This window comes from Enterobacter hormaechei ATCC 49162, from assembly GCF_001875655.1.
GTDB classification, from domain to species: domain Bacteria; phylum Pseudomonadota; class Gammaproteobacteria; order Enterobacterales; family Enterobacteriaceae; genus Enterobacter; species Enterobacter hormaechei.
In genome coordinates, this window is sequence record NZ_MKEQ01000001.1 from 2,634,029 (window position 1) to 2,691,699 (window position 57,671).

A 57,671-nucleotide genomic window follows, 5' to 3' on the forward strand; every position below is an offset into this window, starting at 1 on the left:
CACCCCAATTACATGGATGTACTTAAAAAGTTGAATTTATTATCATTGGATGGAAATTTAAAGAAAAATGTATTCTACGCACATGTTTATGCTAAGTGCCAGTTATTTGGGGAGGGTTCATCGGGACTTATACCAACATCCCTAACTGATTATCATTACTGGGAGCCTATACTCAAAGACAAATGTTGTCAGCATCCCACAAAGCATCTTTTGCTTTGTTATTGTTTGTTAAATACTTGCTGGCCAACGTATGCAGGAAGTCGTACTAATAAAAAGAAAGAAATCTTTAAAAGTCATAAGAAATACAGTTTTCATATAGTTGAAAATAATACTAGTGTTAGCAACCTTGGGAAGGAATTTAGTCGCAGCAGATGTTACATTAAAACACTTATTTATAAAAAATACCTGAGGGCGTTTAAGCGAAACACAAAAATTAATATATTCACTGAATTGCTTATCAAGTCTATGGCTGTAAGGGGGTTTAGTCTGGCATCCATAGCTGAGAAAAACTCATTATCGGAAGGAGCTGTATCCTCTGTAATTTCATCTTGTTACGGTTTATGCTCATGGCGTAAAAAATGTAAAAAAGATTCTTTAAGACGGCGTCATAAGCAGAAAATATTAAGATTTATACATAATCAATCCGTTTCTATAACACGAAAGTTAGTCAAAGAAAGTTGTTATGCAAGTTTCTATTGGCTAAATAAACATGAATGTGACTGGCTTAATTCCTGTCTTCCTAAAACAATACGATGCTATAAAAATAAAAGAGTAGACTGGAGCGAGAGAGATATTATCTCATCATCATTAATAAATGATGTTTTATCTCAGGGGCAGTACTCGATGTCACTTACAAGTCTAGATGCTTTACTGGGAGGGCATGGCTGGCTTTTGAAATACAGAGATAAACTACCAATGACAATGATACTTCTCAGAAAAATGGAACTAATTAAATAAGAGGGAGTTATATGGTTTACGAAAATGAATTGTGGCACAGTTTTCTTCTGCGTTCACAGATAATGTATAACTTATCCAATTGCAGGAACATAATATCAAAGCATGGCGCACTAAGGTACGATGCCTTTCCTCGTTTCGAACTGATTGATATGTACAAATTGCATAGCTTGCAGGATATATATGACATTCTTGCCACTAGAAATGGTTATATACTAACTTCCAATATAGTGTCGTTATCTTCTGGTGTTTACGGGTATTTTAACGCTGTTGAAGATGCCTGTCGGAAAAATTTTCACATAACTAATTCATATCCATTGGTAAACATCTCAAACATTCGTTACTGTCACAAATGTATTGTTGAAGATATACACTCTAAAGGCATTGGTTATCTGCGTCATAGATGGTTGTTTGAATCTAAATGTGCAGTTCATAGTACCAGTTTATATGAGGTTTGTTTTGATAACTATTTGAATGCAGTGAAAGGACTTAGTGACTTAATTATAAGTGGAATAAATCCTCATGGTTATTGTTCCCTTGTGGTTGACGTTTCAAACCCTTTCAAAAATCCAGTGTATATATTACCATGTGCACGTAATAAAATTTTAAAATGGATTTCGGACAATAAAAATATGCTGATTTACTTTCTCTTTGATCTCTTCAAATGTAAGTCGCATTCAAGTTTATCTAAGGTTATCGAAGTCAAGATAATGCATGATAGATATATTTCTGCGGTGTTCAAGATGTTAAGTGAAGTTAATTTTTGTAATTTCAACTCATTTATTTCTGATATTTTTGAGGACGTAAGTTATGCCTCTATCGGACTTGATGATTATTCTGTTAATGTGCATTTTCTCAGGCTAAGGGCTGCAGATTGTAAATTTTGCCAGTTGAATGGTAAATATTTTTGCTCACTTTACAATGTAAAACTTCTTCGCTAATTTCACTTCATTTATAAAATACTAAGAAAGCTAGTTAGATAAGGTTTTATATTTTGACTGGGGCAGGAATAAATTATCACTCATAGAGTTTCCCTGGGGGTTACCACCTGTGTATGATGCCGGTTAGCAACAACGTCTAAAAGACCTGCGATCACGTGGGTCCCTCTCCAGCAAAGGGGCAAGGGGTGCTATATAACGGTGTACTGCTTACCCAATACGGCCTTGTATTTGAAAGATGCCGCATCTTGGCAGGATTCGTATTACAGCCTATAGTCTGTTAATGAGCATTACAGCCTATATGCTGTAAATCCCTGCGTTATGCTTGTTAACTCGTCGATACGGAAGGTCACTTATGAACACTCAATACGCTTTGAAGACTTTGAATCAGTTACGTCCTGTTTTAATCGGCTTTCGCAAAGCCAATGGACTGACGCAAAAAGATGTTTCTGAACGTTTGGGTATAACACAGCAAACTTATGCCCGACTAGAGGCCAACCCTGCAAGTGCGGGTTTTGAGCGTTTGTTTAGGGTGTTCAGCGTCCTTGGAGTGGAGATCGTACTTTCATCCAGGGAACCATTGTCAGATGCAAAGCCCGAATACGGAGCTATGCACAATTATTCTTCACTTCCAGCCAGGCGGGAGAAATGGTGACGCCTGGCGCTTCCCGGTCTAATTTTTCTTCAACAAGATTAACCCCTTAGCGGCCTGAAGTATCAGGTTGCGATAGAGCCTTTCATTTCTTCTGTTATGTTAAATACACCATTTTGAGCTATTTCGCTCGGCCTTAAATTATCTCTTCATTCTTCAGTGAAAATTTTATGTCGATCACATTATCGATGAATTTAGGAAATAATCCGTAAATGAAAATCTATCTTCTTTTAAATTCATCAGTGTCAGTAGCAAATATTACGCATAAAAGAATGGTTATTATTATCATTTAAATTATAAAGCTCATGAGTCAATTCCAAAAAATATAATAAGCATTGAAATCATTACCCGTGATTCTGGAGTTTTAACTTTGCCATGTAACCAACCACAAGTTAGTTTCCGGTGTTTTGAGGGGCAGTAAAGTTCTGAAAGCGCGACCAGATCATAATCCCGAAATGTCGTTAAGATATTCTGAATAACGGTTATCCCTGCTTGTTGGCAGGCATTTGAAAATATATTTTGTATTCAGGTTGCAGCAAAACGCTTTCTTACACACAGGACTTCATATGCGGCTCAGAAAATTAAAACTGAAAAACTTCAGAGGCTACAGAAACTCTACTGAAATCATTATTGATGAAAGCATGACGGGTATTGTCGGTCGTAATGACTTTGGGAAATCAACGCTTCTGGAAGCGCTGGCTATTTTTTTTGAAACAGAAGGAATGAAGGCTGACAAGAATGACATGAACTGTTTCAGCCTAAGAGAAGGGGACGGCCGTTTTGAAATAGCCTGTGAATTTGATGACCTGCCCGATTTTATCATGATCGACGACAGGGTGCAGACCACGCTCGCCTCAGAACATCTGCTGAATGAGGACGGCAATTTTGAAATCGTCAAAACGTTTAAAGCAACGACCTCAGGAAAACCGGAGCAGACCTGCATCCGCTGCATCCACCCGGATGAGGAGCCCCTGAGAAATTTACTGGGCATGAAAATTTCTGAGCTCAAGGCGGTGGGAAAAGAAGTTGAAAAAAATGTGGCGGATAAACGCACTGCATCGTTATGGCGTCAGGCCATCAGGGAAGCCGCAGCCCCCTATACCTGTTCGGAAATTATGCTGGATGTCGATAAAGAGTTCGGAACCGACACAAAATCATTATGGGGTAAGATCCTCGATTTGCTGCCCACGTATGCGATTTTCAAAGCCGACAGGGAAAGCAGCGACGGGGATTCCGAAGCTAAAAACCCCTTACAGCAGGCCGTAAAAGACGCTCAGGCTGCGCTGCAGGACAAAATTACAGCGCTGGAAAATGAGATTCAGGACAGCGTCCTGGATGTCGCACAGAGAACGCTGGATAAATTACGTGAAATGGCCCCCGAACTCGCCAGTGAACTGACTCCACGATTTAAGGAGAAACCCAAGTGGACCTTCAATTTCACCCTGGACGGGGAAAATGGCATCCCCATCAATAAGCGCGGCAGCGGGATAAGGAGGCTTATCCTGTTGAATTTTTTTCGGGCTGAGGCTGAAAAGAATGTCGCGGGGACGCCCAGAAATGTGATTTATGCCATAGAGGAGCCTGAAACGTCACAGCATCCGAACTATCAGATGATGCTGATGAAAGCGTTACTGGCACTGGCAGGCCAGCCGCACCGTCAGATTATCGTCACCACCCATGTCCCGGCGCTGGCCGGATTAATCCCTGTCGAAGGCGTACGTTATGTTACCCGAAATGAGGCGGGTGAACCCGTAGTAAAAATGCCGGATGACGCAGTGCTGAAGGAAGCCACTGAAAGCCTGGGGGTGCTGCCAGAGACCGGTATGGAAAGGGCGCAGGGGATTGTTCTGGTAGAGGGAAAGTCGGATGTTACTTTCCTGAGGCATGCGGCCAGTTCATTAAAACAGTCAGGTGCGCTGCCAGCCTCTCTGGAGGACGTGAAAATAGTGCCAGTCCTCATAGGAGGGTGTGGTAGCGTCAAACACTGGGTTACATTGAATCTGGCCAAAGATCTGGGGCTTCCCTGGTGCGTATTTCTGGACTCCGATATTGGGGGAGACCCTGCACAGGTTCTGTCCATCCAGAAGCGTAAAAAAGAAGTAGAGGAGGCCGGTAAGGTATTTTTCGCTACGCGCAAACGTGAGATAGAAAACTATCTGTGCCCGGATCTTATCGAGGAAATTACTGGTGTAGCCGTCACGTTTACGGACACCTGTGACGCTAAAAAAATAATCGGCCGGGCTGTGGGAATGAAACCCGATAATGTACTAGATAAATTCTGGCCTCAGATGACATCAGAAAGAATCATCTCAAGATCAACCTATCATGACGGAACGCAGGAGAGAAGCGAGCTGGTTGAGATCCTGAGCGACATTGTATCCATGACGAGATAATGTATTAAATAAGCATCTCAGGTGCATATATTCCGGTCCTCAACAAAGGACCGGAGTACAGAGTAGTAAAAACCCGAAATTAATCGGGTTTGAATTATATAAAGATTAACCGACTCCCGCGCCCAGGAACGATGTAAAATCACGCTTGTCGTGACATTTCTACAATGTTTACTTTTGACTATCAAGCCATTTATTCATCTGCTCAATTTCACCTTTTTGAGCTTTAATGATGTCCTGCGCGAGCTTTCTCATTTTCGGATCTTTTCCGTATTTGAGCTCGGTCTCAGCCATTGCTATTGCCCCTTCATGGTGCGCTACCATGCCTTTCGCAAAAGCCTTGTCGGGATCGGACTCATTTACGGCAGCCATCATTTTGTCATGCATGTCTTTCATGCCAGCCATATATTCCTGTGACGAAGCCGAGGTAGACATATCAGTCATTTTCATTTCTGAATGTTCTGCTGAAATCGCTGGCAGGGATAACATTAATACTGCAAATAAAGTGTTTCTGGCTTTCATAAAAAATATCCTTTTAGCGTTGATGCCCGTTAACTGTAGCAGAATCTGATAAAAATGCCCCCTGTAGGGGGCAAAGATGTTGCCATATATCCGGTTACGGAAAAATCTATCAAGGAAATAAGGACAGCACAGATACTTCCCTCGCCGTCAGCCTGCACTGAGCATGCGACGATGCGCTTCGGCCATGGCCTGATGTGGGCCAGACTGACCGTTATTCATAAATTCATGGGCAACTGCAGCTCTTTCATGCTCATTCATTGCCGCTAATGACTTCGACGGCCCGGTAGGGGAAACGGTCTGACTTCCCATCATCCTCTGATGACTTTCCACCATTTTCTGGTGCGCATCCGCCGACCCGTTCGTCATGGTTTCATGAGCAATAATGGCCTGTTCATGCTGGTCCATACCGGCCATACGAGGTGCAGTCCCCTGGATCCCGACAGGAGCCGCAGCAGACTGCATCTGGTGAGCAGGTGCCTGTGCATTGTTGACCCGCTCATGGATATTCACGGTTTCAGTGGCCCAGGCCGAAGAAATTAAGCCAAAGCCCAGCAAGGATGCTAATACGATATTTTTCATGATAACTCTCCATTTCTTAATTAGTGATGTCCGGGGGAGTACAACCGGTGTTTTCAGTTCCATAACTGAAACAGGTTCGGAAGTGTTTATTTCTCCGGGAGGGGACTGGATATTCATTTCCTGGCGTCCACTGACGCCGGATATTGATAAAGCAATCCAGCCTTCCTGATAAGTTGCACTAATTATATCGAATGGCTTCTGTTTGCTGCATGACAGGCTAATGACATCTTTGTCATTTAAATCTTTATTCCCAGCACTGGGTGTCCGGAATCATTTTCTCCAGTCTGGGCACGGATAAGATAAAACGCGTTGAGTGTACGTCCGATTCCACCTGCACTCTTCCGTGATGTGCTTCCACGATTGACTTCACAATCGCAAGGCCGATGCCGCTGCCTTCTCCTTTTCGTTGTCTGGACGGATCCACCCGATAAAAACGGTCAAACAACCTTGATAAATGCTCTTCAGGGATTGGTTTCCCCGGATTTTCAATCACAAGGTCAAAAAAGCTCTCCTGCTCTCTTATTGAGACGGTGATTGCCTGTCCCTCCGGGGTATAACGCAGGGCATTGGATAACAGATTATTGATCGCCCTTCTGAACATTTGTGGATCTCCCTCAACCAGGCAGGGCATCCCGTTAAATTTGAGCGTGATATTGCGTTCTTCGGCCCAGGCTTCGAAAAACTCGAAGACTTTCATGACTTCCGCTCTGAGGTCAAACATGACCCTGTCAGGTATCAGCTGATTATTATCTGCCTGTGCCAGGAACAGCATATCGCTGACCATTTTGGTCATCCGGTTATACTCTTCAAGACTGGAATAGAGGACATCCTCAAGTTCCCTCTGTGTTCGATCCTGACTCAGTGCGATTTCAGTCTGCGTCACCAGATTGGTGATGGGCGTTCTGATCTCATGCGCGATATCGGCAGAGAAATTGGCCTGGCGGGTAAAGACATCCTCAATCTTTCCAATCATATGATTGAACGAGATAACCAGTTGCTCCAGCTCAATGGGAACGCGTGTCGGTTCCAGTCGCGCATCAAGATTCTCGGAGGTGATGTTTTTAATGGCATTGCTGACATTACGAAGGGGCAGGTGCCCCTGACGGACAGCGATTCGAATGATCAGAACAATCAACAGGCTTATCACGACGGCAATCGCAATCAGGTTCTTTTTCAGCGCATCGAGGTAATGGAGATGGAAATTAATGGATAGGCCAGTCAGCATGACATAGTTCTGCTGTTTGCCCTGAAATATCGCCTGACCAGAGGAGGCGATAATCCTGTATGTTTCCATCTTCATTTCGGACCCGGTATCCATCGGTCCCGCAGGATCCTCCACCGTCCAGAGAAAGACATCCCGTGCGCGGCTGTGCTCGCTAAAATCTGCTGAATTCACTGCCGGGCGTAGTGCCGCCCCCTGAGCTGAGCTAAAGAGCACTTCCCCCCTGGGATTGAGGAGCAAAAGGGCAACGTTGCGGTAGCTGGCAATTGATTCCTTTATTTTGCTTATTTTTTTATCATCCGGATCCACCGGGGACTGCAGTATACGGTTCAGTGTGGTGCTGATTTGTTGAAGATCGCTGACATCCTGCTCGGCAAAATGATTTTCAACAGAATGCAGCATAAACCAGGTGAATGCGATAAAAGCCAGTATCGTGGACAGGCTGATAAAAAAGGTCAGCCGCAGAGCGAGTGAGAAAGGGCGTCTGGAAGGTTTGCTATGCATCCGGGACCTCCAGCATGTAGCCCACGCCCCGGACTGTCTGGATCAGCTTTGTCTCGTAATCGTTGTCTATTTTAGCGCGGAGTCGCTTTACTGCGACATCGATCGCATTAGTGTCGCTGTCAAAATTCATGTCCCAGACCTGAGAGGCAATCAGGGAGCGGGGAAGAACCTCTCCCTGATGGCGAATGAAGAATTCCAGCAGGCTGAACTCTTTACTGGTGAGCACAATGCGGTTTCCGGCGCGACTGACTTTTCTGGATACGAGATCAATCGAGAGGTCAGCCACCTTAAACTGGCTTTCCGTGATCATCGTGTTTCCCCGCCTCAGAAGGGTTCTCACCCGGGCGAGCAGTTCGGCAAACGCAAAGGGTTTAACCAGATAATCGTCCGCACCCAGTTCCAGTCCTTTGACCCTATGTTCGATCGTGCCGAGGGCTGTCAGCAGTAAGACCGGCATACCCTTTCCGGCAGTGCGCAGCATGCGGATGATATCCCAGCCGTTCACATCAGGTAGCATGATATCCAGAATGACTAAATCATACTCGGCTGTCATGGCGAGATGATATCCGGTAAGACCATTATCAGCGTGATCCACTACGAACCCTGCCTCTGTAAGCCCTTTGCTGAGATATTCACCTGTTTTAATTTCGTCTTCGACGATCAATATTTTCATCTTGCTCCCCGGCTGGCTGCTAATGTCATTCTATTGCGCCCACGATCGTTATCAACGGATTACAGCAAAAATGACAACATTGTCATTATCCTGTCACCCGGCAAACAGAGAGCGTTAGGTAAAGTACCCCTATCAATACTCTGGACTTCATTTGAACCATTTACCAGGTCTGCCTGGACGAGAAGCGTTATGTTCAAATTAAAATTACTCAGCATTAGCACGATATTCATCCTGGCAGGCTGCGTGTCGCTTGCGCCTGAATATCAGCGGCCCGCAGCACCGGTACCCCAGCAGTTTTCACTGTCCCATAACAGCCTGACGCCAGCGGTAAATGGCTATCAGGATACGGGCTGGCGTAACTTTTTTGTCGATCCCCAGGTTACCCGGTTGATCGGTGAAGCTCTGACTAATAACCGTGATTTGAGAATGGCTGCCCTGAAGGTTGAAGAGGCCCGAGCCCAGTTCAACGTCACGGATGCAGATCGTTATCCCCAGCTGAATGCCTCATCCGGGATAACATACAGCGGTGGTCTGAAAGGTGACAAGCCGACCACACAGGAGTACGACGCGAGACTGGAGCTCAGCTATGAGCTCGATTTTTTCGGCAAACTTAAGAACATGAGTGATGCTGATCGCCAGAACTACTTTGCCAGCGAAGAAGCCCGTCGGGCCGTACACATCCTGCTGGTATCCAACGTTTCACAAAGCTATTTCAGCCAGCAACTGGCGTACGAACAACTTCGTATTGCGCGGGAAACGCTGAAAAATTATCAACAGTCCTATGCTTTCGTTGAGCAGCAGCTCGTGACCGGGAGTACGAACGTTCTGGCACTTGAACAGGCGCGAGGACAAATCGAAAGTACCCGCGCCGAAATAGCCAAACGAGAAGGCGATCTGGCTCAGGCAAACAATGCCCTGCAACTGGTGCTGGGAACGTACCGCGCACTTCCGTCAGAAAAAGGGATGAAAGGCGGGGAGATAGCCCCAGTAAAATTGCCACCAAATCTGTCTTCACAAATTTTGCTGCAGCGACCGGATATTATGGAAGCGGAATATCAGCTGAAAGCGGCTGATGCCAATATTGGCGCAGCGCGAGCGGCCTTTTTCCCCTCAATTACCCTGACCAGTGGTCTTTCCGCAAGCAGTACGGAGCTGTCCAGCCTGTTTACGTCAGGAAGTGGAATGTGGAATTTTATCCCTAAAATTGAAATTCCTATATTTAATGCTGGCAGGAATAAAGCCAATCTGAAGCTGGCTGAAATTCGCCAGCAACAGTCGGTGGTTAATTACGAACAAAAAATTCAGTCAGCCTTTAAGGATGTTTCCGACACGCTTGCGCTGCGCGACAGCCTTAGCCAGCAACTTGAGTCACAGCAGCGTTATCTTGATTCACTTCAGATAACTCTCCAGCGTGCCAGAGGATTGTATGCAAGTGGTGCTGTCAGTTACATCGAAGTGCTGGATGCAGAACGTTCCCTCTTCGCTACCCAGCAAACCATTCTCGATCTTACCTATTCCCGGCAGGTTAACGAAATTAATCTGTTTACCGCGCTGGGTGGCGGTTGGGTAGAGTAAATTTATTTAATTAATCAGGAAATTAAAATGCGTAATTCACTTAAAGCCGTTTTATTTGGTGCCTTCTCTGTCATGTTTTCTGCCGGTCTTCATGCTGAAACACATCAGCATGGCGATATGAATACTGCCAGTGATGCTTCGGTACAGCAAGTTATCAAGGGCACCGGTGTCGTTAAAGACATTGATATGAATACTAAGAAAATCACCATTTCGCATGAAGCAATTCCAGCGGTGGGCTGGCCTGCAATGACCATGCGCTTTACTTTTGTTAATGCAGACGATGCTATTAATGCCCTGAAAACAGGCAACCATGTCGATTTCTCGTTTATTCAGCAGGGCAATATCTCCTTACTCAAAAGCATTAACGTGACGCAGTCCTGATTGGCTGTCCGGAGCGATTACATCCTGTGCGCCTGTACATTCACATAGGTATATGTGTGAGTTAACCGTCAGGCGCATATGCCAGGTGTTTTGATTTTTTAGCGGAAAATTGTATGGCTTCTTTAAAGATAAAATATGCTGCAATAATTATCAGCAGCCTCATAGCAGGGGGGCTGATATCGGTTACTGCCTGGCAGTATGTAAACTCAGCACAAAAGACAGAAAAAACAGAACAAAAGGCACCGGAACGAAAGGTGCTTTTCTGGTATGACCCAATGAAACCGGATACCAAATTTGATAAACCCGGAAAATCGCCCTTTATGGATATGGACCTGGTGCCAAAATATGCTGATGACAGTGGCGATAAAAGCAGTGGCGGGATCCGTATCGACCCAACCCAGGTTCAGAATCTGGGATTAAAAACGCAAAAAGTCACGCGAGGAATGCTGAATTATTCTCAGACAATCCCGGCTAATGTCAGCTATAACGAGTATCAGTTTGTTATTGTGCAGGCGCGTTCTGACGGGTTTGTCGAAAAAGTCTACCCCATGACGATTGGCGATCATGTGAAGAAGGGGACGCCACTTATCGATATTACCATTCCGGACTGGGTGGAAGCACAGAGTGAATTCCTTCTGTTATCCAGCACCGGTGGTACTTCCACGCAAATTAAAGGCGTTCTGGAACGGCTTCGCCTGGCAGGTATGCCGGAAGAGGATATTCAGAGACTGCGTTCTACCCGGAGCATTCAGACCCGTTTTACCATTAAAGCACCTATTGATGGTGTCATTACTGCATTTGACCTGCGCACCGGCATGAATATTTCGAAAGATAAGGTGGTGGCTCAGATTCAGGGAATGGACCCGGTCTGGATCAGCGCTGCAGTGCCAGAATCTATCGCCTATCTGCTGAAAGATACGTCGCAGTTTGAAATTTCGGTACCGGCTTATCCGGATAAAACATTCCATGTCGAAAAATGGAATATTCTTCCCAGCGTGGATCAGACAACCCGTACGCTTCAGGTCCGTCTCCAGGTTTCTAATAAGGATGAGTTTCTCAAGCCGGGCATGAATGCCTATCTGAAACTGAATACCAGAAGCCAGGAGATGCTGCTGATACCAAGCCAGGCCGTTATCGATACCGGCAAAGAACAGCGCGTGATTACTGTTGATGATGAAGGCAAGTTTGTGCCGAAACAGATCCACGTTCTGCATGAGTCACAGCAACAGTCCGGCATCGGCTCCGGCCTGAATGAAGGCGATACCGTGGTGGTCAGTGGCCTGTTCCTCATTGACTCTGAAGCCAATATTACGGGCGCACTGGAACGTATGCGCCACCCTGAAAAAACAGAAAGCAGTATGCCAGCAATGTCTGACCAGCCTGTAAATATGCATTCAGGGCACTGAGGAGACGACGATGATTGAATGGATTATCCGGCGCTCTGTCGCCAACCGTTTCCTGGTCATGATGGGGGCCCTGTTTCTCAGCATCTGGGGCACATGGACGATTATTAACACGCCTGTCGATGCCTTGCCTGACCTGTCAGATGTGCAGGTCATTATCAAAACCAGCTATCCCGGCCAGGCCCCGCAGATTGTAGAAAACCAGGTCACCTATCCACTTACCACCACCATGCTGTCCGTGCCTGGCGCAAAAACCGTGCGTGGTTTTTCACAGTTCGGTGATTCGTATGTGTATGTCATTTTTGAAGACGGCACCGATCTGTACTGGGCCCGTTCCCGCGTGCTGGAGTACCTGAACCAGGTACAGGGAAAACTGCCCGCCGGTGTGAGTTCTGAAATCGGTCCGGACGCCACGGGGGTGGGCTGGATATTTGAATATGCCCTTGTCGATCGCAGCGGAAAACACGACCTTTCAGAACTGCGTTCTCTGCAGGACTGGTTCCTGAAATTTGAGCTGAAAACCATCCCGAACGTGGCTGAGGTCGCTTCGGTTGGCGGCGTGGTGAAACAGTACCAGATTCAGGTCAATCCGGTAAAATTGTCTCAGTATGGTATCAGCCTGCCCGAAGTGAAACAGGCCCTTGAATCGTCTAACCAGGAGGCCGGTGGCTCATCCGTTGAAATGGCCGAAGCTGAGTATATGGTCCGTGCCAGCGGTTATCTTCAGAGCATTGATGATTTTAATAACATCGTCCTGAAAACAGGCGAGAACGGCGTGCCGGTTTATCTGCGGGATGTTGCCCGCGTGCAGACCGGGCCTGAAATGCGGCGTGGTATTGCCGAGCTGAACGGCCAGGGCGAAGTCGCTGGCGGCGTGGTGATCCTGCGGTCGGGTAAAAATGCACGCGACGTTATCACGGCAGTGAGGGATAAACTTGAGACGCTGAAGGCCAGCCTGCCGGAAGGCGTTGAAATCGTGACCACCTACGATCGCAGCCAGCTCATCGACCGGGCGATTGATAACCTCAGTTCCAAACTTCTGGAAGAGTTTATCGTGGTGGCCATCGTCTGTGCCCTGTTCCTGTGGCACGTACGTTCTGCCCTGGTGGCGATTATCTCTCTGCCGCTTGGTCTGTGTATCGCCTTTATCGTCATGCACTTCCAGGGACTGAACGCCAATATCATGTCGCTGGGAGGGATAGCGATTGCCGTCGGTGCGATGGTGGATGCCGCCATTGTGATGATTGAGAATGCGCATAAGCGGCTTGAGGAGTGGGATCATCAGCATCCGGGTGAGCAGATTGACAACGCCACCCGCTGGAAGGTGATTACCGATGCCTCCGTTGAAGTGGGACCCGCACTGTTTATCAGCCTGCTGATCATCACCCTGTCCTTTATTCCTATCTTTACCCTGGAAGGTCAGGAAGGACGTCTGTTTGGCCCGCTGGCATTCACGAAAACGTACTCCATGGCGGGCGCGGCCGCGCTGGCCATCATCGTCATTCCGATTCTGATGGGATTCTGGATCCGGGGGAAAATTCCTGCAGAGACCAGTAACCCCCTGAACCGGGTACTGATCAAAGCGTATCATCCATTGCTGTTGCGGGTTCTCCACTGGCCAAAAACAACCCTGCTGGTTGCGGCCTTGTCCATTTTCACCGTTATCTGGCCGCTGAGCCAGGTGGGCGGTGAGTTTCTGCCGAAGATTAACGAGGGCGACCTGTTGTATATGCCGTCGACCCTGCCGGGTGTCTCTCCGGCTGAAGCTGCAGCGCTCCTGCAGACGACGGACAAGTTAATCAAAAGCGTTCCTGAAGTGGCCTCTGTATTTGGCAAGACCGGTAAAGCAGAGACCGCCACGGATTCCGCACCGCTCGAAATGGTTGAAACCACGATCCAGCTCAAACCTGAGGATCAGTGGCGTCCAGGCATGACGATTGACAAGATTATTGAAGAACTCGACAGGACCGTCCGTTTACCGGGGCTGGCAAACCTCTGGGTGCCGCCAATCCGTAACCGTATTGATATGCTCTCAACCGGGATCAAAAGCCCGATAGGTATCAAGGTGTCCGGAACGGTTCTGTCCGATATCGATGCAACGGCGCAGAGTATCGAAGCGGTCGCCAAAACCGTACCCGGCGTAGTGTCTGCTCTCGCAGAGCGACTGGAAGGCGGGCGCTACATTGATGTGGATATCAACCGGGAAAAAGCCTCCCGCTACGGAATGACGGTGGGCGATGTGCAGCTGTTCATCTCATCAGCCATCGGCGGCGCGACGGTAGGGGAAACGGTTGAAGGCGTGGCCCGGTACCCGATTAATATCCGCTATCCGCAGGATTACCGGAACAGCCCGCAGGCCCTGAAACAGATGCCGATCCTGACCCCGATGAAGCAGCAGATCACGCTGGGCGATGTTGCGGATATTAAGGTCGTTTCCGGGCCGACTATGCTGAAAACGGAAAATGCCCGTCCAGCCAGCTGGATTTACATTGACGCGCGCGGCAGGGATATGGTGTCGGTGGTTAATGACATTAAAACGGCGATCAGTCAGAAAGTGAAACTGAGACCGGGTACCAGCGTGTCATTCTCCGGACAGTTTGAACTGCTTGAGCATGCCAACAAGAAACTGAAGCTGATGGTGCCGATGACGGTGATGATCATCTTCATCCTGTTGTATCTGGCATTCCGCCGGGTTGATGAAGCCCTGCTGATCCTGATGAGCCTGCCGTTCGCCCTGGTTGGCGGGATATGGTTCCTGTACTGGCAGGGCTTCCATATGTCTGTCGCAACCGGAACGGGGTTTATCGCTCTGGCCGGGGTGGCAGCAGAGTTTGGCGTGGTCATGCTGATGTATCTGCGTCATGCCATTGAAGCGCACCCGGAATTGTCCCGTAAAGAGACGTTCACACCGGAAGGCCTTGATGAAGCCCTCTATCATGGTGCCGTACTGCGTGTCCGGCCGAAAGCCATGACCGTGGCGGTGATCATTGCGGGTCTGCTGCCAATACTCTGGGGAACCGGTGCAGGTTCAGAAGTCATGAGCCGTATCGCGGCACCCATGATTGGTGGGATGATCACGGCTCCGCTGCTGTCCCTGTTCATTATTCCTGCCGCCTACAAATTAATCTGGCTGCGCAGACATAAAAAAAGCGTGTCCTGAACCTGAAAGGGCACCCCTGTGGGTGTCCTTCTTTACTGATTCACCCTGACGTCAGGGTTTAAATCGATAATATACAGAGGTGAGTATGAAAAAAGTGGTTCTGATGGCGCTGGCTCTCGGCCTTTCACTGCCCGCGATGGCGAGTGAAAAAGTGATTGATATGTACAAATCTGAAAACTGTGGCTGTTGTTCCCTGTGGGGCAAAGCGATGGAAAAAGACGGGTTTGAAGTACGAACTCACGTCATGAATGATCAGGCGCTGTCAGCCCTGAAAGAAAAGCATGCTATTCCTGCAGGACTGCGAAGTTGTCATACCGCGGTTGCCGGTAATTTGATCATTGAAGGCCATGTGCCTGCGACAACGATACATAAGGCAATGCAGTCTGGTTCAGGTATATACGGTCTCGCCACCCCCGGTATGCCAGCAGGAAGTCCTGGAATGGAGATGGGAGCCCGAAAAGAGGCTTACGATGTTATCGCATTCTCACCGGATGGAAGTAAAAAAGTCTTCCAGCGAATCGAATAGTCAGCGGAACGGCTGATAACGGGACGCCGGTAGCAGGCACTCCTGTGCCGGCGATATTCGTGGTAATCGCATCCATGACATACCCTGAAGACAGAAGATGCTTCGGTATGCATAAGGAGAGTTACTGTGAAAAATGACAATGCAGTGCAACACAACAACCAGACTGCTTCTGAGCAGACACTATCCCCGGACGAGGGCCACGTATTGCATAAGGTGAGAGATCCCGTGTGCGGGATGGCCATCCTGCCCGACAGGGCGCACAGCAGCATTCGATACCAGGACCATCAACTTTATTTCTGCTCCGCCAGCTGTGAGAGTAAATTTAAAGCCCATCCCGATCGTTATCTTACCGAAGATGCCAGTGAACATTCCCATCACCATCACCACGATCATCACGAAGTCAGCCCTGATCAGATAAAACAGCCTCACCACCAGGCGGAAAAAGAGAATTCTGAAGGTGTGTGGACATGTCCGATGCACCCGGAGATACGCCGCAGTGGTCCCGGAAGCTGTCCTGTCTGTGGAATGGCACTGGAGCCGCTCGTAGCTACGGCATCCACGGGGCCGAGTGATGAACTTCACGACATGACAAGACGCTTCTGGCTGGGGTTGTTGCTGGCGTTTCCGGTTCTGGTACTCGAAATGGGATCTCATCTGTTTCCCGAGTTGAGGAATACAGTACCGCCACAGTACAACACATGGCTGCAGCTGCTTCTGGCCTCCCCTGTCGTGTTGTGGTGTGGCTGGCCATTCTTCGCCCGGGCCGGAATGTCGTTACGTAACCGCTCCCTGAATATGTTTACCCTTGTTGCAATGGGGACCGGCGTAGCCTGGGTTTACAGCGTCATTGCAACCGTCTTCCCCTCCTGGTTTCCTGCATCGTTCAGAAACATGGATGGCCTGGTGGCCGTTTATTTTGAAGCCGCAGCAGTTATTACGGTGCTTGTTCTGCTGGGACAGGTTCTTGAGCTGCGGGCACGGGAACAAACCTCAGGCGCCATTACTGCGCTTCTGAACCTTGCCCCCAAAACCGCCAGACGGCTGGATCATGACGGTCATGAAACGGATATTAATGCGGAAGATGTCCTGCCTGGCGATAAGCTCCGCATCAGACCTGGAGAGAGTATTCCGGTCGACGGTATCGTGATCGAAGGCAAAACAACCGTTGATGAATCGATGGTGACCGGGGAATCTATGCCGGTTACCAAAACGGAGGGTGACCCTGTCATCGGGGGGACCATTAATCAGACAGGGAGTCTCATCATCCGTGCAGAGAAAGTCGGTGATGAAACAATGCTCTCACGAATTGTTCAGATGGTCGCTGATGCACAGCGTTCGCGTGCCCCCATCCAGAGAATGGCTGACAGCGTTTCAGGCTGGTTTGTTCCTCTGGTGATACTTATCGCGGTTGTTGCTTTCGTGATCTGGTCTGTCTGGGGGCCCGAGCCCAGGATGGCGCACGGTCTCATTGCGGCTGTGTCGGTCCTGATTATTGCCTGTCCCTGCGCGCTGGGGCTGGCCACGCCGATGTCGATAATGGTGGGGGTGGGCAAAGGAGCCCAGGCCGGGGTGTTAATCAGGAATGCCGAAGCCCTTGAGCGTCTTGAAAAAGTGGACACGCTGGTTGTCGACAAAACAGGCACGCTCACGGAAGGTTCGCCTACGGTGACAGGGATTATCAGTCTCAATCCGGGTGGGGAAACATCTCTTTTGCGTGTAACAGCCGCAGTGGAAAAAGGCTCGCAGCATCCGCTGGGTATGGCAGTAGTTAAAGCAGCACAGGAAAAGGGGATCGCAATACCCGCAGTCACTCATTTCGATGCACCGTCGGGTAAAGGTGTCTCAGGCGATGTCGAAGGTCAACGGGTTGTTATTGGTAATGAACTGGCTATGCAGGAAAACAGTATAGTTATTGATAATCAAAAGGCCGTTGCGGATACGTTGCGGATGGAAGGCGCTACCGTTATCTATGTGGCCACAGACGGGGACCTTGCAGGCCTGATAGCTATCTCGGATCCCGTGAAAACAACCACGCCGGATGCGCTTAAAGCTTTGCGTCAGGCGGGGATCCGCATCGTTATGCTCACCGGGGATAACCAGCTTACTGCTGAAGCTGTCGCACGGAAACTGGGAATAGATGAGGTTGAAGCCGGAATTCTGCCGGATGGCAAAAAAGCAGTGATAACCCGACTGAAAGAGTCTGGCCATGTGGTTGCGATGGCCGGAGACGGTGTGAATGATGCCCCGGCGCTGGCAGCGGCTGACGTGGGTATAGCCATGGGAACGGGTACAGATGTGGCAATTGAAAGTGCCGGAGTCACCCTTCTCAAAGGCGACTTGATGATACTGAACAGGGCCCGTCATCTGTCAGAGATCACCATGAAAAATATCCGTCAGAATCTGTTTTTTGCATTTATCTACAACGCACTTGGCGTGCCTGTGGCTGCAGGTCTGCTTTATCCTGTGTATGGAATACTGCTGTCGCCAGTTATTGCGGCGGCGGCCATGGCTCTTTCCTCCGTCAGCGTCATTGTGAATGCGTTGCGTCTGAAAAGTGTCAGGCTCGGGAAATAACACTGAGTGAAGGGTCAGTTACGAACAGAAGGAGTCCAGTATGAAAAGTACCACCTATGCGCTTATTGCTGTCGCCGCGATCGCGGCATTTGCCCTCCTGCGCGAACACTGGTCACATGTGGCAGGTTACTGGCCATATCTGTTATTGCTGGTCTGCCCGCTAATGCATCTTTTCCACGGCCACGGAGGGCATGGAGATCATCAACATCACGGAAGTGAAAACGATAAAAAAAATTAATCCGGCAGACGGGGCCGCGTCGCGGTCCCGTTATCAGTCCAGGTATCGTTCGTAGTCTCTGGCATGCGCAAAGGCATGCTGTTCGAGTTTGTTATCAGCGGGTGCCGCTGCCCGGAACGCCAGAGAGTTAACAGGGTTGTTATTGATGACCAGCTCGTAATGCAGATGAGGACCGGATGAACGTCCGCTGTTACCGGATAACGCAATAGCACCTCCCCGTGTAACCCTGGCCCCTTTAGTAACGAGTATTTTATTGAGGTGGAGATAGCGAGTTTTAACACCGGCTTTTCCCGTTACTTCAACAAAATATCCCATGGTACTGTTGTATTCGGCCCGGGTGATTTTTCCGTCGATGACGCTGACTATTTTCGTGTTCATGGGCATGGAATAATCAATGCCATTATGGGGACTCACTTTTCCCGATACCGGGTTAAGTCTTGCAGGATTGAAAGGCGAACTGAGTCTTGCTGTGGCCGGTAACGGATAATCGAGACTGCCTTTCCCGGAAGTATCGGAAAGGTTATAGAACTTTTTATCTGATATACGATACGCCGTGTAATTAAATGAACCGGACGTAAATTTATAGGCCACGACACGTGATTTTCCCGCTTTCTTTTGCAGTACGAGTTTTAATGATTCATTTTTTTTCAAATGCCGCAGATTAAACCGGGAAGGCAAGGAGCGCTGAAGAGTAGCGATCTCGTTCGATTCCAGCCCCGAGCGGGTGGCTGAAAGGTAGGCATTTTCTTTTACGACATCGGTAGAATACATTTACTGGAATTCGCCGTTAGCATGAACACTGCGGCGTATGCTAGGGGTTTTCAGGAGGCGTGTCATCTGTCAGTTAATCGGGAGCACCGTTGATGGTCGTCATTTTTGTAACATATCTTGTTTCCCGTTTGCTCCTGAAGCTCTGGGAACTGTATGACCAGCCCGACGGTGATGATTAACGGGACTGAAACAGGTTACGGCAGAGCAATATGGGGCTCATGTCCTGCTACGTAACCCGTCAGTAAAGCCCTGCTGCGCACCTGACGCTAAGCACTAACCCGCCTGCAGTTACCTGGTCGAATACAGCCCGCGAAGCTTTCTTGCCTGCGTCTGATGTGCTTCCGCACCGGCATTATTGACCTGCTCATGCACGAGAGCGGCTTTTTCTCCGGCATTCAGTTCGTTAAAAGAAGAAGACGAGGTCTTTGAATTTGCATCACTGCCGGACAGCATTTTTTTATGTTCCTCAATCATTTTCTGATGCGCATAGGACGCGCTGTTGTTCATAAATGAATGAGCAACAATGGCCCTTTCATGTTCATTCATTTCAGAGAATGAGGGCGTGTTGTTTTTATTAACCCTGTCCGGTAAGTTTTCATGCGTCGAGGAATTCACATGACTGACGGCTGAGGCATTATTAACAAATCGATGTGCTTCATGGGCAATATCACTGGACTGAGCAAAAGCTGCCCCACAAAATAAAGCTGTAAACGCAGTGGTCGTGATTAATATATTCATGTGTAATTACCTTCTGAGGTACATAAAAGATGTCCTTATGATCATATATAAAAATAATCAACCTGTGGGGAAGATGACGTAAATGTAATACAGCTATGTACATTACACGATTGTAATGAATTTGTTTCTTAAGGTGTGCTAGATTCATTTCATTGTAAGTGGATGAACCAGTAATTTAATTTAAATCGGTTCTCGAATTCTGTCAGTAACCATACTTTAAATAAGGGAATGCGCATGCTGTTGAAAACGTCTCGACGAACTTTCCTGAAGGGGTTAACCCTCTCTGGCGTAGCCGGAAGTCTTGGCGTATGGAGTTTCAATGCGCGTTCCAGTCTGAGCCTGCCAGTTGCCGCATCCCTGCAGGGTACTCAGTTTGACCTGACCATTGGTGAAACGGCCGTCAATATCACGGGCAGTGAGCGTCAGGCCAAAACAATCAATGGAGGCCTGCCGGGGCCCGTTCTTCGCTGGAAAGAAGGTGACACCATTACCCTGAAGGTCAAAAACCGTCTTAATGAACAGACGTCCATTCACTGGCACGGCATTATTCTTCCGGCCAATATGGATGGTGTTCCGGGGCTGAGTTTTATGGGCATAGAGCCTGATGATACCTACGTTTACACCTTTAAGGTTAAGCAGAACGGGACTTACTGGTACCACAGCCATTCCGGTCTGCAGGAACAGGAGGGGGTATACGGTGCCATTATCATCGATGCCGGGGAGCCAGAACCGTTTACTTACGATCGTGAGCATGTGGTCATGTTGTCTGACTGGACCGATGAAAATCCTCACAGCCTGCTGAAAAAATTAAAAAAACAGTCGGATTACTACAATTTCAATAAACCAACCGTTGGCTCTTTTTTCCGCGACGTGAATACCAGGGGGCTGTCAGCCACCATTGCCGATCGGAAAATGTGGGCTGAAATGAAAATGAATCCGACTGACCTCGCGGATGTCAGTGGCTACACCTACACCTATCTCATGAACGGGCAGGCCCCGCTGAAAAACTGGACCGGACTGTTCCGTCCCGGTGAAAAGATACGCTTACGGTTTATCAACGGCTCGGCAATGACCTATTTCGATATCCGTATCCCCGGGCTGAAAATGACGGTCGTGGCTGCAGATGGCCAGTATGTAAACCCGGTTACCGTTGACGAATTCAGGATTGCCGTTGCCGAAACCTATGATGTCATTGTGGAGCCTCAGGGTGAGGCCTATACCATCTTCGCACAATCCATGGACAGGACCGGTTACGCTCGAGGGACACTGGCCACGAGAGAGGGGTTAAGTGCTGCCGTTCCCCCCCTCGATCCCCGTCCTCTGTTGACCATGGAAGATATGGGTATGGGGGGAATGGGACATGATATGGCAGGAATGGACCACAGCCAGATGGGAGGCATGGATAACAGCGGAGAGATGATGTCTATGGACGGTGCTGACCTTCCGGATAGCGGGACATCCTCCGCGCCCATGGATCACAGCAGCATGGCCGGTATGGATCATTCCCGGATGGCCGGAATGCCGGGTATGCAAAGTCATCCTGCGTCAGAAACGGATAACCCACTGGTTGATATGCAGGCGATGAGCGTCTCTCCGAAATTAAATGATCCGGGTATTGGTCTTCGAAATAACGGAAGAAAGGTTCTCACGTACGCGGATTTGAAAAGCCGCTTTGAGGATCCTGACGGACGTGAACCTGGCCGTACCATAGAACTGCATTTAACCGGCCACATGGAAAAGTTTGCCTGGTCATTTAACGGAATCAAGTTTTCAGATGCCGCACCGGTGCTGCTGAAATACGGTGAGCGGCTCAGGATCACGCTGATCAACGATACCATGATGACTCACCCCATTCACCTGCATGGTATGTGGAGCGATCTGGAAGATGAAAACGGTAATTTCATGGTTCGTAAACACACAATAGATGTTCCCCCTGGTACAAAACGCAGTTACAGAGTGACAGCAGATGCGCTTGGCCGCTGGGCGTATCACTGCCATTTGCTCTATCACATGGAAATGGGAATGTTTCGTGAAGTCCGGGTGGAGGAATGATGCGAATGAAGAGAAATTTGAAGGCCATACCTGTTCTGGTCGCCGGTTTGTTTACCTCACAGCTTTCTATTGCGGCGGGCTCCGTCTCTGCAGATCCCCACGCCGGGCACGACATGTCTGCCATGCAGATGCCAGCAGATGAGAATTTCACTGAGATGACGTCAATGGAGCCCATTGTAACTGAGAGCAGAACGCCAATTCCGCCTGTTACCGATGCCGACCGGAAGGCTGCATTCGGCAATTTACAGGGGCATGCGATTCACGACAGTGCGATTAATTATCTGGTTCTGCTGGATCAACTGGAATGGCAACGGTCGGATAACACCAACAATTTCAGCTGGAGTGTTAACAGCTGGATTGGAGGCGACACAGATCGGATTTGGCTAAAGAGTGAAGGTGAACGAAGCAATGGGGAAACGGAGGCGGCTGAAGCGCAGTTACTCTGGGGACATGCGGTTGGCCCATGGTGGGATTTGGTTGCGGGTGTCAGGCAGGATTTCAGACCTGCTTCTGCCCGGACCTGGGCTGCTGTCGGTTTTCAGGGGCTGGCACTCTATAATTTTGAGTCTGAAATTACGGGTTTTGTCAGTAATGGCGGAAAAGCAGCCCTTCGTCTGGGAGGAGAATACGACGTTTTACTGACTAACCGGCTCATACTCCAGCCATCCTATGAGGTGAATTTCTACAGTCAGGATGATGAATCGCGGGGTCGCGGCAGGGGACTGACTGACACAGAGCTGGGGCTCCGGCTGCGCTATGAAATACGCCGTGAGTTTGCACCCTATATAGGCGTTTCCTGGAATCAACTTTACGGGAAAACATCCGATATGGCGAAAAGAGAAGGTGAGAAAGACCATCAGGTAGTATTCCTGGCGGGAGCCAGAATCTGGTTTTAACGCACTGATATAAAACACTCAACTAAACAGGTAAATAAAATGTCGATTTTAAATAAAGCCATTCTTACAGGTGGCCTCGTTATGGGCGTTGCTTTCTCTGCTATGGCCCATCCGGAATTAAAAAGCTCTGTGCCACAGGCTGATTCAGCCGTAGCGGCCCCGGAAAAGATTCAGCTTAATTTCTCGGAAAATCTGACCGTGAAATTCTCAGGTGCAAAATTAACGATGACGGGTATGAAAGGCATGTCATCACATTCTCCGATGCCGGTCGCGGCAAAAGTGGCGCCAGGCGCTGACCCTAAATCGATGGTCATTATTCCGCGAGAGCCTTTACCCGCTGGCACTTATCGTGTTGACTGGCGCGCGGTTTCTTCAGATACGCACCCTATTACCGGTAATTACACCTTTACAGTGAAGTAATATTATGAACGACCTGATTATGATTGTTATTCGTTTTCTTCTTTATCTGGATTTGATGGTAATATTTGGATTGCCATTTTTTCAGATATATGGAATAAGCGGTGTCAGACATGAAACCTATAACCTGACTAATTTCAGGTCGTTTATAACTTTTGCTGTTGTTACAGGCATCATTCTTACTGGCATTAATATGCTCCTGGTATCTAATGCCATGAGTGGAGTAACTGACCTCAGAGAATTATCCATCCATGTTATCGAGATGGTGATAGAAGAAACTGATGTGGGTATTAGCTGGATTGTCAGGCTCTGTGCCCTGTTTACCACACTCGGTGCTTTGTTCCTTTACACTAATAAGAGAGTATTGTCCTGCCTGCTGATGACGATGAGTGGGGGCGTGGCGCTGGCTACACTTGCCTGGGGAGGACACGCCGTTATGCATGACGGTCTGCATTACTATCTCCATTTACTGAGCGATCTGACCCATCTCGGCGCTGCAGGTGCCTGGACAGGTGCTCTGGTTGCATTTGCTATCCTGCTGATGCGCAGAAACGAGCATAATGCACAGAGCGTCATTGTGATATCTGACTCCCTGGCAAAATTTGCCACGGCAGGAACGGTGATTGTTGTAGCCCTGATCCTGAGTGCGCTGGTCAACTATCTGTATATTGCTGAGGGTAACTTAACTCCCTTATTCAACAGTTCCTGGGGGAGGATATTGCTTGCCAAGACGGCTCTGTTTGTTCTGATGCTTCTTCTGGCTGCAGCAAACCGGTTTCACCTGGGTCCCCGGCTTGAAGTTATGGTCAGGGAAGGGAATTATGATCGCAGCGTTGCCCTGATGCGAAACAGCATCCTGACAGAATTCGTTGTTGCGATTATCATTCTGGGCGCCGTAGCGTGGCTCGGAATGCTTGCTCCGTCTCAGGTCAGCTAGGGGACAGCCAAAGCTCATGCGTGAGATTTTTACTTTCATATCAGCGAGTTGACCATGCAGCGTATTTTAATCGTTGAAGACGAACAAAAAACAGGTCGTTACCTGCAGCAGGGACTGGTTGAGGAAGGCTATCAGGCCGATCTCTTTAATAATGGCCGCGATGGTCTCGGGGCCGCGTCGAAGGGACAGTATGATTTGATAATACTGGACGTGATGCTGCCTTTCCTCGACGGGTGGCAAATCATCAGCGCACTGAGGGAGTCCGGGCACGAAGAACCGGTCCTGTTTTTAACCGCAAAGGACAACGTGCGGGACAAAGTGAAAGGACTGGAGCTTGGCGCAGATGACTACCTGATTAAGCCCTTTGATTTTACGGAGCTGGTTGCACGTGTAAGAACCCTACTGCGCCGGGCACGCTCGCAGGCCGCAACAGTCTGCACCATCGCCGATATGACCGTTGATATGGTGCGCCGGACCGTGATCCGTTCGGGGAAGAAGATCCATCTCACCGGTAAAGAATACGTTCTGCTTGAGTTGCTGCTGCAACGCACCGGAGAAGTGTTACCCAGGAGTCTTATCTCGTCCCTGGTCTGGAACATGAATTTTGACAGTGATACGAATGTGATTGATGTCGCCGTGAGACGTCTGAGAAGTAAAATTGATGATGACTTTGAGCCAAAACTGATCCATACCGTTCGCGGTGCCGGATATGTCCTGGAGATCAGAGAAGAGTGAGGTTCAAAATTTCCCTGACCACACGCCTGAGCCTGATTTTTTCTGCGGTGATGCTTACGGTATGGTGGTTATCAAGTTTTATCCTGATTAGCACCCTTAATGGCTATTTCGATAATCAGGACCGCGATTTTCTGACAGGTAAACTTCAGCTCACCGAAGAGTTTCTTAAAACAGAGACGTTCAGGAACAAAACGGATATTAAGTCATTATCAGAAAAAATAAACGATGCGATGGTGGGGCACAATGGCTTATTCATTTCTATAAAAAACATGGAAAATGAAAAAATTGTTGAACTCTATGCCAAAAATTCTGTTGTTCCAGCGGTCCTGCTTAATAAGTCGGGTGATATTCTCGACTATATGATCCAGACGGAAGAAAATAACACCGTGTACCGCAGTATCTCGCGGCGGGTTGCCGTGACGCCGGAACAGGGTAAAAGCAAACATGTCATCATTACGGTTGCCACGGATACTGGGTATCACACCCTGTTTATGGACAAACTCAGTACCTGGCTGTTCTGGTTCAATATCGGTCTGGTCTTTATTTCTGTTTTTCTGGGCTGGCTGACCACACGTATTGGTCTGAAACCGCTACGGGAAATGACCAGTCTGGCTTCCTCCATGACCGTACACAGCCTGGATCAGCGTCTAAATCCCGATCTGGCTCCGCCGGAAATCTCTGAGACCATGCAGGAGTTCAATAATATGTTTGATCGCCTGGAGGGGGCATTCCGGAAACTGTCAGATTTCTCGTCTGACATCGCGCATGAGCTGCGCACACCAGTCAGTAATCTGATGATGCAGACGCAGTTTGCACTGGCTAAGGAAAGGGATGTTTCGCATTACCGCGAAATTTTATTCGCTAACCTGGAAGAACTGAAAAGGTTGTCACGAATGACCAGTGACATGCTTTTTCTGGCACGTTCAGAGCATGGTCTGCTGCGGCTGGATAAACATGATGTGGATCTGGCAGCCGAACTGAATGAATTACGTGAGTTGTTCGAGCCCCTGGCAGACGAAACAGGAAAGACAATCACGGTTGAAGGAGAGGGCGTTGTTGCCGGAGACAGCGATATGCTCCGACGTGCTTTCAGTAACCTGCTTTCCAATGCAATCAAGTATTCTCCCGATAACACCTGTACAGCGATACACCTTGAGCGTGACAGTGACTGTGTGAACGTGATGATTACGAATACGATGTCCGGCCAGGTTCCCGCTAATCTGGAACGTTTGTTTGACCGGTTCTATCGCGCAGACTCATCAAGGTTCTACAACACGGAAGGCGCGGGGCTGGGATTATCAATTACAAGGTCGATCATTCATGCTCACGGCGGCGAGCTGTCAGCAGAACAGCAGGGGCGTGAAATTGTGTTCAAAGTGCGCCTGTTAATGGATTAATCCCGTTGTTCAGGAGAAACCTGGAAGGTGACAAAATTGTCATCATTCAGTCACGCGATAAACAGAGGCGGTTTTTTATAATTATTCATAAATCAGGAGCAGCGTGATAACACAATCACCTGGTTCCTGGAGTGATGATTAACCCGCCCTGAGATCAACTGCTTTCTCTGTTATAAGCCATTGATTGTTTGGGTATGTAAACACCGGAGACCCAACCATGAAAAAGATTCTCGTATCATTTGTTGCCATTATGGCTGCCGCTTCATCTGCCATGGCTGCAGAGACAATGAACATGCATGACCAGGTAAATAATGCACAGGCACCTGCCCACCAGATGCAGTCATCTGCTGAAAAAAGTGCAATTCAGGGAGACAGCATGACAATGATGGATATGAGCAGTCACGATCAGGCCGCAATGTCCCATGACATGATGCAAAACAGCAATTCTGCTGCCCACCAGGACATGGCTGAAATGCATAAAAAAATGATGAAAGCTAAACCCGGAGCTACCAACGAAACAGCAAAGTCATTTTCTGAAATGAGCGAGCATGAGAAGGCCGCAGCTGTACATGAGAAGGCGAATAATGGTCAGTCTTCCGTTGTTCACCAGCAGCAGGCTGATAAGCATCGCAGTCAGATCACCCAGAATTAACCCGCAGCTCCACTTGTTAGACCCTCATTTGACGCCGAAGTCACTGGCTTACGCTCCCGTCCGGGAGCGTTTTTTTTCCCATATATCAAACTTTAACTCTGAAGAGGTGGAAGTATCTGACCAACACTGTCACGTAACGCCAGATAACTACAAAAACACCTTTTTCCTCCTGTAAATTGCAGTTCCTGCAAGAACATCAAGGCATAATGTTGGAACAGCGTGTGATACACACTTAGCATCATGTTTTGTATGTGTTTTTTTAAAACTTTACAACTTTAAAGTCTTTTTCAGGTTAAAGGATACAACTTTAATGTCTCTACACAGCAACGCGAAAAAAGATCAAACTATATATAAAAAAATACAATGGATTATGTCACAAAACCGCAAGCAGGCAGGGGGAAGCAGGGCTAAGGGGTATTTTGAGGACTCGTGCGGGGTAACGCGTTAATGCAAAAAGGGCTAACCTTGCGGTTAGCCCTTTTCAGAATGTGGTCGGCGAGAGAGGATTCGAACCTCCGACCCACTGGTCCCAAACCAGTTGCGCTACCAAGCTGCGCTACTCGCCGAATGCGGAGCGCATCTTACTGCTGAGGTGCGCCCCCGTCAATCCCTTATTTTCAAAAAGCCATTCAACTGGCGATATTCTCGCCAGACCAGCTATTGCGCGGCTTTTGTGGTGTTATCAGGGAGTTTACACCAGTTGTTATTTTCGTTAATGCCACCGTTCGGTGAGGTATAGCCGAGACAGCCCATAATGGTGTCATACAGCTCAACGTGACGGCGCGGAACCTTGATCTCTGCCTGCTGCTTCAGATGGGCAAACATTTTGGCTTTGTCCGGGTTTTCAAGGTACTTATCCGACATCCACATGATCATCGGCACGCGGAACTGCTCCGGCGGGGCCAGCTTACGCGGCGTGCCGTGCAGATGCTCTTTCTCGTTGATGGACTCACCGTGGTCTGCGGCGTAGATCACAATCGCTTTCTTATCGCGAAGCTGGTCGATCACCCGGCTGAGGAAGGTATCCACATACAGAATCGAGTTATCATAGGCATTGATCAGCTCCTGCTTGCTACAGTTCTTGTTAATGCCGACACACTCAGGCGTCCATTTGGCGAAATCGCGCGTATAACGCTGATAGTAGCTGTAGTGTGACCCTTTGGTATGCAGAACAATAAGGTGCTTACCCTTCGGATGGTTTTTCAGCGACTGTTCCATCTCAGAGAGCAGCAGCATGTCATCAACGTTCTTTCCGCGGTTACGCGGCTCGGCGCCAATCTGCTCACGATAGGCGATGTTATCCGCCATGGTGTTGGTGTAGAACCACATCTCACTTTGCATGGCGAACAGATCGGAGCTAAATCCAAGCTGCTTCAGAACAGCAAACACGTTTTGCTCTTTCAGCGTGCGCTGTGGGTTATCACTCGCACCGCCCTCACGCACAAACATACAGCGCAACGAGAGCTTCGTGGCGGTATCGCAGGAGTAGCCGCGGTAAGCCACCAGATTTTTTTCCTGCGCCAGTTTCGGGGTGGTATCGCGGTCATAACCGAGAAGCCCCATATGATCCCAGCGCGTCGTTTCGCCGATAACAAAGACCACGTAAGTATCATCCAGCCCATCCGCCGGAGCCTGGTAGGTGAACTTTTTGGTCGGGTTAATCAGCGATTTTACATCGCTGGACTCGTCCGCCTGTGCCCAGGCATACAGCCCTAACGCGGACAGCCAGTTAGACGGCAGATACGAGTTAGCCACCACGCCGCCGTAGCTTGGCATATCCACACCCGTCGCTTTTTCGATGCGTTTTTGCTGTTTTTCCATCAGGCGAATCGGCGCCCACACCAGCAGACCCGCCAGGAGAACGACGGCGACGTTGCGAATGCGCTGCCCACGAGTGCGCAGCTGGCGTAACAGGGTATAGCGGCAGGTATTACTCCAGATAAAGAAGAGCGGAACCAGGCAGGTCAAAATCGTCCACATGATGAACCCTTGTCCCACCACCTCTTTCGAGAGGTCGATGTCCGTGGTCATCACCGAAGCAACAATACCGTAGCCAATGACCACGTTCATGAACGTCATGTAATAGCTGGCGGCGGCGGAGATAATCACCACCAGCGAGGCCAGAATTTGCCATGTGCGACGGCCAAAGAGAGAAAGCAGACGTAGCAGGAAGAAGGTTGCCAGAATTGAGCCAAACACTTCAATCGCGGCGAAAATCCCGTTTCTTACGGTGAGGTGTTCAAAATAACCTTCCACTCTTCTGAACAGCACCGCGCCATTCAGAAACAAACCGATATAGACAGCCAGCATCAGACACAATCTTTGCTGGGTAAGAGATCTAATATATTTCATGCAAACAACCCTGGGGGAAGGGGTATAAAGACCCGCCGAATCTCGTTGAGAAAGCTGACAGAGTAAGTAGGTGCGAGAGAAACCGTTATCAGAAACGTCTACAAGCGCGATAAGTAGACCACAGTGGGGAAGAAAAGTGGCAGCAGAGAGTGTGATCGTTGAAGATTTTTACAAAAAATCAGCGTCTGGAGAAGCAGAACGCTGATGCAACCCCGAAAAATGGGCAAAGGGCCAGCGAACCGGCCCTCCCGGATTACTCGTATTCGACGCTAAAATTCACTGTCGCATTTGCCGCGCCCACGGTGGCATCCGGTTTAACAGGCACATAGCTGGCGATGTAATTCAGCTTGTTCGTACCATCAAACCAGACGACATGCTCCACGGGTGTAGAATCGGTACTGGAGGGGGACTGCTGCACCCCGCCCGACGTTTTGATTTTTAACGCCACGCCCGTCGCGCCCCCGCTGTCCAGCGCAAAGAGTGAGGAGTTAGTCACATCTGGCGTACCGTCCATCTTGACGTAGGCCTTCGTGGCATACGCGCAGTCTTTTAAGCCGATACTAAAGCTTTTCTGATTCAACTCCTTACCCACTTTTATCGGGCGCTGAAGCACCACGGTATCCATATCGACGTCAATACTGTCGCTTTCCAGCTCACAGGTGGCCGCCTTAATGATAATAGAAAAGTGAATATCGCCTGCGGAACCGATATTCGTCGGTGCCGCCATCGCTGAGGTGGTAAGCAGCAAACACGCTGGCAAAAACCTATTAAGGGTATTCATCCGGCTTACTCCACATCGATACGCATGGTGGCGATCCCTTCGAACTCCCCGGCGGCGGGCAATTTGCCGGTGGTGCTAATAGGGTAAGCCGAAATGGTCGTCGAGGCGGTGCGGTGCGTATCATCAACCAGCGCAGTTACGCTCAGTTCCTGATTAACGCTGGTGTCATTTGGCACCAAAATCTTACCGTTCGCGCCCTCAATGACAGCGCCGATATCCGGATTGCCCATGTCAATGGCATTCGAATCATTGGCGTTTGGCATTCCCTCAATACGCAGGAAGATCTTAACGCCATCGGCAATATTGGTGCATTTAAACTGAAGGTCTTTAGTAAACTTCGTGCCGTTCTTTGCAATTTGCCCTTTGCGATCTTTAAAATCACTGGCCTTAAATTCACCAAACGGTATTTCCAGCGTGCTGCCGCTGGAGAGTTCGCAACCCTGGGGAACAATAATATGGCCACTAAAAAATACGCTAGCCAATGGAATCGCACTGTAGACTCCCGCTTTAGTGGTTCCAAAAATATCCAATAGCTTTGTACTGGGTATAGTCATCTCACCAACGAAAGGATGATTAATATAAAGGGAGAGCTTTCCTCTACTTCCGGTCCCCCAGCTTCCATCCTTCCCATCCACATCGCAACCCACTCGGCTCATAGTCAGATTATCGATATTCTCAAATGGTACTGAGACGTCTTCCTCCTTGTGACCTGCTATCCAGACATCGGCAGAAATCTGGATATTATCATTGATAATATAGTATTCCCTTTCTCCTTCGCTGTGACCTACGGGGAGAGGTGAGCTAGCCTTGAACAGGACGGTGGTGGGAGCATCGCCAGGCGGGCATTCACATGTCGCTTGATACGACCCACCTAAATCCCATGACCAAAAGTCGCGGAATACCGTCCCTGAAGCATTCTTTGACGTATCTGTGATGGTTTTCTCCAGCACTGCTGAATAAGTGTGGGTACTGTCTGGGGTACACGGTCCCCAATCCGCTGCCGCCAGCGCCTGCCCTGAAACCAGCGCAGTTCCGCCCAGCAGGCCCGCAAACATCATTATTTTTTTCAACATACTCGTATCCTTCCCTGTTACCGGCAGACGGCATTCGCCATCACCACGCCGGTATTCTCCTGTTGTTCCGGCAGCGTAAACGCCACGCGACATTGCTGTGCCTGGTCTTTACCCCAGTTAACCTGAAGTGCACCTTTCTCCGGCATCCCGCTGATATAAAGCTGTCCGTCTTCACCTACGATACTGCTGGACTCTTTTTTGGTATCCAGCAACGTGGCGGTCGCTCCAAACGGCACCGCTTTGCCATTGGCCTGCGTCAGGGTCATTAGCACGCGATAGCCCACGCGGGTGTCGAAGCGTGCCCGGACGATGGCACCGCGCGTTGGCACCACGTTGACGGAGGCGGTGTCCAGATCAACCTGATTGTTCAGGCTGTCGCTTCGCAGTGAGACTTCCGTTTCACGGTACGGTGTGAGGTACGGCACCACCGCGTTACCCATCCAGTCCACTTCCACGCCGCCGTTGTTGATGACGTGCGCACCGCGCGCGCCCGGCGCAGAGATAATGGCCATTGACTCGCCCAGCGGTTGAGAAAGCGTAATGCCTTCACTGTGGGCAATCACGCCGCCGCGCAGACCGTAGTTCACCTGCTGGCCGTCGCGGTTGTAGTTGTAGCCCAGGCTGGCATTCCCTACGCCGCCCTGGTAATCCAGGTTCACGCTGCCGCTGTTACCCTCGCCGTTGCTGCCGTAGCCTTCCTGCACGCTATAGTTCAGGTTGCGGTCTTCCAGCGCGGCACCGCTGACGCCCAGTTGCTGGTTGGTACGGCCATGCTGATCGGTGGTGAGATGGTAGTTACTCCACATACGTCCCAGCGGAATCGACATGGAGAATGACAGCAGACGATCGCTCTCATCCCACTCCGGGCTTTTCGTCCAGGTGTAGGCGATGCTGTAGTTCACGCGCCCAATACGGCCGTTGTAGCCAGCGTTCAGCGAGCGTTGTTTACCTTCATCATTCCAGTAGTCCTGCTGCGTGACGTTAAAATAGACCGAGCCCCAGGTACCCAGTTGCTGCGTCACGTTGCCCTGAATCTGGCTACGCTTGTGGTACTGGCTATACGAGCTGTCCGCATCGCTGCGTACATCCGTCGCTTCCTGGAAGGTGTAGTAGCCGCTGGTCGAATATTTGTAACCCAGCAGACGGAAATCGGTACCGCTGTTGAAGCTCTTGGAGTAGAGGAAGCGGTAAGACTGACCTTCCGACTTTTCGTCATTTGCCAGATTGCTTTTCGCCTGAGTCACGTCGATGGAGACCGCACCGATGTAACCGAAGTTTTTACCTAAGCCACCCGCCAGCGAATAATAGTCGTCGGAGAAGATCGACCCGCCGTAAACGGTAAAGCCGTACGGCAGACCGTACATGGCATCCAGCTGCCAGAACTTCGGCTCGGCGCTGTCATAGTTCCCGGCACGGTATTCCCCTGCGGAGAGGCTGTACTTCAGATGGCCTTCACGCTGGAGGATCGCCACCGCGGAGAACGGTTGAACGAACTTCTGCTCGCTGCCGTCCGCCTCTTTGATGGTAACCGTCAGGTCGCCGCTGTTTGAGGTGGGGTACAGGTCATTAATTTCAAACGCACCCGGCTGAACAAACGTGCGGTAAATAACGTAGTTGTTCTGCTCAACGGTCACTTCGGCGCTACTTTTGGCAATACCGCGGATCACCGGCGCAAACCCGCGCTGGCTGTCAGGCAGCATCTCTTCGTCGGAGGTTAGCTGTGCGCCGCGCATCTGAATGCTGTCAAAAATATCACCGGACGTTGAGGTGTCCCCCAGCGTCAACTGTGATTTTAACGGCACAATGGCACGGCTTAACGAGGTGCCGATGTTATCCCATCGGTTATCGCCATCGTTTCGCGTCCAGGTACTGTAGTTACGTAACCGCCACGCCCCCAGGTTCACGCCGCTGCGCAGGTTCAGGTAGTAGCTGTCGCTGCTATAGCTGGAATCGCTGTCATGCGCGTCATAGCTGGCGTTGCTACCGGTGAAGTTATAATCCACCAGCAGGGCGTTCACCCCTTCGTCCCACTGCGATTCTGGCACCGTACCGCGCGCGGTCTGTCTCATCGCGGCCTGTGGGAAACTCATGATCAATGTCTGGTCCGCAAAATCGAAATGGCTGGCAGCCTGAGGAATAATGTCGTCAAAAGCAACGCAGGCTTCCGGCGGCGCCATTTTCAGCGCCGGAAAGCTCTCAATACGCACGCCCATATCCTCAAGCTGCACACGACTCAAGCACGGCACGAGGGACTCACCCATTTTTGTGCGCTGCGCCTCTGTCGCGGCCTTAAACTCCAGGGTGCGAGACTCCATTTTTTTATCGTTGACCACCACCGACACGCGGTATTTACCCGGTAGCTGTTCGGCTTTACTGGATTCATACATTGAAAGGTCAACGTGCTGCTCAATACCCGGCACATCCTCCAGAAAGCGCGGATTAAATTTTCCTGCATATACGGGGAGCGTACCCGCAATCATCAGCGCAAGCGCAGACAGCGGGAAACGCGGGGTCTTATTGACCAGAGGAAGATGCGTCCATGGCATAGTAATAAACCCTTAAAACGTGTTAATTAACGCGCTGTGTAAGCATGTCGCCAGCGGTGCCGAAGTCATTAATAATGTTGTATTTAACTTCGCTTACCTTACCGGTGCCGGCTGGCAGTTCGATATTCAAAGAGCCTTTTGCCGGAACCATTCCCGTTTTTTCAATATTGCGACCGTTGGCGTAAAATTTATTAAACGTCAGGTTAAAGGCGGATGGGTTTTCCACTTTGATCTGGTTAGCCCCTGCGCTTGTAAACTTCAGTTTGCTCCAGCCGTCCATGCTATTACCTTTCAGGCCCGCCGGGCGATAGAACAGTTTTAAGCGGGTACGCACGGCAATTTGCAGCACGTTTTTATCTTCTGCGTTTTCACTTTTGGCAGGAATCGCTTTCACGTTAACCCAGTAAACAGATTCACGATCCTGCGGTAACGCATTAGACGTATTCACAATACGTAAGACGTTATTTTTCGTCGGATTTAATTTAAATAACGGTGGGGTGATGATAAATGGCGTTTTTTTATTACCGTTAGCATCATCAATCCAGGACTGGATAAGAAATTCGTCCGTGGTGCTTTTATTGTTGACCGTCAGAGAAGCTTCCTTTCTGCTGCCGTCATAAATAACGCGCGTGCTGCTTAATGCCACGCCGCCTGCAAAACTGTTTTGAGCAATCAGCGCCAGCGCCAGCGCCAGTGCTGCGCAAGATATCAAACGTGAGCGGTTCATGATTCTCTCCCTGAGTCTCCGCTGGAAAAAATGGCAACGGGGTTTCCGTTGCCATTGTGATTGTCTGTACTAATGACAATTCGATTATTCGTAAGACAGGTTGAAGTCTACTTCTGCGTTACCGTAACCGGTGGTGACAGCCGCTTTGGTTGCAACATAGTTAGCGGTGTAGTACAGCACGGTCTGGCCAGCAGACAGCGTGGTGGTGGATTTACCGCTGTTCATATCAACCAGCTTGTTTGCGTTGTCGTAGATACCAATACCCACACCAGATGCCGCGCCAGCTTCAGTGCTAACAGAAACCAGTTTTGCGTCGTCTGCATCCGCTACGCCAGTGAAGTTGACGTTAACTTTGGTTTTGCTGGAGATATCGCAGTCTTCCAGTTTGATCTGGAATGGTTTGGAAACAGATTTGTCGCCAACCGCTTTGAAGACAGTTTTCTTAACCTGACCCAGCACAACTTCCTGGTTCTGAGAGTCAGTAGAAACGACGCATGGTGAGTCAACGATTTCACCGGTGAATTTAACGGTGCCGTCACCAGAATCAGCCGCGAAAGCGGAAGTGGAAACAACAGCGAGAGCAGACAGTGCAAAAACAACCTTTTTCATTAAAAACTCCATTTATGTCGAAAGATGACAGAATACATCCTTAGGAATAACCTGCATTCCGTGAGGGAATGGAGCATATAGAGAGAGGGTCAGATTTTAAAATTAGATTAAGTAAAGCTACCTTTCAGCAGGACTTAAAGTAATAAAAATCATAAAGCTATGAGGTAGCGCACATCCACAAAAGTTATATTCGGAATAAATCAATATAATTAATATATTGTTTTTTCTAATTCATAAAGTACTGGAATGTTTTCCCTTATTTATCGGGCGGCTGGTAGATTATAATTTATTATGTCTTTATGCTAAAAAAGCGCCCGATGGGCGCTTTTTTACAACAGATTTATCATGCATGTGCTTCGCTTAACACTTCACGCTGCGGCTGACGAATCGTGGTAGACAGCGCCAGCGAAATAATCAGCAGGGCAAATATCACACAGAAGGTCACATAGAAGCCGCCGAACAGCGAGGCAATCAGCGAACCGCAAATACTGCCGATGCCGAAGCCGAGATAAATCACGCCGTAGTTTTTCGCCAGGTTGTTCAGGCCAAAGAACTCGCTCACCAGTGACGGGAAGACGGTAATGGTGCCGCCAAAGTTAAAGGCTACGCAGGCAATCGCCGCAAAGAATGTCGCCTCATTCAGCGGAGCGAACAGCAGCGCCGCCATCCCCACCAGCGAGATGACCTGCCCCAGCGTAATCACGCGGATCCGGGCGATTTTGTCAGACAGAATACCCAGCACCAGGCGACCCGAGAGGTTAGCAATAGAAATAACCGTTACCGCGTTCGCCGCCGTCGCCGCGTCCAGTTTCACCATGCCCTGCGCGATATCCTTCGCCACGCCGATGACATACAGACCGCTCATGCAGGCCGTCAGGAACATCACCGCCAGCATCCAGTACTGCGGTTTACGCATGGACTGTGCGAGAGTGAAATCATTCTCCACCACGCCGTTAACGGTTTTCACTTCCTGCTGAGGGGCATCTTTCATCAGCGTTGCGCCGAAGAGGATCATCACCAGCACAATCACGCCCCAGATCATAAAGGTTTTCTCAAGCCCCACCGAGGCCAGCAGATGCGCATCGATGAATTTGAACCCGAGGCTGCCCAGGCCATACGAACCAATGGCAAATGCGGAGATCAGTCCTTTACGCTCCGGGAACCACTTCACGCAGTTAGACAGCGTCAGCAGGTAGCCTGCGCCGTCCGCCAGCCCCACCAGCACTCCGGCGCTCAGCCACAGCATCATCAGGTTGTCAGAATGTGCCGTCAGGAAGAAACCCACGCCCAGCAGGATCCCGGAGGCCATGGTCACACGCTTCACGCCGAAGCGCTCCTGAAGTTTGCCCGCCACGGAAGAGGAAATGGCCAGCCCAAGACTCAACAAGCCGAAGGAGAACGCCACCTGGCTTATTGGCGCGCCGAGCTTATCAGACAGGGCGCTGTTAAACAGGCTCCAGGTATAGACCGAGCCCAGTGCGAACTGGGTAACGATGGTGCCAAATAGCGTAAGCCAACGCGTGCGGTTATAAGTTGATTCGTTCATGGCAGTGTCCTGCAAGATAAATTAAGGAAATTCGCTGAGGACACGATAAACAAAACCCCAATACGCCAGGGGTAAAACGGCATGAAATGCAGGAGAAACGGAATGAAATGCCTGGAAGCGGGAATGAATGACCTTGCCGGGAAAGAAAACGCTTAAAGGTGAGTGAGTACTATCGCTGCAACCCTCACCGTTATTGTATTAAATATGTTACCGCAGCGTTTAAAAAAGTAACAACCCTAAAATTTGGCGCTTAAGCCCAGGGTATACAAATATTCTTCCTCCGACTGCTGGTTGTAGCTGATCTTCGCCCAGGGGTGTAAATCACCATACTGCGTATCGACACGCCACCCCAACGAGTTCACGCTGGCATGCCAGAGGGGATCGGTAAGCGACTGCGTGGTGGTGGTATCACCAAACGCATTCACCGGTGCGGGGGGCGTGCCATCTGTGCGCCACGCCATTACGGGTCCGGTTGTGAAATGTCCTGCCACGGGAAAATTCCAGCCAACGCTCAGAACGGTTTCCGCATCCAAACCGGAGGGATCGTTCAGGGCAAACCCCGCCGCATTCTGCGAGCGGTTTATACGTTCCGCGAGAATATCTTCATAACGCGGTTGGTGATCGGCGTCCCATGTATAGCGTTCCGTCGTATTATTTTGTGCATCTGAAACGATATATTCCTGTTGCCACGCAAAAGCGGTGTTACAAAGAAGCAGGCAGGCTGAGACACCCACCAGGCCAGAAGCAGCATGGCGACCACTGATTTTTTTTAACATCATCAAAGCGACTCCAGAAAGAGCCGAATTCGGCGATATATGTCATTGTTCGAAGAGGTATTAGGGCGTATAGCTCTGTATTAACTATTGTCTCTTTAGCAGACACGTCAAGCCGGGCAGATTGAAATTTTTGCGTTTACCGTATCAGGAAGGGAGATGACCTATGCAACGTTGCGGCTGGGTAAGCCAGGATCAGCTTTATATCGATTATCACGACAAGGAATGGGGCGTACCGGAAACCGACGGTAAAAAACTGTTTGAAATGATTTGCCTCGAAGGCCAGCAGGCCGGACTGTCGTGGATCACCGTTCTGAAAAAGCGTGAGAACTACCGCAAAGCCTTCCACCAGTTCGATCCGGTCGCGGTTGCCGCCATGACCGAGGACGATGTGGAAAGGCTGGTTCTGGATACCGGTATTATCCGCCATCGCGGTAAAATTCAGGCCATTATTGGTAACGCACGTGCTTATCTGGCGATGGCGCAAAACGGTGAACCGTTCTCAGCCTTTGTCTGGTCGTTTGTGGATAACGAGCCGAAGGTAACGCAGGCCGCCACGCTTGCAGAGATCCCAACCTCGACCCCCGCCTCAGATGCCCTGTCGAAAGCGCTGAAAAAACGCGGCTTCAAGTTTGTGGGCACCACCATCTGTTACTCCTTTATGCAGGCCTGCGGGCTGGTCAATGACCACATTACGGGCTGCTTCTGCCATCCGGAGGGCCACAATGATCCTCAAATGGCAAAGTGAGAACACCGCGCCGCTTTTGCGTCTGTGGCTGGAAAGCACCACCGAGGCGCATCCGTTTATCGACGCAAGCTACTGGCAGGCGAATGAAGCGGTAGTGCGGGATGATTACCTTCCCGCCGCCGAGACCTGGGTCTGGGAGGAAAACGGTACCCTGTGCGGTTTTATCAGCGTCATGCAGTTCCAGTTCGTGGGAGCCTTGTTTGTCGCCCCGGCGTTCATCGGAAAGGGGATCGGGCGTGCGCTGCTGAAGCACGTTCAGCAGCACTACCCGTATTTAACCCTGGAGGTATATCAGAAAAACGTGCGGGCGGTGAATTTCTACCATGCGCAGGGTTTTCGCATTGAAGACAGCGCCTGGCAGGATGATACCCAACACCCGACGTGGATCATGAGCTGGCAGGCGGATCAAACGCCGTCAGCGTAAGCGCTGGCCCCTGATATTTTTCCACCCAGGCCAGCGCCGTATTCCCCGCGCAGCCATTCCCCAGCTTCGAGCTGGGGAGATCTTTGGTCAGCACGTTTACGGCGCCGTTCTTACAAATACCGCCCTCCTCCAGCGCCAGATCCGGCCATGCGCCCTGATGAATGCAGAAAACGCCAGGGCGGATCCCGTCACTCACCACGGCGCCTGCCAGCACCTGCCCGCGCGCGTTCCAGACCCGAACGAGATCGCCGTGGTTAATCCCCCGCGCTTTTGCGTCATCGCTGTTCAGCGCAATCGGCTCACGATCGGCCACCGCATACTGCTCACGCAGAGCCGAATAGTTAAGCTGGCTGTGCAGACGATGGGCTGGATGGGCAGACAGCAGTTGAAGCTGTCCCGGCTGCGCATTGCCATGCCATTCATCCGGCTCCAGCCATGCCGGATGTGGGGGACAGTCCGCGTAGCCATAGCTGGCGATGCGTTCGCTGTAGATCACAATCTTCCCGCTTTCTGTTTTTAACGGGTGATTCTCAGGGTCGCGACGAAAATCAGCGAAGCGCACAAACCGCGCGTTCTGCTCGCTTTCCGGCATTTCGAAGAGTTGGTTTGCCTCCCAGAATTCAGCAAATGGCGGCAGCGTCACGCCCTGCGCCGCCCCGCGCTGGCTGGCAATCTGGTAAAACGTTTCCAGCCATTGCAGATCCGTTTTGCCCTCGGTGAAACGCTCGCGCCCGCCCGCTTCCCACATTTCACTCAGGTCGGCAAAGACGTCAAAATCATCCCGCGCTTCATCCCGGGGAGCCACGACGCGCTTCATCGGCACCATATGCTGGTTGCTGTAATCCCCGGTCATGGTGAGATCGTTACGCTCGAACGAGGTCGTGGCGGGCAACACGATATCGGCATGTTTGGCTGACGCGGTCCAGAAGCACTCCGAGATCACCACCAGCTCCGGTTTCTGCCAGGCACGGATCAGGCGGTTGGTATCCTGGTGATGGGTGAAGTTGGCCCCACCCGCCCACCAGACAAACTTTATATCCGGGAAATGGCGATCCTGGCCGTTATGCTGATAAAACCCGCCAGGGTTCTCCAGGGCTTCAACAATGCGTGCTACCGGAATTTTATCCACAGCGTCCACGCCACCCTGCACCGAGCCCTGCATGGACGCCAGCACCGCGGCTTTACGCGTCGGGTTGCCGCCGTTAGCAAAGTGATAGGAAAGGCCAAAACCGCCGCCGGGGGTGCCAATCTGCCCGAGCATTGCGGCGAGCGTCACCAGCATCCAGTGTTTTTGCTCGCCAAACTGCTGGCGCTGCATCCCCCAGCCTGACATGAGCATCGTGACATGACTATGGAATAACGCCGCCAGTTCGCGGATTTTAACGGCTTCAACACCGCAAATCGCCGCGGCCCACTCTGCGGTTTTCGCAATACCATCGGTTTGCCCCGTCAGATAGTCGGCAAATTTATCGAAGCCCGTGGTGCAACGCGCCAGAAATTCCGCGTCGTGCCAGCCGTTCTCCACCAGGGTGTGGGCGACGCCCAGCATCATCGCCACGTCGGTGCCCATATGCGGCGCGATCCACTCGGCGCTGTCACTGAAGAAATCCAGCGTTTCAGAATGCATCGGATCGATACAGATGATGCGCTTGCCGCTTTTACGCAGCGCATCGAAGTAGGACACGCCCTGCTCGTCGGAGGCATTCCAGGCAATTTTCAGGGTATTGAGCGGGTTGGCGCTCCACAGCACCACCACCTCCGTATGCTCCAGCACCAGCGGCCAGCTGGTCTGCTGCTGATAGACCTCATTTCCGCCTACGACATACGGCATGATCGCCTGCGCCGCACCGGTCGAGTAATCACCCAGATGGCCGGTATAGCCCCCGGCCAGGCTCATGTAGCGTTGCAGCAGGGTTGCGGCCTTATGCAGCACGCCGTTCGAGCGCCAGCCATAGGAGCCGGCAAAAATGGACGACGGGCCATAGCTGTCGCGAATGCGTTTATGCTGCGTATGGATCAACGCCAGCGCGTCATCCCAGCTCACGCGAACGAACTCATCCTGTCCGCGAATGCCCTGCGGTTTATCCGGTGACGCCAGAAAGCCTTTACGCACCATCGGCCAGCGTACACGGGTTTTGCTGTGTACCTGATCGCGAACGACGGTCTGTAAAGAGTTGTGATGGCGCGAAGGCAAAGCCCCGCGAGACGACAGCACAGTGTCGCCATCGGTTTCGACCAGCATCGGCCCCCAGTGGGCGGCGGTCAGAATGGTTTTTGTTGAGGTGCTCAAAGCGTGCGCTCCTGGTTGCGTGCAGGTGTTACGGCCTTCATTGGGGCAGTTTATGGTTTGTGACAAATTTCAGAGTTATCTATGGAATTTTCTCCGTATCCGGACGTCATAATCCACTGCCACGCCCGTCGTGGCAAAGAATAAAAAGGATTATGGAAATAAGATGAAAAAACGCGTACTCGTTATTGCTGCTCTGGTGAGCGGCGCACTGGCTGTTTCAGGCTGCACAACCAACCCTTACACCGGCGAACGCGAAGCGGGTAAATCCGGCATTGGCGCAGGTATTGGTTCCCTGGTTGGCGCAGGCGTTGGCGCACTCTCCTCCTCCAAGAAAGATCGCGGCAAAGGCGCGCTGATTGGCGCAGCGGCAGGCGCAGCGCTGGGCGGCGGCGTGGGCTATTACATGGACGTGCAGGAAGCGAAACTGCGTGACAAAATGAAAGGCACGGGCGTGAGCGTGACGCGCAGCGGTGACAACATCATCCTGAACATGCCAAACAATGTGACCTTTGACAGCAGCAGCGCGACGCTGAAACCCGCAGGCGCGAATACCCTGACCGGCGTGGCCATGGTACTGAAAGAGTACAACAAAACTGCCGTGAACGTGATTGGCTACACCGACAGCACCGGCAGCCACGATCTGAACATGCGTCTGTCGCAGCAGCGCGCAGATTCCGTAGCCAGCTCGCTGATCACCCAGGGCGTAGAAGCGAACCGCATCCGCACCAGCGGAATGGGTCCGGCTAACCCGATCGCCAGCAACAGCACGGCGGAAGGCAAAGCGCAGAACCGCCGCGTTGAGATTACGTTGAGTCCTGTGCAGTAGGTAAAAGCAAAACGGCAACCCCGTTGCCGTTTTTAGTCTTTGCGCCCTCTCCCGTGGGAGAGGGTTGGGGTGAGGGCATCAGACCGCAACCTCCGGTAAGCGCAGCGCCACCCGGCAAATTGCTTGATTCGCCAGATTTTCCCGCTAAGGTATTCTCACTAAATTCAGGGAAATCAGCGATGAGCAAACCAACCCGGGCCACCATCAGCGATGTGGCGAAAGCCGCCAAAACCGGTAAAACCAGCATTTCACGCTACCTCAACGGCGAGAAACACCTGCTTTCCGATGCGCTGCTGGCGCGAATCGAACAGGCCATTGCCGATCTCGACTACCGTCCCAGCCTGATGGCGCGCGGCCTGAAGCGTGGTCGTACCCGCCTGATTGGCCTTATCATCGCCGATATCACCAACCCTTACTCCGTCAACGTCCTCAGCGGCATCGAAGCGGCGTGCCGTGAGAAAGGCTTTACCCCTCTGGTCTGTAACACCAATAACGAAGTTGATCAGGAGCTGCACTACCTCGATCTGCTGCGCAGCTATCAGGTGGAAGGGATTGTGGTGAATGCCGTCGGGATGCGCGAGGAGGGGCTAAATCGCCTGCAACAATCGTCTCTGCCGATGGTGCTTATTGACCGTAAAATCCCGGAATTTGCCTGTGATGTGGTCGGGCTGGATAACACCCAGGCGGCCACCACCGCCACCGAGCACCTGATTGAACAGGGTTTCGAAGCCATTCTGTTCCTGAGCGAACCGCTGGGTATGGTTAACACCCGCCGCGACCGCCTGGCTGCATTTCGTGCCACGCTGGCGCGTTATCCCGGCGTGATCGCAGAAAATGCCGAAATCCCCCTGCATGAAGCCGAACAGCTGGATAATACCCTGCGCCAGTTCCACACCCGCCATCGGGGTATGCGCAAAGCGGTGATCTCCGCGAACGGGGCGCTGACGCTTCAGGTTGCCCGCTCGCTGAAACGCATTGGCCTGCACTGGGGCAGCGATATCGGCTTACTCGGTTTTGATGAACTGGAGTGGGCAGAACTTGCGGGCGTAGGCATTACCACCCTCAAACAACCGACCTGGCAGATCGGCTATGCTGCTGTTGAACAAGTGGTTCGCCGGATTGAAGGCACCCGCGACGCCGTACGCGAGCAGGTTTTTTCCGGCGAGCTTATCGTTCGCGGCTCTACCGCCCGTTAATTCCCCCTTCGTGACAGCGATCATAAATTCAACATCCCAAACTTTTCATTGGAACCGGTTCCAACTAGCGTAATACCATCGATTACGCCCTGGAGTCAGGAAATGAGCAGGAAAATAATGGTGGTCACCGCCGCGTATGGCGCGGATCAGGTGCGACAGGCAGGCGGTCAACGGGCGATGCTTCCCGTTATTGCTGGCGCAGGCGCTGATGGCGTTGAAATCCGCCGCGAGCTTTTCAACAGCGACGAGTTGATGGCGCTGCCAGCGCTCGGCGAATCCATTGAACTGCTGGGTTTACTGGCCTGCTACTCTGCCCCGGCTCCCCTGTTTATGCCCGACGGTGCCCTCAACCCGGATCTCCCGCGCTACCTTAGCGAAGCCAGCGCCCTGAACGCGCTGTGGCTTAAAGTCTCGCTGGGTCATTTCAGCGACAAACAGCCGCCTGAAGCCCTGCGCGCACTGCTGGATGAAAGCGGTATGACGCTGGTGGTGGAAAACGACCAGACCGACTGCGGTCAGCTCGCTCCGATGCAGCGCTTTAAAGCCGCCTGCCGGGTAATGGCGCTGCCGGTCACGCTGACGTTCGATATGGGTAACTGGCTGTGGGTCGGCGACTCCCCGGAAGAGGCCGCACGTCAGCTGGCTCCCGCCGTAAGCTATATTCATGTGAAAGCAGCGGTCCCGCATAAGGCGCAGTTCCGCGCCGTCGCGCCGGATCAGGCCGATTCTCGCTGGCGGGATCTGCTTAATCAACTCCCTGCCGATGCGCCACGCGGGATCGAATTTCCGCTTGAAGGGACGGACTTAACCGCCGTCACCCGCCATTACGTCAACCTGCTGCGCGAGGAGTAAAACATGCACAAGACGCTGGATGTCATCACCATCGGCGAGGCCATGGCGATGTTTGTCGCCACCGAAACGGGCGAGCTGAGCACCGTGGAGCACTTCATTAAACGTGTGGCAGGCGCCGAGCTGAATGTCGCGACCGGCCTTGCGCGGCTGGGGCTGAATGTCGGCTGGGTAAGCCGCGTGGGAAATGACAGCTTTGGTCATTTCGTTCTCGACTCGTTAAAAAAAGAGGGCATTGATGCCGAAGGCGTCACGCTCGACGGACGCTTCCCGACGGGCTTTCAGCTGAAATCTAAAGTTGAAAATGGAACCGATCCCATCGTTGAATATTTCCGCAAAGGCTCAGCGGCAAGCCATCTCTCCGTGGATGATTATCACGCCGCGTACTTCTCCTCCGCACGCCACCTGCACCTGAGCGGCGTGGCGGCGGCGCTCTCGGCCAGCTCGTACGATTTACTGGATCACGCCGCTTCGGCAATGAAAGCGCAGGGCAAAACGATCTCTTTCGATCCCAACCTGCGTCCGGTGCTGTGGAAAAGCGAAGCGGAGATGGTTGAGAAACTCAACCGACTGGCGTTCCAGGCGGACTGGGTTCTGCCGGGCGTGAAAGAGGGAATGATCCTCACTGGCGAAAGTACGCCGGAGGGCATTGCTGATTTTTACCTCAACAGAGGGGTAAAAGCCGTGGTGCTGAAAACCGGTGCCGACGGCGCATGGTTTAAAACTGCCGACGGCGAGCAAGGCGCCGTCGCTGCGGTAAAAGTCGACAACGTGGTCGATACCGTAGGCGCGGGCGATGGGTTTGCCGTCGGGGTCATTAGCGCCCTGCTGGAGGGCAAACCGCTGTCACAGGCCGTGACACGAGGCAACAAAATTGGTTCGCTGGCCATTCAGGTGCAGGGCGACAGCGAAGGCCTGCCAACCCGCGCGCAGCTTAACGACTAAATCCCCTCACCCCGGCCCTCTCCCCAAAGGGGAGAGGGTTAGGGTGAGGGGTTAACAACCTCAACAACAGAGGCAAGCCTATGAACAGTTCGACCAATGCAGTAAAACGCTGGTGGTACATCATGCCAATCGTGTTTATCACGTACAGCCTGGCGTACCTGGATCGTGCCAACTTTAGTTTTGCATCCGCCGCGGGGATCAACGAAGACCTGGGGATCACCAAAGGGGTTTCCTCCCTGCTGGGCGCCCTCTTCTTCCTGGGTTATTTCTTCTTCCAGATCCCCGGCGCGATTTACGCCGAACGCCGCAGCGTGCGAAAACTCATTTTCATCTGCCTGATCTTATGGGGCGCCTGTGCGTCGCTCACTGGCGTGGTGAATAACATCCCTGCTCTGGCGGCCATTCGCTTTATTCTCGGCGTGGTTGAGGCGGCCGTCATGCCAGCAATGCTGATTTACATCAGCAACTGGTTTACTAAATCTGAGCGTTCACGCGCCAATACTTTCCTGATACTCGGTAACCCGGTCACCGTGCTGTGGATGTCGGTGGTTTCCGGCTATCTGATCCAGTCCTTCGGCTGGCGCGAGATGTTCATCATTGAAGGGGTTCCCGCGATTATCTGGGCCTTCTGCTGGTGGGTGCTGGTGAAAGATAAGCCAGCCCAGGCAAAATGGCTTTCTGAGGACGAAAAAGCCGCACTCCAGGCGCAGCTGGATAAAGAGCAGCAGGGGCTGAAAGCGGTACGTAACTACGGCGAAGCCTTCCGCTCCCGGAACGTCATCCTGCTGTGCGCACAGTATTTTACCTGGAGTATTGGCGTGTACGGCTTTGTGCTGTGGCTGCCGTCGATTATCCGCAGCGGCGGTGAAAACCTTGGCATGGTAGAAGTAGGCTGGCTGTCATCGGTGCCTTACCTGGCTGCGACCATCGCGATGATTATTGTCTCCTGGGCATCGGACAAGCTGCAAAACCGTAAGCTGTTCGTCTGGCCACTGCTGCTGATCGCTGCTTTTGCCTTCATTGGCTCCTGGGCCGTGGGCGCGAATCACTTCTGGGCCTCCTATACGCTGCTGGTGATTGCGGGTGCGGCTATGTATGCCCCGTATGGTCCGTTCTTTGCCATCATCCCGGAAATGCTGCCGCGTAACGTCGCAGGGGGCGCAATGGCGCTGATCAACAGTATGGGTGCGCTGGGTTCGTTCTTTGGCTCGTGGTTTGTGGGCTATCTGAACGGCGCCACCGGCAGCCCGTCGGCCTCTTACATCTTTATGGGGGTGGCGCTTTTTGCCTCGGTATGGCTTACTCTGATCGTTAAGCCTGCTAATAATCAACAGCTACCCGTCGGCGCACGCCACGCCTGAATCCTTTTAAAATCAACGGAGATTAGCATGAAGCCGTCCGTCATTTTGTACAAAGCACTGCCTGATGATCTGCAAAAACGCCTGGAGGAACACTTTACCGTTACCCGGGTAAAGAACCTCAGCCCGGAAACCGTGGCACAGCACGCCGACGCGTTTGCCAGCGCCGAGGGCCTGCTGGGTTCAAGCGAAAAGGTGGATGCGGCGCTGCTGGAGAAAATGCCGAAGCTTCGTGCTACCTCAACCGTTTCTGTGGGATACGACAATTTCGACGTGGATGCGCTTAACGCGCGCAACATCCTGCTGATGCACACGCCACATGCCCTGACGGAGACCGTCGCCGACACGCTAATGGCGCTGGTGCTCAGCACCGCCCGTCGCGTGGTGGACGTGGCCGAGCGCGTGAAAGCGGGCGAATGGACGAAAAGCATTGGTCCGGACTGGTTCGGCGTGGACGTTCATGGCAAAACGCTGGGCATCGTAGGGATGGGCCGTATCGGGCTGGCGCTGGCACAGCGCGCGCATTTTGGCTTCAACATGCCGATCCTGTACAACGCACGCCGCCACCACAGTGAAGCTGAAGAACGTTTCAACGCCCGCTACTGCGAGCTTGATACGCTGTTGCAGGAAGCCGACTTTGTCTGCCTGATCCTGCCGCTGACGGATGAAACGCGTCATCTGATCGGCAAGTCGGCGTTTGAAAAGATGAAGAAATCGGCCATTTTCATCAACGCGGGTCGCGGCCCGGTGGTCGATGAGAAGGCGCTGATTGAGGCATTACAAAACGGTGAGATCCACGCCGCCGGTCTGGACGTGTTTGAACAGGAGCCGCTGCCGGTGGACTCTCCGCTGCTGACCATGCCGAACGTCGTCGCCCTGCCCCACATCGGCTCTGCGACTCACGAAACACGCTACAACATGGCGGCGACTGCGGTAGATAACCTGATTGCCGCGCTCGGCGGTAAAGTGGATAAGAACTGCGTTAACCCGCAGATACAACATTAGAAACGAAAAAACCCGCCAGAAGGCGGGTTTTTGAATTTTGTGCTACTGGGTTGGAAGCTTACAGGCTTACAACGTTACCAGCTGCTGGGCCTTTAGCGCCGCTTTCGATGGTGAAGGAAACTTTCTGACCTTCATCCAGAGATTTGTAGCCATCGTTCTGGATAGCAGAGAAGTGTACGAACACGTCTTTAGAGCCATCGTCAGGAGTGATGAAGCCGAAACCTTTATCAGCGTTGAACCATTTTACCAGACCAGTCATTTTAGCAGACATAGAAATTACCTTATTAAAAATATATTGTGCCTTCCGGCTTGATGGATTGCGTTACAGATTTTTAAGCGATGAAGGAAGGGTCACTACGAAGGGTATCTATGGATAACAATCTGGACTGCTTTACTAAACTGCTTTAGGTCTGTGTAACAAACCGACGAACATAGTTATACCGATATGGTAGATGAATGACAAGCGTTATTTTCATCAAGCATAAAAAAACCCCGCCGAAGCGGGGGTTTTCTTATTCCGTTGCAGCGACCGCTGCGCTCCAGGCCTGGCTAAAAGCCTGATGCTGGGACGCGAGCGGCCCAATCAGCGCGTTGTACTGGCTCGCCTGCTGGGAGGTCGGGAACTGGATACCGTTAGAGACGAAGCTCACCTGCGTACCTTGTTCACTAATAAAGTCGCCCACCTGAACCAGTTGCTGAGTAAAGACCTGCGCCGCCGGGATCAGCGGTTGCAAAGCGTTTGACGGTTTGGTCACCACTTTCTCATACACCTGGTCATAGACCGGTTTGAGATCCTCGCCCTGCTTCAACGCGGAACGCGAAGCATCAGCCTGCATTTTGGCATTTTGCAGCTGCTGGCTGAGTACCCCAAGCGCGCCATTAGACTGGCGAAGCGGTTCACGCTGGGTCAGATAATCCTGTGGAACGCGGATGGCATTCACGCTATCCACGACCGGGCGAATACCGGAATCCATCGCCTGGCTGACCTGCTGTGAATAGCCATACAGAATGGCGTAATCCGACACGAATGGACCAAACTGTTTTTTCTGATCTGCAGTCAGCGTTGGTAAACGCTCGCCGCTACGCATCACTGTATTCTGTAGAAAATCGATAAACGCTTTGCGCTGATCGCCTTCTTTATCGAAACACCCACTCAGGCTAACCACCATCAACAACGCCGCAATAGGCGCAAACCAGCGAGAGCAGGACTTTCCTGTCGCCATTTTATTACTCCTTTCACCCAAAAAAGCGCACACCGGCACACGCGTGCCCAACGCTGACAAGAATAGTCCAGGTCAGCCTTGCAAGATAGAGTTTTCATGCAAAACGGGTATTCCCGTTTTTGTACTGACTATTTACAAAAAAATACCTGTGCATCTCTACATATGATTAATCAGGTAATTAGCATAACTATCCATATAGCTGAAACGCGTAAAGCGATCGTTATCGCACAATTAATCACAGCCGTGACGATCCTGTGTTTGGTTTAGGGACTATTCTTAACAGGCTCTCTGATGTTCATGATCCCGATGTGTGATTTATGAGGAGTTCTCAATGGAATTAAAAGATCCTGAGTTTGAGCTGCTGAGCAGCCTGGAACAGATTATTTTTAAAGATGTACCGCCGACAGTAACCCTGAATCAAAAGTCCAATCCTTTTAGTGAATTTGAGCGTTTACGTAAAGGATCGGGCCTGAAAACAGATGAATTCGCAAGAGCGATGGGTGTCAGCGTAGCGATGGTACTGGAGTGGGAGTCAAAACGTGAAAAACCTACCCCAGCCGAGCTAAAGCTGATGCGCCTGATTCAGGCAAACCCTGACCTTCGCAAGCAGTTAGCCTGATAAAGTTTGTTTGCCCCCGCCCTTGCGGGGGCTTGTGTTTACAGGCTTTCACATCGCCATCCCGACTCTTCCCATATCAATTCATGCGTCAGCTTTAACCCTGCCAGAAAGGCTTCATCGTGCGACACCACCAGCAGCGCGCCGGGGAAATCGGCTAAGGCCGCTTCAATGGCCTGAACAGAGGCCAGATCAAGATGGTTGGTCGGCTCATCCAGAAGCAACAGCTGCGTTGCCGCTTCACGCCACAATACGCAGGCCAGCGCGGCCTTCAGCCGCTCCCCGCCACTCAGTTCGGCCAGGGGAAGTGTTACTTTCTCCGCACCCAGCTGGAGCTGCGCTAAACGGGTACGCAGTGCCCCTTCTTCGAGCGGGGTATTGCAAAGGCTAAGATGCGTCATCACCGACTGCGACAGATCCAGCCGGGAAAGATGCTGATCGAGATAAGCACGCCTGACGGAAACCTTACAACTTCCCGTAACTGGCGCGGTTTCGCCCAAAATCACCTTCAACAGCGTGGATTTCCCACAGCCGTTCGGCCCGCGTAGCGCCACGCGCATCGGGCCATCCATTCGCCAGTTTATCGGGGGGACAGGCACGTGCGGAAGCACCAGTTCTTCCAGTACCAGCACCTGTTTCCCTTCCGGGATTTGACTGCCCGGCAGGGTAAACATCACCGCGTTATCCTCTTCAACCCGCTCGCGTGCCTGGTTAACCGCAGCGTTCAGAGCATGATTTTGATCGCTATGCTGCTTTTTCCAGGAACCAATACGCTCTTTCGCCGCTCCTTTGTATTTGACCCGTTCAAACGAGGCGATGTTAAGGCTGTCGACGGTGCGAAGCGTTTTGGCTGAACGCCGCTGGCTGTCGTCATGCTCTTTATGCATACGGGCGCGGGTACGCTTGCGCTCGGTGGCAGCATGCTCCAGCGCGGCGCGGGCAGCCTGTTGCTCAGCATCACGCTGGGTTCGATAGTCAGCATAATTCCCGCCGTAGCTGTGCAAGCCCAACGCGCTCAGTTCAAGGATACGCGGTACCTGGGCCAGCAACTCACGGTCGTGAGAGGCCACCAGCACCCCGCCCTGATACCGGGAAAGCTGCTCGTAGAACCACATGCGGCCTTGCCTGTCGAGGTGGTTGGTCGGCTCGTCCAGCAGCAGGTAATCAGCATCTGCGGCGAATGCGCCGCACAGCAAGGCACGAATACGCTCGCCGCCGCTCAGCTCTGCCGCAAGCTTATTCGGATCAAATGGGGGAAGTTTTGCAGCGATAAAAGCATGGCTCAGCCGTTCAGCCAGATCCCAATAACCGTCGAGCGTGTCGAGATCGTCGGGTTCATAATGACCGCTGTCGATGCGCGTGCGCGCCGCAAAGATCGCGTCGTATCCGAGCAGTCCGGCTAGAGTGGTATCCGCAGAAATATCCTGCTGCTGCGCCACGTAGACGTGTGTGCCAAAGCGCTCAATATGACCGCTGGCGGGTTCATCAACCCCAGCCAGCAGCCGCAGCAGGCGTGTTTTACCGCTGCCGTTGCGGCCAACCAGCGCGCACACTGACGCATCCAGGGAAAGATTCAGTGGACCGAAAAGGATATCGCCCGTCGCAAACTGACAGGTGACCTGATGCAAAATAAAAGAGGGGGACTGCGCAAAATGAGCCATAAGCACTCCTGAATGAAATCAAAACATCCCCTGCCGACGCGGTGCGTTGAGCAAGGATCGAAATTCATCAGTCGTGTTTGTTCATTTTTGGGGGGCGCTCCTGAGGACAAAATTTAACGGGAACAAGGATAACGGCAATGCGCGGTCCATATCAAGGTTAAATTTTCACCAGCGCTATTGCCAGAGCGTAAAAAACCCGCCGAAGCGGGTCTCTGAATCAGATAAACGCAAACGCATCGCCGAACAGACGATCTTCCCGCGCGTCACGCTCGTTGCAGAACAGGTCGCGGGCAATTTTCGCCATTTCGAAGCGACCGGCGATGTAGATATCGTGCCCGGCCAGCGTCCCGTGATCCTGCAATACCGCGGTCAGCACCGTACCGCTACGCCCGCGCCAGCCCTCTTCCGGCTGCTCGACAACCGGCTCAATGCGCAGGTTAGGATGATTTACGCTCAGCGCTTCCAGCTCAGACAGATCGTAAAGGTGCTTCTCTTCGCGGCCACCCCAGTAGATGGTGATATCACGATTTGGGTTGCGCGCCAGCGCGGTCAGCAAAATAGAGCGGACATAAGAGAAGCCCGTGCCACCGGCAATCAGGATCAGCGGACGGTCTTCATCTTCACGCAACCAAGCCTCGCCATGAGGAATATCGACCACAATTTCACGCTCTTTCAGGATGCGATCCATCACGGCCATCGCGTACAGGTTAAGCTCAGACGCACCAATATGCAGCTCAATAAATTCCTGCTCTGCTGGCGTTGAGGCCATAGAGAAAGGACGCTTATCACGCTCGTCCATCACGACCATCAGGTACTGACCGGCACGGAATGAGAATGCCGCTTCAGGAACCAAACGGACGCGATATACGGTGTCGGTAATAGCATCTACCGACGTCACTTTACAGCTTAAGGTTGTCATTCGCTCTCTCTGTCGGGAAGTCTATAGGGCTAAACGGTCTTATTCTGCCTTACCGTTATTCATTATGGCCAGCTCGTCCCAGATCGCGTCAATTCGCGCGGTCACGGCAGGATCTTTCTTGATCGGGCGACCCCATTCACGGTCGGTTTCGCCAGGCCATTTGTTCGTGGCATCCAGTCCCATTTTTGAGCCAAGGCCGGAAACCGGCGAGGCAAAGTCCAGATAATCAATCGGTGTGTTTTCCACTATAACCGTATCACGCGCCGGATCCATACGCGTGGTAATGGCCCAGATGACGTCGTTCCAGTCGCGGGCATTGACGTCATCATCGCAGACAATCACAAACTTGGTATACATAAACTGGCGCAGGAAAGACCATACGCCCATCATCACGCGTTTAGCATGACCGGCATACTGCTTCTTCATCGTTACCACCGCCAGGCGATACGAACACCCTTCCGGCGGCAGATAAAAATCAACAATTTCCGGGAACTGCTTTTGCAGGATCGGCACAAACACTTCGTTTAGCGCCACGCCCAGCACCGCCGGTTCATCCGGTGGACGGCCAGTATAGGTGGAGTGATAAATCGCATCTTCACGCTGGGTAATGTGCGTGACGGTGAACACCGGGAAGTTGTCCACTTCGTTGTAATAGCCGGTGTGGTCGCCGTACGGCCCTTCAGGTGCCAGCTCGCCCTGTTCGAGGTAACCTTCCAGCACAATCTCCGCGCTGGCTGGTACTTCCAGGTCATTGGAGATGCACTTCACCACTTCGGTTTTGGTGCCGCGCAGCAGCCCAGCGAAGGCATATTCAGACAGCGTATCAGGAACGGGCGTAACCGCCCCAAGAATGGTGGCCGGATCGGCACCCAGCGCGACAGAAACCGGGAAACGTTCGCCCGGATGGGCCTCGCACCACTCCTGGAAATCCAGCGCCCCACCGCGATGGGACAACCAGCGCATGATGAGCTTGTTTTTGCCAATCAGCTGCTGTCGATAAATGCCGAGGTTTTGACGCTCTTTATGCGGCCCATGCGTAACGGTGAGGCCCCAGGTGATCAGCGGCGCAGCATCTTCAGGCCAGCACTGCATGATGGGAATTTTGGTCAGATCAACGGCATCGCCTTCCAGCACTTTTTGCTGGCATGGCGCACCGCGCAGGCGTTTGGTAGGCATGTTCAACACCTGCTTAAACTGCGGCAGCTTGTCGAACAGATCGCGGAACCCTTTTGGCGGCTCCGGCTCTTTCAGAAAGGCCAGCAGTTTGCCCACTTCACGCAACGCCGTGACATCTTCCTGCCCCATTCCCAGCGCCACGCGGCGAGGTGTGCCAAACAGGTTGCACAGCACCGGCATGGTGTAGCCTTTTGGGTTTTCAAACAGCAACGCCGGACCGCCCGCGCGCAGGGTACGGTCAGCGATTTCTGTCATTTCCAGATACGGATCAACAGGAAGCGTAATGCGTTTGAGTTCGCCCTGCTTTTCCAGCAGCGCCAGGAAGTCGCGTAGATCGTGGTATTTCATGCAGTTAATCATGGCCTCTCTGTAAGCGCTTCATTATACGGCGTAAGACCGCGTGATGCTGTAATTTTGTTAAATTAGCGTGAACTTCCACGACTTACTCTCTTTTTCGCCATTATAATCACCTTAGCGATCCCGCCAGGGTTTTGGTATGCTTGCGCCCCGAACAATGGGAAGAGTGATTATGCAGGCCTGGTATTTACTGTATTGCAAACGCGGGCAACTTCAGCGCGCGCAGGAACATCTTGAACGTCAGTCTGTTAACTGCCTGACACCGGTGATCACGCTTGAAAAAATGCAGCGTGGCAGACGCACAACCGTCAGTGAGCCTCTGTTCCCGAATTACCTGTTCGTCGAGTTCGACCCTGAAGTGATCCACACCACGACAATCAGCGCCACGCGCGGCGTCAGCCATTTTGTGCGTTTTGGCGCCCATCCGGCAAGAGTACCGTCATCGGTTATTCATCAGCTTTCTGTTTACCAGCAGCCTGACGATATTACCGATCCGGAAACCCCTTATGCTGGCGACAGCGTGGTGATCACCGAAGGCGCCTTTGAAGGTTTACAGGCTATCTTCGCTGAGCCGGACGGTGAGGCGCGCTCCATGCTGCTGCTCAACCTGTTGAATAAAGAGGTGTTGCAGAGCGTTAAAAACACCGATTTCCGCAAAGTTTAGAACTGCACGCCGAACAGACGACGCACGTTATCATCGGTTTGTGCTGCCAGCCACTGCGCATCCTCTCCGCGCCAGTGCGCCACGCGTTCAGCAATGTGTCCCAGGTAGGCCGGTTCATTACGTCGTGATGGCGGTTTGGGCTGCATATCCCGGGGCAACAGGTACGGCGCATCCGTTTCAAGCAGCAAGCGATCGGCCGGGATAACGGGCAACAGCGCGCGAAGTTCCAGCCCACGACGTTCATCACACACCCAGCCGGTAATACCCAGATAAAGCCCGCGGTCCAGGCAATCCAGCGCCTCCTGACGGGAGCCAGTAAAGCAGTGCAACACCGCTCCCGGCAATTTCTCCAGCCAGGGTTCCAGCAGCGCCAGAAAACGTTCATGGGCATCGCGACAGTGCATAAACACCGGCATCTCCCGCTCTGCTGCCAGCGCGAGCTGGGCGGTAAATGCCTTTTCCTGCTCTTCAGGCGTCGAGAAGTTACGGTTGAAATCAAGCCCGCATTCGCCAATGGCAACCACTTCAGGCGTATCCGCCAGACGATAAAGCGTCTCAGCGCTGTCCTGCGTCCACTGGCTGCTGTCATGAGGATGTACGCCTGCGGTAGACCAGCAGTGCTGATAGCGTTGCGCCAGCTGCTGTGCCTGCGCACTCTCGTGCAGACTGGTCCCCGTCAGTAACAGCCCGTTCACACCAGCGGCAAAGGCGCGCGCCACCACCTCATCTCGGTCTTTTGCAAACTGGCTGCTGGTCAGGTTAAGCCCAATATCAAACATACGTTTCCCCATATGACAACCGCCCTGACGGGCGGCTGGTTTTATTCTTTCGTGGTCTCTTCAGACGGCTCGTCTTCTTCGTCCCGGGTACGCCCCTTTCCGACGTAGAAACGTGCGAAGAACACGCCGACTTCAAACAGACAGTACATGGGTATCGCCAGCAAGGTTTGCGAGAAGACGTCCGGTGGCGTTAACAGCATCCCTACGACAAATGCCCCCACCAGGATATACGGGCGCTTCTTACGCAGATCTTCAGGCGTAGTCACGCCGACCCAGCAGAGCAGGACAATCGCTACGGGCACCTCAAAGGCGACACCAAAGGCCATAAACAGCGCCATGACAAAACTGAGGTAGCTGGCGATATCCGTCGACACCTGTACCCCTTCCGGCGCGGTATGCGTCAGGAAGCCAAAGGCCAGCGGAAAGACAACGAAGTAGGCAAACGCCATGCCGATATAAAACAGCAACGAACTGGACACCAGCAGGGGAATAACCAGCTTGCGCTCATGCCTGTACAGGGCAGGCGCCACAAATGCCCAGACCTGATACAAAATGACCGGCGCAGAGGCAATCAACGACACCCAGAAGGTCAGCTTAATAGGGGTAAAGAATGGCGAGGCAACGTCCGTTGCAATCATCGTCGCGCCCAGCGGCATCTGTTTAATCAGCGGCGCAGAAACCACCTGATAAATATCGTTGGCAAAATAGACCAGACATAAAAAAATGAGGAAAACCGCAATGATGCAGTTTAACAGGCGCTTACGCAGCTCAATGAGGTGCGTAATGAGCGGTTGAGTATCATCTACTGCCATGTTTACGCTTTATCACTCGACGAGGGGGATGATTCGGAAACGGGCGCGGCGGGTTTTACCTCAGCCGCTTTGACCACGGGCTCTTCCGGCGGCACCTGTTTTTTCACTTCGGGCTCCTGCGGCGTTTGCTCTGGTGAAGCAGCCTGATGCTCTGCGCTGGAAGGCGTCACACCCTCGCGCTGCTCTTCGCTGCCCTTCACCACCGGATTATGGATGGTGTTAGCTTCATCGCTCGCTTTCTCAGGATCGTTAATGCTGTAAGAACGCTTCATGGATTCAGCCGCTTCGCGCAGCTCGTCCATCGAGGCCTTCAGTTCCGGCGTCAGGTTGTCCATGCTCGCCTTTTCAACCTTTTTCAGGCTGTCCTGAAATTCCTGAAGCTTTAGCTCCTGCGCCAGCTCGTTCTGCACGGTAGTTGCCAGCGAGCGAAGCGCACGCACCCAGCCTACGACGGTTTTCACCGCAACGGGTAAACGCTGCGGCCCCAACACGATAAGACCAATCACAAAGACCAGCAGTAACTCACTAAAACCAATGTCGAACACGAATTACACCTGCTCTTTATCGTGACGTTTAGCCTCTTCCTTTTTGGCTTCGTCCTGCTTATCGGCGATGGATTTAGCGGTAAAATCAGCATCCTGACTGGCTTTTTCCTGCTTATTCTCATCATCGCTCATGGCTTTCTTGAAGCCTTTGATTGACGCGCCCAGGTCGGACCCGATTGATCCGAGTTTTTTCGTGCCAAACAGCAGCACAACGATGACGGCAATGATCACTAACTGCCAGATACTGATACCACCCATGCGTGTTCCCCAGTGATAGATGATTAATTAGTCAGATCGCATTATACGTATGCAATCCCTCGATAGCGACGCTAATTCAGCGCGTTTTTCGCCAGCCAGCAAGCCAGACAACCACACCAGCAGCCATAATCCAGGTTGGCATCATTTCCCAGTCCGGACGATTGATCAACAGCAACGTGCCGCTTATCAGCAGCGTCGCGCCAATTCCGAAGAGATAGCGGGACTGCCCCTGACGCACGCGACTGGATTGAAGCTCGTGCGCGATTTTATCCATGCTGTGCTGAAGGTTCTTGCTCTGACGCAAACTGTCGTAAACCAGTTCAGGAATTTCAGGCATTTTTTCAATCCAGAACGGGCCTTTCTCTTTAAGCGAGCGAACCAGCGCAGGAATGCCGACCTGATCCTTAATCCAGGATTCAAGGAACGGTTTCGCGGTTTTCCACAAGTCTAACTGAGGATAGAGCTGGCGGCCTACGCCCTCAACGTAAAGTAATGTTTTCTGAAGTAAAACTAATTGTGGCTGCACTTCCATATTGAAACGGCGTGCGGTGTTGAACAGGTTGAGCAGAACGTGTCCGAAAGAGATCTCCGAGAGCGGCTTTTCAAAAATCGGCTCACAGACGGTGCGGATCGCAAATTCAAACTCTTCCACGTTGGTATCGGGTGGAACCCAGCCTGAATCTACGTGCAGTTCGGCCACCTTACGGTAGTCGCGGTTGAAGAACGCGATAAAGTTTTCAGCGAGATAACGTTTATCTTCTTTATTCAGCGAGCCGACTATTCCGCAGTCGATGCCGATGTACTTCGGATCTTCCGGGTGCTCATAGCTGACGAAAATATTGCCCGGGTGCATATCCGCATGGAAGAAGCTGTCGCGGAAAACCTGCGTGAAGAAGACCTGCACGCCGCGCTCGGCCAGCAGCTTCATGTTGGTGCCCTGTTTTTCCAGCGCCACCACGTCCGAGACCGGAATACCGTAGATACGTTCCATCACCATCATGTTCTGACTGCAATAGTCAGAATAGACTTCAGGAACATACAGCATCGGGCTGTCTTCAAAGTTACGACGCAGCTGAATGGCGTTCGCCGATTCACGCAGCAGGTTAAGCTCGTCAATCAGCGTTTTTTCATACTCCCGCACCACTTCCAGCGGACGCAGACGGCGGCCATCCGGCAACAGACGCGGCACCCAGCGAGCCAGGCGATAGATCAGCTTCATGTCCGCTCTGATAACCGGCAGGATATCCGGGCGAATCACCTTAATGACCACCTCTTTGCCATTCTCTTTCAGGCGCGCGGTGTGAACCTGCGCAATTGAAGCAGAGGCCAGAGGCTGAATGTCGAAATCATCAAACCAGGTCTCGATGGGGATATTGCCCATCGCTTCTTCGATTTGTTTCTTTGCTCTCTCGCCGTCAAACGGGGCGACGCGGTCCTGTAACAGGGCAAGCTGATCGGCAATTTGCGGCGGGAAAAGATCGCGACGTGTTGAGAGCATCTGCCCAAACTTGATCCAGACCGGGCCTAGCTCCTGCAACGCAAGACGCAGCCGTGCGCCCAGTTCCTGATCCTTATGGCGATTCGGCATCCAGAACAGCGTGCGCCGCCAAAGCCGAAGCGGCAGGGTGATACGCATTCTGGGGATAAGCTCGTCTAGCCCGTAGCTCAAAAAGGTGCGAACGATAAAATAGAGGCGCCGAATTTCACCAGGCGTCATTTGCCCTCCA

Annotated in this window: 54 protein-coding genes and 1 tRNA gene (2 of these 55 running past the window's edge); 28 read left to right on the top strand and 27 right to left on the bottom strand. The window is 51.7% G+C overall.

What is annotated here, in order from left to right; all coding sequences use genetic code 11:
- The 4 genes from BH712_RS13145 to BH712_RS13165 form a co-directional block, all read left to right on the top strand.
- Positions 1 to 957: the 3' portion of a TnsD family Tn7-like transposition protein gene (locus BH712_RS13145; protein WP_006810538.1), read on the top strand. Its footprint begins 600 nt before the window's first position; 957 of the gene's 1,557 nt are visible here — the last part of the coding sequence; the start codon falls outside the window, past its left edge; it ends in the stop codon at positions 955 to 957.
- An 11-nt stretch (positions 958 to 968) separates the two neighbouring features.
- A complete protein-coding gene (locus BH712_RS13150) occupies positions 969 to 1,895 on the top strand; it encodes a hypothetical protein (RefSeq protein ID WP_000262423.1) in 927 nt (308 codons plus the stop codon).
- A gap of 352 nt (positions 1,896 to 2,247) precedes the next feature.
- Entirely contained in the window at positions 2,248 to 2,547 is a 300-nt protein-coding gene (locus BH712_RS13155; RefSeq protein WP_001097216.1) for a helix-turn-helix domain-containing protein, read from the top strand.
- Between the two features lie 563 nt (positions 2,548 to 3,110).
- Positions 3,111 to 4,937: an AAA family ATPase gene (locus tag BH712_RS13165; protein WP_001239419.1), complete on the top strand. Its 1,827-nt coding sequence runs from the start codon at positions 3,111 to 3,113 to the stop codon at positions 4,935 to 4,937.
- Positions 4,938 to 5,105: 168 nt separating this feature from the next.
- Here BH712_RS13165 and copM read toward each other — a convergent pair whose 3' ends face one another.
- The 4 genes from copM to silR all read right to left on the bottom strand — a co-directional run bounded on the left by copM (position 5,106) and on the right by silR (position 8,434).
- Positions 5,106 to 5,456: a CopM family metallochaperone gene (gene copM, locus BH712_RS13170; protein WP_000647571.1), complete on the bottom strand. Its 351-nt coding sequence runs from the start codon at positions 5,454 to 5,456 to the stop codon at positions 5,106 to 5,108.
- 147 nt (positions 5,457 to 5,603) lie between these two features.
- Positions 5,604 to 6,035, bottom strand: coding sequence for a silver-binding protein SilE (gene silE, locus BH712_RS13175; protein WP_000790485.1), 432 nt, complete (start codon positions 6,033 to 6,035; stop codon positions 5,604 to 5,606).
- A gap of 244 nt (positions 6,036 to 6,279) precedes the next feature.
- Positions 6,280 to 7,761, bottom strand: coding sequence for a copper/silver sensor histidine kinase SilS (gene silS, locus BH712_RS13180; RefSeq protein ID WP_000555736.1), 1,482 nt, complete (start codon positions 7,759 to 7,761; stop codon positions 6,280 to 6,282).
- The gene (gene silR / locus BH712_RS13185) at positions 7,754 to 8,434 is read right to left on the bottom strand and encodes a copper/silver response regulator transcription factor SilR (protein ID WP_000697968.1); all 681 of its coding nucleotides are present in this window, start codon (positions 8,432 to 8,434) and stop codon (positions 7,754 to 7,756) included. The genes silS and silR overlap by 8 nt, the downstream gene beginning before the upstream one ends.
- 189 nt (positions 8,435 to 8,623) lie before the next feature.
- On the opposite strand from silR, the gene silC reads away from it, so the two are divergent.
- The 7 genes from silC to BH712_RS13225 all read left to right on the top strand — a co-directional run bounded on the left by silC (position 8,624) and on the right by BH712_RS13225 (position 18,291).
- Positions 8,624 to 10,009 carry a Cu(+)/Ag(+) efflux RND transporter outer membrane channel SilC gene (gene silC / locus BH712_RS13195; RefSeq protein ID WP_000475506.1) on the top strand — a complete coding sequence of 462 codons (1,386 nt, stop codon included), beginning with the start codon at positions 8,624 to 8,626 and terminating at the stop codon, positions 10,007 to 10,009.
- Positions 10,010 to 10,036: 27 nt separating this feature from the next.
- Positions 10,037 to 10,390 carry a cation efflux system protein CusF gene (cusF, locus tag BH712_RS13200; protein ID WP_001246155.1) on the top strand — a complete coding sequence of 118 codons (354 nt, stop codon included), beginning with the start codon at positions 10,037 to 10,039 and terminating at the stop codon, positions 10,388 to 10,390.
- Between the two features lie 113 nt (positions 10,391 to 10,503).
- Positions 10,504 to 11,796: a Cu(+)/Ag(+) efflux RND transporter periplasmic adaptor subunit SilB gene (gene silB, locus BH712_RS13205; protein ID WP_000157620.1), complete on the top strand. Its 1,293-nt coding sequence runs from the start codon at positions 10,504 to 10,506 to the stop codon at positions 11,794 to 11,796.
- 10 nt (positions 11,797 to 11,806) lie between these two features.
- Entirely contained in the window at positions 11,807 to 14,953 is a 3,147-nt protein-coding gene (gene silA, locus BH712_RS13210; protein ID WP_000574029.1) for a Cu(+)/Ag(+) efflux RND transporter permease subunit SilA, read from the top strand.
- A gap of 85 nt (positions 14,954 to 15,038) precedes the next feature.
- Positions 15,039 to 15,479: a DUF411 domain-containing protein gene (locus BH712_RS13215; protein WP_000758228.1), complete on the top strand. Its 441-nt coding sequence runs from the start codon at positions 15,039 to 15,041 to the stop codon at positions 15,477 to 15,479.
- A gap of 126 nt (positions 15,480 to 15,605) precedes the next feature.
- Positions 15,606 to 18,053 carry an Ag(+)-translocating P-type ATPase SilP gene (gene silP / locus BH712_RS13220; protein WP_001353604.1) on the top strand — a complete coding sequence of 816 codons (2,448 nt, stop codon included), beginning with the start codon at positions 15,606 to 15,608 and terminating at the stop codon, positions 18,051 to 18,053.
- A gap of 40 nt (positions 18,054 to 18,093) precedes the next feature.
- Positions 18,094 to 18,291 carry a DUF2933 domain-containing protein gene (locus BH712_RS13225; RefSeq protein ID WP_000843494.1) on the top strand — a complete coding sequence of 66 codons (198 nt, stop codon included), beginning with the start codon at positions 18,094 to 18,096 and terminating at the stop codon, positions 18,289 to 18,291.
- Between the two features lie 33 nt (positions 18,292 to 18,324).
- Here BH712_RS13225 and BH712_RS13230 read toward each other — a convergent pair whose 3' ends face one another.
- Both BH712_RS13230 and BH712_RS13235 read right to left on the bottom strand, forming a co-directional pair.
- Positions 18,325 to 19,062: a peptidoglycan DD-metalloendopeptidase family protein gene (locus BH712_RS13230; protein WP_000287501.1), complete on the bottom strand. Its 738-nt coding sequence runs from the start codon at positions 19,060 to 19,062 to the stop codon at positions 18,325 to 18,327.
- A 288-nt stretch (positions 19,063 to 19,350) separates the two neighbouring features.
- Complete coding sequence (locus BH712_RS13235; RefSeq protein WP_001023257.1) at positions 19,351 to 19,800, bottom strand: copper resistance protein; 450 nt, start codon at positions 19,798 to 19,800, stop codon at positions 19,351 to 19,353.
- 234 nt (positions 19,801 to 20,034) lie between these two features.
- Here BH712_RS13235 and pcoA point away from each other — a divergent pair, with 234 nt between their 5' ends.
- The 7 genes from pcoA to pcoE all read left to right on the top strand — a co-directional run bounded on the left by pcoA (position 20,035) and on the right by pcoE (position 26,886).
- Positions 20,035 to 21,852 (top strand): multicopper oxidase PcoA, encoded by a 1,818-nt coding sequence (pcoA, locus tag BH712_RS13240; protein ID WP_000925240.1) that lies wholly within the window; start codon positions 20,035 to 20,037, stop codon positions 21,850 to 21,852.
- A 5-nt stretch (positions 21,853 to 21,857) separates the two neighbouring features.
- The gene (gene pcoB / locus BH712_RS13245) at positions 21,858 to 22,748 is read left to right on the top strand and encodes a copper resistance outer membrane transporter PcoB (RefSeq protein ID WP_001378118.1); all 891 of its coding nucleotides are present in this window, start codon (positions 21,858 to 21,860) and stop codon (positions 22,746 to 22,748) included.
- 39 nt (positions 22,749 to 22,787) lie between these two features.
- On the top strand, positions 22,788 to 23,168 hold the full coding sequence (pcoC, locus tag BH712_RS13250; RefSeq protein WP_000025662.1) for a copper resistance system metallochaperone PcoC: 381 nt from the start codon (positions 22,788 to 22,790) through the stop codon (positions 23,166 to 23,168).
- 55 nt (positions 23,169 to 23,223) lie between these two features.
- Entirely contained in the window at positions 23,224 to 24,102 is an 879-nt protein-coding gene (pcoD, locus tag BH712_RS13255; protein WP_229692861.1) for a copper resistance inner membrane protein PcoD, read from the top strand.
- 54 nt (positions 24,103 to 24,156) lie between these two features.
- Positions 24,157 to 24,837, top strand: coding sequence for a copper response regulator transcription factor PcoR (gene pcoR, locus BH712_RS13260; protein ID WP_001188930.1), 681 nt, complete (start codon positions 24,157 to 24,159; stop codon positions 24,835 to 24,837).
- On the top strand, positions 24,834 to 26,234 hold the full coding sequence (gene pcoS / locus BH712_RS13265) for a copper resistance membrane spanning protein PcoS (protein ID WP_001211180.1): 1,401 nt from the start codon (positions 24,834 to 24,836) through the stop codon (positions 26,232 to 26,234). The genes pcoR and pcoS overlap by 4 nt, the downstream gene beginning before the upstream one ends.
- Positions 26,235 to 26,451: 217 nt before the next feature.
- Positions 26,452 to 26,886, top strand: coding sequence for a copper resistance system metallochaperone PcoE (pcoE, locus tag BH712_RS13270; RefSeq protein WP_000723069.1), 435 nt, complete (start codon positions 26,452 to 26,454; stop codon positions 26,884 to 26,886).
- Between the two features lie 489 nt (positions 26,887 to 27,375).
- Here the strand turns inward: pcoE and BH712_RS13280 are convergent.
- The 9 genes from BH712_RS13280 to BH712_RS13320 form a co-directional block, all read right to left on the bottom strand.
- Positions 27,376 to 27,452 (bottom strand) — tRNA-Pro (locus BH712_RS13280).
- A gap of 91 nt (positions 27,453 to 27,543) precedes the next feature.
- Positions 27,544 to 29,238: a kdo(2)-lipid A phosphoethanolamine 7''-transferase gene (gene eptB / locus BH712_RS13285; protein ID WP_032674155.1), complete on the bottom strand. Its 1,695-nt coding sequence runs from the start codon at positions 29,236 to 29,238 to the stop codon at positions 27,544 to 27,546.
- A gap of 253 nt (positions 29,239 to 29,491) precedes the next feature.
- Positions 29,492 to 30,019 carry a long polar fimbrial protein LpfE gene (gene lpfE, locus BH712_RS13290; RefSeq protein ID WP_006812321.1) on the bottom strand — a complete coding sequence of 176 codons (528 nt, stop codon included), beginning with the start codon at positions 30,017 to 30,019 and terminating at the stop codon, positions 29,492 to 29,494.
- 5 nt (positions 30,020 to 30,024) lie between these two features.
- Positions 30,025 to 31,092, bottom strand: a complete 1,068-nt coding sequence (lpfD, locus tag BH712_RS13295; protein WP_006812322.1) for a long polar fimbrial protein LpfD — start codon at positions 31,090 to 31,092, stop codon at positions 30,025 to 30,027.
- Positions 31,093 to 31,109: 17 nt separating this feature from the next.
- Entirely contained in the window at positions 31,110 to 33,638 is a 2,529-nt protein-coding gene (lpfC, locus tag BH712_RS13300; protein WP_006812323.1) for an outer membrane usher protein LpfC, read from the bottom strand.
- Positions 33,639 to 33,660: 22 nt separating this feature from the next.
- Entirely contained in the window at positions 33,661 to 34,365 is a 705-nt protein-coding gene (gene lpfB, locus BH712_RS13305; protein WP_006812324.1) for a long polar fimbrial biogenesis chaperone LpfB, read from the bottom strand.
- Positions 34,366 to 34,449: 84 nt separating this feature from the next.
- On the bottom strand, positions 34,450 to 34,974 hold the full coding sequence (lpfA, locus tag BH712_RS13310) for a long polar fimbrial major subunit LpfA (RefSeq protein ID WP_032674157.1): 525 nt from the start codon (positions 34,972 to 34,974) through the stop codon (positions 34,450 to 34,452).
- A 343-nt stretch (positions 34,975 to 35,317) separates the two neighbouring features.
- On the bottom strand, positions 35,318 to 36,520 hold the full coding sequence (locus BH712_RS13315; RefSeq protein WP_006812326.1) for an L-lactate MFS transporter: 1,203 nt from the start codon (positions 36,518 to 36,520) through the stop codon (positions 35,318 to 35,320).
- Between the two features lie 236 nt (positions 36,521 to 36,756).
- Entirely contained in the window at positions 36,757 to 37,299 is a 543-nt protein-coding gene (locus BH712_RS13320; protein ID WP_006812327.1) for a hypothetical protein, read from the bottom strand.
- Between the two features lie 160 nt (positions 37,300 to 37,459).
- On the opposite strand from BH712_RS13320, the gene tag reads away from it, so the two are divergent.
- Positions 37,460 to 38,041, top strand: coding sequence for a DNA-3-methyladenine glycosylase I (tag, locus tag BH712_RS13325; RefSeq protein ID WP_006812328.1), 582 nt, complete (start codon positions 37,460 to 37,462; stop codon positions 38,039 to 38,041).
- The gene (locus BH712_RS13330) at positions 38,019 to 38,465 is read left to right on the top strand and encodes an N-acetyltransferase (RefSeq protein WP_006812329.1); all 447 of its coding nucleotides are present in this window, start codon (positions 38,019 to 38,021) and stop codon (positions 38,463 to 38,465) included. The genes tag and BH712_RS13330 overlap by 23 nt, the downstream gene beginning before the upstream one ends.
- Here the strand turns inward: BH712_RS13330 and BH712_RS13335 are convergent.
- Positions 38,428 to 40,755, bottom strand: a complete 2,328-nt coding sequence (locus BH712_RS13335) for a molybdopterin guanine dinucleotide-containing S/N-oxide reductase (protein WP_006812330.1) — start codon at positions 40,753 to 40,755, stop codon at positions 38,428 to 38,430. The genes BH712_RS13330 and BH712_RS13335 overlap by 38 nt on opposite strands.
- A gap of 163 nt (positions 40,756 to 40,918) precedes the next feature.
- Between BH712_RS13335 and BH712_RS13340 the strand changes: the two genes are divergently transcribed.
- The 6 genes from BH712_RS13340 to ghrB all read left to right on the top strand — a co-directional run bounded on the left by BH712_RS13340 (position 40,919) and on the right by ghrB (position 46,934).
- On the top strand, positions 40,919 to 41,581 hold the full coding sequence (locus BH712_RS13340) for an OmpA family lipoprotein (RefSeq protein ID WP_032674158.1): 663 nt from the start codon (positions 40,919 to 40,921) through the stop codon (positions 41,579 to 41,581).
- A gap of 179 nt (positions 41,582 to 41,760) precedes the next feature.
- Positions 41,761 to 42,777 (top strand): LacI family DNA-binding transcriptional regulator, encoded by a 1,017-nt coding sequence (locus BH712_RS13345; RefSeq protein WP_006812332.1) that lies wholly within the window; start codon positions 41,761 to 41,763, stop codon positions 42,775 to 42,777.
- 102 nt (positions 42,778 to 42,879) lie between these two features.
- Positions 42,880 to 43,629 carry a sugar phosphate isomerase/epimerase family protein gene (locus tag BH712_RS13350; protein ID WP_006812333.1) on the top strand — a complete coding sequence of 250 codons (750 nt, stop codon included), beginning with the start codon at positions 42,880 to 42,882 and terminating at the stop codon, positions 43,627 to 43,629.
- A 3-nt stretch (positions 43,630 to 43,632) separates the two neighbouring features.
- Positions 43,633 to 44,571 carry a sugar kinase gene (locus tag BH712_RS13355; protein ID WP_006812334.1) on the top strand — a complete coding sequence of 313 codons (939 nt, stop codon included), beginning with the start codon at positions 43,633 to 43,635 and terminating at the stop codon, positions 44,569 to 44,571.
- 80 nt (positions 44,572 to 44,651) lie between these two features.
- Positions 44,652 to 45,932 carry an MFS transporter gene (locus BH712_RS13360; RefSeq protein ID WP_001089079.1) on the top strand — a complete coding sequence of 427 codons (1,281 nt, stop codon included), beginning with the start codon at positions 44,652 to 44,654 and terminating at the stop codon, positions 45,930 to 45,932.
- A gap of 27 nt (positions 45,933 to 45,959) precedes the next feature.
- The gene (gene ghrB / locus BH712_RS13365) at positions 45,960 to 46,934 is read left to right on the top strand and encodes a glyoxylate/hydroxypyruvate reductase GhrB (protein WP_006812336.1); all 975 of its coding nucleotides are present in this window, start codon (positions 45,960 to 45,962) and stop codon (positions 46,932 to 46,934) included.
- Between the two features lie 58 nt (positions 46,935 to 46,992).
- Here the strand turns inward: ghrB and cspE are convergent, their stop codons facing one another.
- Both cspE and BH712_RS13375 read right to left on the bottom strand, forming a co-directional pair.
- Positions 46,993 to 47,205 (bottom strand): transcription antiterminator/RNA stability regulator CspE, encoded by a 213-nt coding sequence (gene cspE / locus BH712_RS13370; protein ID WP_003860775.1) that lies wholly within the window; start codon positions 47,203 to 47,205, stop codon positions 46,993 to 46,995.
- A 241-nt stretch (positions 47,206 to 47,446) separates the two neighbouring features.
- Complete coding sequence (locus BH712_RS13375) at positions 47,447 to 48,157, bottom strand: DUF3053 domain-containing protein (protein WP_006812337.1); 711 nt, start codon at positions 48,155 to 48,157, stop codon at positions 47,447 to 47,449.
- Positions 48,158 to 48,488: 331 nt separating this feature from the next.
- Between BH712_RS13375 and BH712_RS13385 the strand changes: the two genes are divergently transcribed.
- The gene (locus BH712_RS13385) at positions 48,489 to 48,776 is read left to right on the top strand and encodes an HTH-type transcriptional regulator (RefSeq protein ID WP_003860776.1); all 288 of its coding nucleotides are present in this window, start codon (positions 48,489 to 48,491) and stop codon (positions 48,774 to 48,776) included.
- A gap of 38 nt (positions 48,777 to 48,814) precedes the next feature.
- On the opposite strand, the gene BH712_RS13390 is transcribed toward BH712_RS13385, so the two are convergent.
- The 3 genes from BH712_RS13390 to ubiD all read right to left on the bottom strand — a co-directional run bounded on the left by BH712_RS13390 (position 48,815) and on the right by ubiD (position 52,889).
- Positions 48,815 to 50,434: an ABC-F family ATP-binding cassette domain-containing protein gene (locus BH712_RS13390; RefSeq protein WP_006812339.1), complete on the bottom strand. Its 1,620-nt coding sequence runs from the start codon at positions 50,432 to 50,434 to the stop codon at positions 48,815 to 48,817.
- Positions 50,435 to 50,651: 217 nt separating this feature from the next.
- Complete coding sequence (gene fre / locus BH712_RS13395; protein WP_006812340.1) at positions 50,652 to 51,353, bottom strand: NAD(P)H-flavin reductase; 702 nt, start codon at positions 51,351 to 51,353, stop codon at positions 50,652 to 50,654.
- 39 nt (positions 51,354 to 51,392) lie between these two features.
- Complete coding sequence (gene ubiD, locus BH712_RS13400; RefSeq protein ID WP_006812341.1) at positions 51,393 to 52,889, bottom strand: 4-hydroxy-3-polyprenylbenzoate decarboxylase; 1,497 nt, start codon at positions 52,887 to 52,889, stop codon at positions 51,393 to 51,395.
- Positions 52,890 to 53,058: 169 nt separating this feature from the next.
- Here ubiD and rfaH point away from each other — a divergent pair, with 169 nt between their 5' ends.
- Positions 53,059 to 53,550 (top strand): transcription/translation regulatory transformer protein RfaH, encoded by a 492-nt coding sequence (gene rfaH, locus BH712_RS13405; RefSeq protein WP_001149538.1) that lies wholly within the window; start codon positions 53,059 to 53,061, stop codon positions 53,548 to 53,550.
- On the opposite strand, the gene tatD is transcribed toward rfaH, so the two are convergent.
- From tatD to ubiJ, 6 genes are all read right to left on the bottom strand, one after another.
- Entirely contained in the window at positions 53,547 to 54,329 is a 783-nt protein-coding gene (gene tatD / locus BH712_RS13410; protein WP_032674160.1) for a 3'-5' ssDNA/RNA exonuclease TatD, read from the bottom strand. The genes rfaH and tatD overlap by 4 nt on opposite strands.
- Positions 54,330 to 54,370: 41 nt before the next feature.
- Positions 54,371 to 55,141 carry a Sec-independent protein translocase subunit TatC gene (gene tatC / locus BH712_RS13415; RefSeq protein WP_006812344.1) on the bottom strand — a complete coding sequence of 257 codons (771 nt, stop codon included), beginning with the start codon at positions 55,139 to 55,141 and terminating at the stop codon, positions 54,371 to 54,373.
- A 2-nt stretch (positions 55,142 to 55,143) separates the two neighbouring features.
- Positions 55,144 to 55,686, bottom strand: coding sequence for a Sec-independent protein translocase protein TatB (gene tatB, locus BH712_RS13420; RefSeq protein ID WP_006812345.1), 543 nt, complete (start codon positions 55,684 to 55,686; stop codon positions 55,144 to 55,146).
- 3 nt (positions 55,687 to 55,689) lie between these two features.
- Positions 55,690 to 55,944 (bottom strand): Sec-independent protein translocase subunit TatA, encoded by a 255-nt coding sequence (gene tatA, locus BH712_RS13425; protein WP_006812346.1) that lies wholly within the window; start codon positions 55,942 to 55,944, stop codon positions 55,690 to 55,692.
- Between the two features lie 76 nt (positions 55,945 to 56,020).
- Entirely contained in the window at positions 56,021 to 57,661 is a 1,641-nt protein-coding gene (gene ubiB, locus BH712_RS13430) for a ubiquinone biosynthesis regulatory protein kinase UbiB (protein WP_006812347.1), read from the bottom strand.
- Positions 57,658 to 57,671, bottom strand: the end of a protein-coding gene (ubiJ, locus tag BH712_RS13435; RefSeq protein WP_003860788.1) for a ubiquinone biosynthesis protein UbiJ. The gene runs 592 nt beyond the window's last position; only the last 14 of its 606 coding nucleotides appear in the window; the start codon falls outside the window, past its right edge; the stop codon is at positions 57,658 to 57,660. Before ubiJ ends, ubiB begins: the two co-directional genes overlap by 4 nt.

Bases quoted from the DNA above. Each gene is read 5' to 3' on its own strand.
- BH712_RS13150 (WP_000262423.1), top strand. From the start codon at position 969: ATGGTTTACGAAAATGAATTGTGGCACAGTTTTCTTCTGCGTTCACAG.
- BH712_RS13155 (WP_001097216.1), top strand. From the start codon at position 2,248: ATGAACACTCAATACGCTTTGAAGACTTTGAATCAGTTACGTCCTGTT.
- BH712_RS13165 (WP_001239419.1), top strand. From the start codon at position 3,111: ATGCGGCTCAGAAAATTAAAACTGAAAAACTTCAGAGGCTACAGAAAC.
- copM (WP_000647571.1), bottom strand. From the start codon at position 5,456: ATGAAAGCCAGAAACACTTTATTTGCAGTATTAATGTTATCCCTGCCA.
- silE (WP_000790485.1), bottom strand. From the start codon at position 6,035: ATGAAAAATATCGTATTAGCATCCTTGCTGGGCTTTGGCTTAATTTCT.
- silS (WP_000555736.1), bottom strand. From the start codon at position 7,761: ATGCATAGCAAACCTTCCAGACGCCCTTTCTCACTCGCTCTGCGGCTG.
- silR (WP_000697968.1), bottom strand. From the start codon at position 8,434: ATGAAAATATTGATCGTCGAAGACGAAATTAAAACAGGTGAATATCTC.
- silC (WP_000475506.1), top strand. From the start codon at position 8,624: ATGTTCAAATTAAAATTACTCAGCATTAGCACGATATTCATCCTGGCA.
- cusF (WP_001246155.1), top strand. From the start codon at position 10,037: ATGCGTAATTCACTTAAAGCCGTTTTATTTGGTGCCTTCTCTGTCATG.
- silB (WP_000157620.1), top strand. From the start codon at position 10,504: ATGGCTTCTTTAAAGATAAAATATGCTGCAATAATTATCAGCAGCCTC.
- silA (WP_000574029.1), top strand. From the start codon at position 11,807: ATGATTGAATGGATTATCCGGCGCTCTGTCGCCAACCGTTTCCTGGTC.
- BH712_RS13215 (WP_000758228.1), top strand. From the start codon at position 15,039: ATGAAAAAAGTGGTTCTGATGGCGCTGGCTCTCGGCCTTTCACTGCCC.
- BH712_RS13225 (WP_000843494.1), top strand. From the start codon at position 18,094: ATGAAAAGTACCACCTATGCGCTTATTGCTGTCGCCGCGATCGCGGCA.
- BH712_RS13230 (WP_000287501.1), bottom strand. From the start codon at position 19,062: ATGTATTCTACCGATGTCGTAAAAGAAAATGCCTACCTTTCAGCCACC.
- BH712_RS13235 (WP_001023257.1), bottom strand. From the start codon at position 19,800: ATGAATATATTAATCACGACCACTGCGTTTACAGCTTTATTTTGTGGG.
- pcoA (WP_000925240.1), top strand. From the start codon at position 20,035: ATGCTGTTGAAAACGTCTCGACGAACTTTCCTGAAGGGGTTAACCCTC.
- pcoB (WP_001378118.1), top strand. From the start codon at position 21,858: ATGAAGAGAAATTTGAAGGCCATACCTGTTCTGGTCGCCGGTTTGTTT.
- pcoC (WP_000025662.1), top strand. From the start codon at position 22,788: ATGTCGATTTTAAATAAAGCCATTCTTACAGGTGGCCTCGTTATGGGC.
- pcoD (WP_229692861.1), top strand. From the start codon at position 23,224: ATGGTAATATTTGGATTGCCATTTTTTCAGATATATGGAATAAGCGGT.
- pcoR (WP_001188930.1), top strand. From the start codon at position 24,157: ATGCAGCGTATTTTAATCGTTGAAGACGAACAAAAAACAGGTCGTTAC.
- pcoE (WP_000723069.1), top strand. From the start codon at position 26,452: ATGAAAAAGATTCTCGTATCATTTGTTGCCATTATGGCTGCCGCTTCA.
- eptB (WP_032674155.1), bottom strand. From the start codon at position 29,238: ATGAAATATATTAGATCTCTTACCCAGCAAAGATTGTGTCTGATGCTG.
- lpfE (WP_006812321.1), bottom strand. From the start codon at position 30,019: ATGAATACCCTTAATAGGTTTTTGCCAGCGTGTTTGCTGCTTACCACC.
- lpfD (WP_006812322.1), bottom strand. From the start codon at position 31,092: ATGTTGAAAAAAATAATGATGTTTGCGGGCCTGCTGGGCGGAACTGCG.
- lpfC (WP_006812323.1), bottom strand. From the start codon at position 33,638: ATGCCATGGACGCATCTTCCTCTGGTCAATAAGACCCCGCGTTTCCCG.
- lpfB (WP_006812324.1), bottom strand. From the start codon at position 34,365: ATGAACCGCTCACGTTTGATATCTTGCGCAGCACTGGCGCTGGCGCTG.
- lpfA (WP_032674157.1), bottom strand. From the start codon at position 34,974: ATGAAAAAGGTTGTTTTTGCACTGTCTGCTCTCGCTGTTGTTTCCACT.
- BH712_RS13315 (WP_006812326.1), bottom strand. From the start codon at position 36,520: ATGAACGAATCAACTTATAACCGCACGCGTTGGCTTACGCTATTTGGC.
- BH712_RS13320 (WP_006812327.1), bottom strand. From the start codon at position 37,299: ATGATGTTAAAAAAAATCAGTGGTCGCCATGCTGCTTCTGGCCTGGTG.
- tag (WP_006812328.1), top strand. From the start codon at position 37,460: ATGCAACGTTGCGGCTGGGTAAGCCAGGATCAGCTTTATATCGATTAT.
- BH712_RS13330 (WP_006812329.1), top strand. From the start codon at position 38,019: ATGATCCTCAAATGGCAAAGTGAGAACACCGCGCCGCTTTTGCGTCTG.
- BH712_RS13340 (WP_032674158.1), top strand. From the start codon at position 40,919: ATGAAAAAACGCGTACTCGTTATTGCTGCTCTGGTGAGCGGCGCACTG.
- BH712_RS13345 (WP_006812332.1), top strand. From the start codon at position 41,761: ATGAGCAAACCAACCCGGGCCACCATCAGCGATGTGGCGAAAGCCGCC.
- BH712_RS13350 (WP_006812333.1), top strand. From the start codon at position 42,880: ATGAGCAGGAAAATAATGGTGGTCACCGCCGCGTATGGCGCGGATCAG.
- BH712_RS13355 (WP_006812334.1), top strand. From the start codon at position 43,633: ATGCACAAGACGCTGGATGTCATCACCATCGGCGAGGCCATGGCGATG.
- BH712_RS13360 (WP_001089079.1), top strand. From the start codon at position 44,652: ATGAACAGTTCGACCAATGCAGTAAAACGCTGGTGGTACATCATGCCA.
- ghrB (WP_006812336.1), top strand. From the start codon at position 45,960: ATGAAGCCGTCCGTCATTTTGTACAAAGCACTGCCTGATGATCTGCAA.
- cspE (WP_003860775.1), bottom strand. From the start codon at position 47,205: ATGTCTGCTAAAATGACTGGTCTGGTAAAATGGTTCAACGCTGATAAA.
- BH712_RS13375 (WP_006812337.1), bottom strand. From the start codon at position 48,157: ATGGCGACAGGAAAGTCCTGCTCTCGCTGGTTTGCGCCTATTGCGGCG.
- BH712_RS13385 (WP_003860776.1), top strand. From the start codon at position 48,489: ATGGAATTAAAAGATCCTGAGTTTGAGCTGCTGAGCAGCCTGGAACAG.
- BH712_RS13390 (WP_006812339.1), bottom strand. From the start codon at position 50,434: ATGGCTCATTTTGCGCAGTCCCCCTCTTTTATTTTGCATCAGGTCACC.
- fre (WP_006812340.1), bottom strand. From the start codon at position 51,353: ATGACAACCTTAAGCTGTAAAGTGACGTCGGTAGATGCTATTACCGAC.
- ubiD (WP_006812341.1), bottom strand. From the start codon at position 52,889: ATGATTAACTGCATGAAATACCACGATCTACGCGACTTCCTGGCGCTG.
- rfaH (WP_001149538.1), top strand. From the start codon at position 53,059: ATGCAGGCCTGGTATTTACTGTATTGCAAACGCGGGCAACTTCAGCGC.
- tatD (WP_032674160.1), bottom strand. From the start codon at position 54,329: ATGTTTGATATTGGGCTTAACCTGACCAGCAGCCAGTTTGCAAAAGAC.
- tatC (WP_006812344.1), bottom strand. From the start codon at position 55,141: ATGGCAGTAGATGATACTCAACCGCTCATTACGCACCTCATTGAGCTG.
- tatA (WP_006812346.1), bottom strand. From the start codon at position 55,944: ATGGGTGGTATCAGTATCTGGCAGTTAGTGATCATTGCCGTCATCGTT.
- ubiB (WP_006812347.1), bottom strand. From the start codon at position 57,661: ATGACGCCTGGTGAAATTCGGCGCCTCTATTTTATCGTTCGCACCTTT.